The 57,122-nt window shown below is 61.7% G+C and carries 50 protein-coding genes and 1 pseudogene (1 of these 51 running past the window's edge); 26 read left to right on the plus strand and 25 right to left on the minus strand.

The window, feature by feature from the left end; translation table 11 throughout:
• Nucleotides 1-166: 166 nt before the first annotated feature.
• From HYE77_RS24895 to HYE77_RS24910, 4 genes are all read right to left on the minus strand, one after another.
• On the minus strand, nt 167-3,013 hold the full coding sequence (locus HYE77_RS24895; RefSeq protein WP_177069688.1) for a valine--tRNA ligase: 2,847 nt from the start codon (nt 3,011-3,013) through the stop codon (nt 167-169).
• Between the two features lie 185 nt (nt 3,014-3,198).
• Nucleotides 3,199-3,603 carry a hypothetical protein gene (locus HYE77_RS24900; protein WP_003210448.1) on the minus strand — a complete coding sequence of 135 codons (405 nt, stop codon included), beginning with the start codon at nt 3,601-3,603 and terminating at the stop codon, nt 3,199-3,201.
• A 7-nt stretch (nt 3,604-3,610) separates the two neighbouring features.
• Nucleotides 3,611-4,039, minus strand: a complete 429-nt coding sequence (locus HYE77_RS24905; RefSeq protein ID WP_102605183.1) for a DNA polymerase III subunit chi — start codon at nt 4,037-4,039, stop codon at nt 3,611-3,613.
• Between the two features lie 51 nt (nt 4,040-4,090).
• Nucleotides 4,091-5,581, minus strand: a complete 1,491-nt coding sequence (locus tag HYE77_RS24910; protein WP_003210444.1) for a leucyl aminopeptidase — start codon at nt 5,579-5,581, stop codon at nt 4,091-4,093.
• A 282-nt stretch (nt 5,582-5,863) separates the two neighbouring features.
• Between HYE77_RS24910 and lptF the strand changes: the two genes are divergently transcribed.
• The 10 genes from lptF to tadA all read left to right on the plus strand — a co-directional run bounded on the left by lptF (nt 5,864) and on the right by tadA (nt 16,337).
• Nucleotides 5,864-6,982 carry an LPS export ABC transporter permease LptF gene (lptF, locus tag HYE77_RS24915; protein ID WP_003210442.1) on the plus strand — a complete coding sequence of 373 codons (1,119 nt, stop codon included), beginning with the start codon at nt 5,864-5,866 and terminating at the stop codon, nt 6,980-6,982.
• Complete coding sequence (lptG, locus tag HYE77_RS24920) at nt 6,975-8,054, plus strand: LPS export ABC transporter permease LptG (RefSeq protein WP_003210440.1); 1,080 nt, start codon at nt 6,975-6,977, stop codon at nt 8,052-8,054. Before lptF ends, lptG begins: the two co-directional genes overlap by 8 nt.
• A gap of 152 nt (nt 8,055-8,206) precedes the next feature.
• The gene (gene lepA, locus HYE77_RS24925) at nt 8,207-10,006 is read left to right on the plus strand and encodes a translation elongation factor 4 (protein WP_003210439.1); all 1,800 of its coding nucleotides are present in this window, start codon (nt 8,207-8,209) and stop codon (nt 10,004-10,006) included.
• A gap of 5 nt (nt 10,007-10,011) precedes the next feature.
• Nucleotides 10,012-10,866 carry a signal peptidase I gene (gene lepB / locus HYE77_RS24930; protein WP_003210437.1) on the plus strand — a complete coding sequence of 285 codons (855 nt, stop codon included), beginning with the start codon at nt 10,012-10,014 and terminating at the stop codon, nt 10,864-10,866.
• A 147-nt stretch (nt 10,867-11,013) separates the two neighbouring features.
• Nucleotides 11,014-11,703, plus strand: a complete 690-nt coding sequence (rnc, locus tag HYE77_RS24935) for a ribonuclease III (RefSeq protein WP_003210434.1) — start codon at nt 11,014-11,016, stop codon at nt 11,701-11,703.
• Nucleotides 11,696-12,598: a GTPase Era gene (era, locus tag HYE77_RS24940; RefSeq protein WP_003210432.1), complete on the plus strand. Its 903-nt coding sequence runs from the start codon at nt 11,696-11,698 to the stop codon at nt 12,596-12,598. The genes rnc and era overlap by 8 nt, the downstream gene beginning before the upstream one ends.
• 164 nt (nt 12,599-12,762) lie before the next feature.
• Nucleotides 12,763-13,452, plus strand: coding sequence for a DNA repair protein RecO (recO, locus tag HYE77_RS24945; RefSeq protein WP_003210428.1), 690 nt, complete (start codon nt 12,763-12,765; stop codon nt 13,450-13,452).
• 52 nt (nt 13,453-13,504) lie between these two features.
• Nucleotides 13,505-14,248: a pyridoxine 5'-phosphate synthase gene (pdxJ, locus tag HYE77_RS24950; RefSeq protein WP_003210427.1), complete on the plus strand. Its 744-nt coding sequence runs from the start codon at nt 13,505-13,507 to the stop codon at nt 14,246-14,248.
• Between the two features lie 218 nt (nt 14,249-14,466).
• On the plus strand, nt 14,467-15,846 hold the full coding sequence (locus HYE77_RS24955) for a multicopper oxidase family protein (RefSeq protein ID WP_177069690.1): 1,380 nt from the start codon (nt 14,467-14,469) through the stop codon (nt 15,844-15,846).
• Nucleotides 15,846-16,337 carry a tRNA adenosine(34) deaminase TadA gene (gene tadA / locus HYE77_RS24960; RefSeq protein ID WP_003210422.1) on the plus strand — a complete coding sequence of 164 codons (492 nt, stop codon included), beginning with the start codon at nt 15,846-15,848 and terminating at the stop codon, nt 16,335-16,337. The genes HYE77_RS24955 and tadA overlap by 1 nt, the downstream gene beginning before the upstream one ends.
• Before the next feature lie 138 nt (nt 16,338-16,475).
• Here the strand turns inward: tadA and cmoB are convergent, their stop codons facing one another.
• The 6 genes from cmoB to HYE77_RS24990 form a co-directional block, all read right to left on the minus strand.
• A complete protein-coding gene (gene cmoB, locus HYE77_RS24965; RefSeq protein WP_177069692.1) occupies nt 16,476-17,432 on the minus strand; it encodes a tRNA 5-methoxyuridine(34)/uridine 5-oxyacetic acid(34) synthase CmoB in 957 nt (318 codons plus the stop codon).
• Nucleotides 17,429-18,172 carry a carboxy-S-adenosyl-L-methionine synthase CmoA gene (gene cmoA / locus HYE77_RS24970; RefSeq protein WP_093201534.1) on the minus strand — a complete coding sequence of 248 codons (744 nt, stop codon included), beginning with the start codon at nt 18,170-18,172 and terminating at the stop codon, nt 17,429-17,431. The genes cmoB and cmoA overlap by 4 nt, the downstream gene beginning before the upstream one ends.
• 136 nt (nt 18,173-18,308) lie before the next feature.
• Nucleotides 18,309-18,953, minus strand: coding sequence for a lysoplasmalogenase (locus HYE77_RS24975; protein WP_003210415.1), 645 nt, complete (start codon nt 18,951-18,953; stop codon nt 18,309-18,311).
• Nucleotide 18,954: 1 nt separating this feature from the next.
• A complete protein-coding gene (locus HYE77_RS24980) occupies nt 18,955-19,347 on the minus strand; it encodes a protease inhibitor I42 family protein (RefSeq protein WP_003210413.1) in 393 nt (130 codons plus the stop codon).
• 199 nt (nt 19,348-19,546) lie between these two features.
• Nucleotides 19,547-21,967, minus strand: a complete 2,421-nt coding sequence (gene lon, locus HYE77_RS24985) for an endopeptidase La (RefSeq protein ID WP_003210412.1) — start codon at nt 21,965-21,967, stop codon at nt 19,547-19,549.
• Between the two features lie 222 nt (nt 21,968-22,189).
• Nucleotides 22,190-23,179, minus strand: a complete 990-nt coding sequence (locus HYE77_RS24990) for a GntR family transcriptional regulator (RefSeq protein ID WP_177069694.1) — start codon at nt 23,177-23,179, stop codon at nt 22,190-22,192.
• A 336-nt stretch (nt 23,180-23,515) separates the two neighbouring features.
• Here HYE77_RS24990 and HYE77_RS24995 point away from each other — a divergent pair, with 336 nt between their 5' ends.
• The 9 genes from HYE77_RS24995 (at nt 23,516) to HYE77_RS25035 (ending at nt 33,909) form a co-directional block, all read left to right on the plus strand.
• Entirely contained in the window at nt 23,516-24,859 is a 1,344-nt protein-coding gene (locus HYE77_RS24995; RefSeq protein ID WP_177069696.1) for an amidase, read from the plus strand.
• 11 nt (nt 24,860-24,870) lie between these two features.
• Entirely contained in the window at nt 24,871-25,749 is an 879-nt protein-coding gene (locus tag HYE77_RS25000; protein WP_003210406.1) for a polysaccharide deacetylase, read from the plus strand.
• Nucleotides 25,750-25,791: 42 nt separating this feature from the next.
• Entirely contained in the window at nt 25,792-27,132 is a 1,341-nt protein-coding gene (locus HYE77_RS25005) for an MFS transporter (protein ID WP_003210404.1), read from the plus strand.
• Nucleotides 27,133-27,144: 12 nt separating this feature from the next.
• Nucleotides 27,145-27,906 (plus strand): SDR family NAD(P)-dependent oxidoreductase, encoded by a 762-nt coding sequence (locus HYE77_RS25010; protein WP_003210402.1) that lies wholly within the window; start codon nt 27,145-27,147, stop codon nt 27,904-27,906.
• A 176-nt stretch (nt 27,907-28,082) separates the two neighbouring features.
• The gene (locus HYE77_RS25015) at nt 28,083-28,832 is read left to right on the plus strand and encodes an SDR family NAD(P)-dependent oxidoreductase (protein ID WP_008438505.1); all 750 of its coding nucleotides are present in this window, start codon (nt 28,083-28,085) and stop codon (nt 28,830-28,832) included.
• 13 nt (nt 28,833-28,845) lie between these two features.
• Entirely contained in the window at nt 28,846-29,139 is a 294-nt protein-coding gene (locus HYE77_RS25020) for a hypothetical protein (RefSeq protein WP_177069698.1), read from the plus strand.
• A gap of 85 nt (nt 29,140-29,224) precedes the next feature.
• Nucleotides 29,225-30,199 (plus strand): GTP-binding protein, encoded by a 975-nt coding sequence (locus HYE77_RS25025; RefSeq protein ID WP_177008177.1) that lies wholly within the window; start codon nt 29,225-29,227, stop codon nt 30,197-30,199.
• Nucleotides 30,196-31,371 (plus strand): PotD/PotF family extracellular solute-binding protein, encoded by a 1,176-nt coding sequence (locus HYE77_RS25030; protein ID WP_177046389.1) that lies wholly within the window; start codon nt 30,196-30,198, stop codon nt 31,369-31,371. The genes HYE77_RS25025 and HYE77_RS25030 overlap by 4 nt, the downstream gene beginning before the upstream one ends.
• 201 nt (nt 31,372-31,572) lie before the next feature.
• Entirely contained in the window at nt 31,573-33,909 is a 2,337-nt protein-coding gene (locus HYE77_RS25035) for a bifunctional diguanylate cyclase/phosphodiesterase (RefSeq protein ID WP_008438502.1), read from the plus strand.
• A gap of 30 nt (nt 33,910-33,939) precedes the next feature.
• Here HYE77_RS25035 and HYE77_RS25040 read toward each other — a convergent pair whose 3' ends face one another.
• The 4 genes from HYE77_RS25040 to HYE77_RS25055 all read right to left on the minus strand — a co-directional run bounded on the left by HYE77_RS25040 (nt 33,940) and on the right by HYE77_RS25055 (nt 40,369).
• A complete protein-coding gene (locus HYE77_RS25040; protein WP_177069699.1) occupies nt 33,940-35,364 on the minus strand; it encodes a pyridoxal-dependent decarboxylase in 1,425 nt (474 codons plus the stop codon).
• 34 nt (nt 35,365-35,398) lie between these two features.
• The gene (locus HYE77_RS25045; RefSeq protein ID WP_177069701.1) at nt 35,399-36,256 is read right to left on the minus strand and encodes a 2OG-Fe(II) oxygenase; all 858 of its coding nucleotides are present in this window, start codon (nt 36,254-36,256) and stop codon (nt 35,399-35,401) included.
• A gap of 244 nt (nt 36,257-36,500) precedes the next feature.
• Nucleotides 36,501-38,918: a glucose/quinate/shikimate family membrane-bound PQQ-dependent dehydrogenase gene (locus HYE77_RS25050; protein WP_008438499.1), complete on the minus strand. Its 2,418-nt coding sequence runs from the start codon at nt 38,916-38,918 to the stop codon at nt 36,501-36,503.
• A gap of 113 nt (nt 38,919-39,031) precedes the next feature.
• Entirely contained in the window at nt 39,032-40,369 is a 1,338-nt protein-coding gene (locus tag HYE77_RS25055) for a carbohydrate porin (RefSeq protein ID WP_177069703.1), read from the minus strand.
• Between the two features lie 294 nt (nt 40,370-40,663).
• Here HYE77_RS25055 and HYE77_RS25060 point away from each other — a divergent pair, with 294 nt between their 5' ends.
• Nucleotides 40,664-40,921, plus strand: a complete 258-nt coding sequence (locus tag HYE77_RS25060) for a hypothetical protein (RefSeq protein WP_003210383.1) — start codon at nt 40,664-40,666, stop codon at nt 40,919-40,921.
• Nucleotide 40,922: 1 nt separating this feature from the next.
• Nucleotides 40,923-41,306 (plus strand): DUF1640 domain-containing protein, encoded by a 384-nt coding sequence (locus HYE77_RS25065; protein ID WP_177069704.1) that lies wholly within the window; start codon nt 40,923-40,925, stop codon nt 41,304-41,306.
• 44 nt (nt 41,307-41,350) lie between these two features.
• Here the strand turns inward: HYE77_RS25065 and HYE77_RS25070 are convergent, their stop codons facing one another.
• Nucleotides 41,351-42,601, minus strand: coding sequence for an aspartate aminotransferase family protein (locus HYE77_RS25070; RefSeq protein ID WP_177069705.1), 1,251 nt, complete (start codon nt 42,599-42,601; stop codon nt 41,351-41,353).
• Nucleotides 42,602-42,707: 106 nt separating this feature from the next.
• Entirely contained in the window at nt 42,708-43,604 is an 897-nt protein-coding gene (locus HYE77_RS25075; RefSeq protein WP_003210377.1) for a LysR substrate-binding domain-containing protein, read from the minus strand.
• Nucleotides 43,605-43,748: 144 nt separating this feature from the next.
• Between HYE77_RS25075 and HYE77_RS25080 the strand changes: the two genes are divergently transcribed.
• Nucleotides 43,749-44,777 (plus strand): amino acid ABC transporter substrate-binding protein, encoded by a 1,029-nt coding sequence (locus tag HYE77_RS25080; protein ID WP_003210376.1) that lies wholly within the window; start codon nt 43,749-43,751, stop codon nt 44,775-44,777.
• Nucleotides 44,778-44,781: 4 nt separating this feature from the next.
• On the opposite strand, the gene HYE77_RS25085 is transcribed toward HYE77_RS25080, so the two are convergent.
• The 4 genes from HYE77_RS25085 to HYE77_RS25100 form a co-directional block, all read right to left on the minus strand.
• Nucleotides 44,782-45,795, minus strand: a complete 1,014-nt coding sequence (locus HYE77_RS25085) for a diguanylate cyclase (protein WP_177069707.1) — start codon at nt 45,793-45,795, stop codon at nt 44,782-44,784.
• Nucleotides 45,796-45,932: 137 nt separating this feature from the next.
• Nucleotides 45,933-47,852, minus strand: coding sequence for an alkaline phosphatase D family protein (locus tag HYE77_RS25090; protein ID WP_177069708.1), 1,920 nt, complete (start codon nt 47,850-47,852; stop codon nt 45,933-45,935).
• Nucleotides 47,853-47,989: 137 nt separating this feature from the next.
• A complete protein-coding gene (locus HYE77_RS25095) occupies nt 47,990-48,235 on the minus strand; it encodes a hypothetical protein (RefSeq protein ID WP_003210371.1) in 246 nt (81 codons plus the stop codon).
• Complete coding sequence (locus HYE77_RS25100) at nt 48,225-49,013, minus strand: VacJ family lipoprotein (RefSeq protein WP_003210369.1); 789 nt, start codon at nt 49,011-49,013, stop codon at nt 48,225-48,227. The genes HYE77_RS25095 and HYE77_RS25100 overlap by 11 nt, the downstream gene beginning before the upstream one ends.
• Nucleotides 49,014-49,177: 164 nt before the next feature.
• Between HYE77_RS25100 and HYE77_RS25105 the strand changes: the two genes are divergently transcribed.
• Both HYE77_RS25105 and HYE77_RS25110 read left to right on the plus strand, forming a co-directional pair.
• Nucleotides 49,178-49,888: a response regulator gene (locus tag HYE77_RS25105; RefSeq protein WP_023659139.1), complete on the plus strand. Its 711-nt coding sequence runs from the start codon at nt 49,178-49,180 to the stop codon at nt 49,886-49,888.
• A complete protein-coding gene (locus HYE77_RS25110) occupies nt 49,885-51,204 on the plus strand; it encodes an ATP-binding protein (protein WP_177040130.1) in 1,320 nt (439 codons plus the stop codon). Before HYE77_RS25105 ends, HYE77_RS25110 begins: the two co-directional genes overlap by 4 nt.
• Before the next feature lie 360 nt (nt 51,205-51,564).
• Here HYE77_RS25110 and HYE77_RS25115 read toward each other — a convergent pair whose 3' ends face one another.
• The 4 genes from HYE77_RS25115 to HYE77_RS25130 all read right to left on the minus strand — a co-directional run bounded on the left by HYE77_RS25115 (nt 51,565) and on the right by HYE77_RS25130 (nt 55,745).
• Entirely contained in the window at nt 51,565-53,793 is a 2,229-nt protein-coding gene (locus tag HYE77_RS25115) for an ATP-binding protein (RefSeq protein ID WP_177069713.1), read from the minus strand.
• Nucleotides 53,790-54,404 carry a biliverdin-producing heme oxygenase gene (locus HYE77_RS25120; protein ID WP_177069715.1) on the minus strand — a complete coding sequence of 205 codons (615 nt, stop codon included), beginning with the start codon at nt 54,402-54,404 and terminating at the stop codon, nt 53,790-53,792. Before HYE77_RS25120 ends, HYE77_RS25115 begins: the two co-directional genes overlap by 4 nt.
• A 101-nt stretch (nt 54,405-54,505) precedes the next feature.
• The gene (locus HYE77_RS25125; protein ID WP_003210361.1) at nt 54,506-54,883 is read right to left on the minus strand and encodes a response regulator; all 378 of its coding nucleotides are present in this window, start codon (nt 54,881-54,883) and stop codon (nt 54,506-54,508) included.
• Between the two features lie 142 nt (nt 54,884-55,025).
• Nucleotides 55,026-55,745, minus strand: a complete 720-nt coding sequence (locus HYE77_RS25130; protein ID WP_008438472.1) for an SDR family oxidoreductase — start codon at nt 55,743-55,745, stop codon at nt 55,026-55,028.
• A 124-nt stretch (nt 55,746-55,869) separates the two neighbouring features.
• Between HYE77_RS25130 and HYE77_RS25135 the strand changes: the two are divergent.
• Together HYE77_RS25135 and HYE77_RS25140 are read left to right on the plus strand one after the other, a co-directional pair.
• A pseudogene (locus HYE77_RS25135) lies at nt 55,870-56,391 on the plus strand (GNAT family N-acetyltransferase).
• Nucleotides 56,392-56,418: 27 nt separating this feature from the next.
• Complete coding sequence (locus HYE77_RS25140) at nt 56,419-56,802, plus strand: cytochrome c family protein (RefSeq protein WP_003210355.1); 384 nt, start codon at nt 56,419-56,421, stop codon at nt 56,800-56,802.
• A 1-nt stretch (nt 56,803) separates the two neighbouring features.
• Here the strand turns inward: HYE77_RS25140 and HYE77_RS25145 are convergent, their stop codons facing one another.
• On the minus strand, nt 56,804-57,122 hold the end of the coding sequence (locus HYE77_RS25145; protein WP_023659137.1) for an AraC family transcriptional regulator. 620 nt of this gene lie beyond the right edge of the window; the window shows 319 of its 939 coding nt (coding positions 621-939); the start codon falls outside the window, past its right edge; the stop codon is at nt 56,804-56,806.

Genomic DNA, 57,122 nt, shown 5'->3' on the forward strand with positions numbered 1-57,122 from the left:
CTGGCTTGCCTGCGATGCAGGTGACTCGGTGTATCTGCCAGACCGAGGCGATGCCATCGCAGGCAAGCCAGCTCTCACATTGGTCGGGTTTCCAAAGAGAAATAGCGGTGTTTTTCCAAGCAAAAAAAAGAGACCCGAAGGTCTCTTTTTCCACACGGGCAGCCTCTTACAGGCTGGAAATCCGTGCGTGTTGCTCCGCCAGCTTGCCCAAAGCCTGTTCAGCTTCAGCCAGTTTGGCGCGTTCTTTCTCGATCACTTCAGCCGGAGCCTTGTCGACGAACGCCGCGTTGGACAGCTTGCCGCCCACCCGCTGCACTTCGCCTTGCAGGCGCAGGATTTCCTTGTCCAGGCGCGCCAGTTCGGCACCCTTGTCGATCAGGCCGGCCATCGGCACCAGCACTTCCATCTCGCCCACCAGTGCGGTGGCGGACAGCGGTGCTTCTTCGCCAGCGGCCAATACGGTGATCGACTCCAGCTTCGCCAGCTTCTTGAGCAGCGCGTCGTTCTCGGTGAGGCGACGCAGGTCTTCGCTGCTGGCGTTCTTCACGAACACGGCCAGTGGCTTGCCCGGACCGATATTCATCTCGGCGCGGATGTTGCGCGTACCCATCATCAGGGTCTTGAGCCACTCGATATCGCTTTCGGCTGCCTCGTCAATGCGGGCTTCGTTGGCCACCGGCCAAGGTTGCAGCATGATGGTCTTGCCGTCTTTGCCGGCCAGCGGCGCGATGCGCTGCCAGATTTCTTCGGTGATGAAGGGCATGAACGGATGCGCCAGGCGCAACGCCACTTCCAGTACGCGCACCAGGGTTTGACGGGTGCCGCGCTGACGTTCGATCGGCGAGTTCTCGTCCCACAGCACGGGCTTGGACAGTTCCAGGTACCAGTCGCAATACTGGTTCCAGATGAACTCGTACAGGGCCTGCGCCGCCAGGTCAAAGCGGAACTGGTCGAGTTGACGGGTCACTTCGGCTTCGGTGCGCTGCAGCTGGGAGATGATCCAGCGGTCTGCCAGGGACAGCTCGATGGTCTCGCCGTTCTGGCCGCAGTCTTCGCCTTTATCCAGTACGTAGCGCGCGGCATTCCAGATCTTGTTGCAGAAGTTGCGATAGCCTTCGACGCGGCCCATGTCGAACTTGATGTCGCGACCGGTGGACGCCAGCGAGCAGAAGGTAAAGCGCAGGGCGTCGGTGCCGTAGCTGGCGATGCCATCGGCGAACTCGTCGCGGGTCTGCTTCTCGATCTTCTTCGCCAGTTTCGGCTGCATCAGGCCCGAGGTGCGTTTCTGCACCAGGGTTTCCAGGTCGATGCCGTCGATGATGTCCAGCGGGTCCAGGACGTTGCCCTTGGACTTGGACATCTTCTGGCCCTGGCCATCACGCACCAGGCCGTGCACGTACACGGTCTTGAACGGTACCTGCGGGGTGCCGTCTTCGTTCTTCACCAAGTGCATGGTGAGCATGATCATCCGGGCAACCCAGAAGAAAATGATGTCGAAGCCGGTGACCAGCACGTCGGTGGAATGGAATTTCTTCAGGAACTCGGTCTGTTGCGGCCAGCCGAGGGTGGAGAAGGTCCACAAGCCCGAGCTGAACCAGGTGTCCAGTACGTCGTTGTCCTGTTGCAGCGTCACGTCCGCGCCAAGGTTGTGCTTGGCACGTACTTCGGCTTCGTCGCGGCCCACGTAGACCTTGCCCGACTCGTCGTACCAGGCCGGAATCCGGTGGCCCCACCACAGCTGGCGGCTGATGCACCAATCCTGGATGTCACGCATCCACGAGAAGTACATGTTTTCGTACTGTTTCGGCACGAACGCGATGCGGCCGTCTTCCACGGCAGCAATCGCCGGCTCAGCCAGCGGCTTGGTGGACACGTACCACTGGTCGGTCAGCCAGGGCTCGATGATGGTGCCGGAGCGGTCGCCCTTCGGCACTTTCAGGCCGTGGTCGTCAACGCTTACCAGCAGGCCGGCGGCGTCGAAGGCGGCAACGATCTGCTTGCGCGCCTCAAAACGGTCGAGGCCCGCGTATTCAGCCGGGATCTTGCCGTCGATGCTCTCGTTCAGCGTGCCGTCGAGGTTGAACACCTGGCAGGCCGGCAGAACAGCGGCGTTTTTGTCGAAGATGTTCAGCAGCGGCAGGTTATGGCGCTTGCCGACTTCGCAGTCGTTGAAATCGTGGGCCGGGGTGATTTTCACGCAGCCGGTGCCGAATTCAGGGTCGCAGTAGTCGTCCGCGATAATCGGGATGCGACGGCCAACCAGCGGCAGCTCGACGAACTTGCCGATCAGCGCCTGGTAGCGTTCGTCGTTCGGGTTAACCGCGACGGCGGCATCACCAAGCATGGTTTCCGGACGGGTGGTGGCGACGATCAGGTAATCATTGCCTTCGGCGGTCTTGGCGCCGTCAGCCAGCGGGTACTTGAGGTTCCACAGGAAACCTTTTTCGTCGTGGTTTTCCACTTCAAGGTCGGAAATCGCCGTGTGCAGCTTGGTGTCCCAGTTGACCAGGCGCTTGCCGCGGTAGATCAGGCCGTCTTCATGCAGGCGCACGAAGGCTTCCTTCACGGCTTCCGACAGGCCGTCGTCCATGGTGAAGCGCTCGCGGCTCCAGTCGACGGACGAGCCCAGTCGACGGATCTGACGGCTGATGTTGCCGCCGGACTGATCCTTCCATTCCCAGATTTTCTCGAGGAATTTCTCGCGGCCCAGGTCGTGACGGTTCTGGCCGGTGGCTTCCAGTTGGCGTTCCACCAGCATCTGGGTGGCGATACCGGCGTGGTCTGTACCTGGTTGCCATAGGGTATTGCGACCCTGCATGCGGCGGAAACGAATCAGGGCATCCATGATCGCATTGTTGAAGCCATGGCCCATGTGCAGGCTGCCAGTGACGTTCGGTGGCGGAATCATGATGGTGTAGGCATCGCCCGCGCCTTGCGGAGCGAAATAATTCTCGGACTCCCAGGTCTGGTACCAGGAAGTTTCAATAGCGTGCGGCTGGTAGGTCTTATCCATGCGCGGCGGGACCCTAGTTGGCATTAATTCAGGAAAGCCGACAAGTATAACGGGGGATAGGGGAGAGGGGTAGGAGCGAGCTTGCTCGCGAAAAACCTGAGGGCGGCGCGTTCATTCAGGATGTACGCGTTATCGTTCACGCCCTTCGCGAGCAAGCCCGCTCCCACAGGGGATATGTGTCAGCCTTAGTTCTGGTACTGGCTCAACAACCGTTCCATGCGCGCATCCAGCCGGCGCTTGATTTCGGTTTCGATATGCGGGGCAAAATCGTCGATCACGTCTTGCATGATCAGTTGCGCGGCGGCGCGCAGTTCGTTGTCCAGGTGCAGCAGCAGGGCGTCGGGGGCTTTTTCGGCGGCCGGTACGGCAACAGCCGCAGCCGGCGCAGCTTGTACCACGGGCGTTTCGACAGGTTCCGGCGTAACCGGCTTGCCACCCACCATATCGAACAGCAGGGGAATTTGTACGTCACCGTTGACCGCATCGGTAAGCAATGGCGGTTGCAGGTCATCATCACCGAGCAGCTTGCGGATCGACTCAAGGTCGTCCAGCAGGTGGTCAGAGTCTTTTAGCGGGTTTGGAGTGTCCATCGTGTGCTCAAAGTCGTTGTAGCCGGTGATCTTGCAGAGAATAGCCCTGTTCGCGGTAGAAACGGAAACTCTCCCGCGCGGCCTGACGAATAGCCGGGTCTTCCACCACCACTTCCGCCACGCGGGCGAAACCCTTGGCGAAGGCCGGTACTTTCAGGTCAAGGTTGACCAGCAGGTCTGTGTGATCGCCGCAGCTGTCGCCCAAACCCAGTACCACCAGGCCTTCCGGTTCTGATTCGGCGGGACCGTGGGGCACGAAGCTTTCGCCCTTGAAGCGCCACAGGCGGGCGTCGAGGTCGTCACGCTGGGCGGCATCGCTGCAATGCAGGTAGATACGGTGGCCCATGCGCCAGGCTTTTTCGGTGAGCTTGCAGGCAAAGTCCAGGCGCGCGGAAGGATCGGCGCTGGGCAATATATAAAAGTCGACTTGGGTCATTGCGGTTCCTGAGCCCCGGGCGGCTTTACAGGCGCCCGGGGATCTTCATTTTCAGGCTTTGGCGCGGTCCAGCAGGTACTGGGTCAGCAATGGAACCGGACGGCCAGTGGCGCCCTTGTCCTTGCCGCCGCTGGTCCAGGCGGTGCCGGCGATGTCCAGGTGGGCCCAGTTGAAGTTCTTGGCGAAACGCGACAGGAAGCACGCCGCAGTGATGGTGCCGGCTTTCGGGCCGCCAATGTTGGCGATGTCGGCGAACGGGCTGTCCAGCTGTTCCTGGTACTCATCGAACAGCGGCAGTTGCCAGGCGCGATCGTCTGCAGCCTGGCCGGCGCTGAGCAGTTGGCCGATCAGTTCGTCGCTGTTGCCCAGCAGGCCCGACGTGTGGGCGCCCAGGGCAACCACGCAGGCACCGGTCAGGGTGGCGATGTCGATCACGGCTTGCGGCTTGAAGCGCTCGGCGTAGGTGAGGGCGTCGCACAGCACCAGGCGGCCTTCGGCGTCGGTGTTGAGGATTTCCACGGTCTGGCCGCTGAGGGTGGTGACGATGTCGCCCGGACGGGTCGCGCCGCCGCTCGGCATGTTCTCGGCGCAGGCCAGGATGCACACCAGGTTGATCGGCAGCTTGAGTTCCAGCACGGCACGCAGGGTGCCGAACACGCTGGCGGCGCCGCCCATGTCGTACTTCATCTCGTCCATGCCCAGGCCCGGCTTGAGGCTGATGCCGCCGGTGTCGAAGGTGATGCCTTTGCCGACCAGGGCAAATGGCTTCTCGGACTTCTTGCCGCCGTTGTATTGCATCACGATCAGGCGTGGCGGCTGGTCGCTGCCCTGGCCCACGGCATAGAACGAGCCCATGCCCAGTTCCTTGATCTTCTTCTCATCCAGGACTTCGACTTTCAGGCCCTTGAACTCCTTGCCCAGCGCCTTGGCTTGCTCGCCCAGGTAGGTTGGGTGGCAGATGTTCGGTGGCAGGTTGCCCAGGTCACGGGTGAACGCCATGCCGCCGGCGATGGCCTGGGCGTGGGTCACGGCGCGTTCGACTTCAGCCTGGGCCGCCTTGATGGTCAGCAGGGTGACTTTCTTCAGGGCGCGGGGTTCGGCCTTGGTGCTCTTGAACTGGTCGAAGACGTAGCCGCCGTCCAGCAGGCTTTCGGCCAGCAGGCGGGTCTTGCCGTAGCTGTCGCGGCCCTTGACCACGACTTCGTCCAGCGCCAGGGCCGCGTCGGTGCCGCCCAGGCCCTTGAGGGTGTTGAGGATGCCGGCGATGATCTTGCGGAACGGACGGTCGCCCAGTTCGGCGTCTTTACCAACGCCCACCAGCAATACGCGGTCGGCTTTAAGGTTAGGCAGGCTTTGCAGCAGCAGGCTTTGGCCGACCTTGCCGGCCAGGTCGCCGCGCTTGAGGACTGCGCTGATGGCGCCGCCGCTCAGTTCGTCCAGTTGCTTGGCGGCAACGCCGAGCTTGCGGCCTTCGCCGACAGCGACCACGAGGGTGGCGGTTTTCAACGTTTCGGGGCTAACGCTTTTTACAACCAGTTCCATTTTCGGGTCCCTTATAAAGGTCAGTGAGCCAGGAGTCTGTACTCCGGCTTGTAAGCTTGGCAGCCTGTAGGCCGCCCGCGACAAAGGCCGCAGTTTGAACCTCGCCGCCCGAGCCTGACAACCCTTGCGGGCAGCTTTGTGTACGCGTATGAGCAAGCTCCGTGACAGGTGCGGTCAATCACAGGATAATGCGCCATCTTTTTAGCCGGCCTGCAGCAATGGGTCGACTCGATATGCTTGCTTGTTTGGCCGCCTTAGCCTGACAACCCTGGAGTGTCTGGTTTGATCGTCTTCCGTTATCTATCCCGCGAAGTCCTGTTGACCCTGAGTGCCGTGAGTGCGGTATTGCTGGTCATCATCATGAGTGGTCGCTTCGTCAAATACCTCGCCCAGGCTGCCTCGGGTGCCCTGGATCCGGGTTCGCTGTTCCTGATCATGGGCTTTCGCCTGCCGGGCTTCCTGCAGTTGATCCTGCCATTGGGCCTGTTTCTCGGGATTCTGCTGGCCTACGGCCGCTTGTACCTTGAAAGCGAAATGACCGTGTTGTCGGCCACCGGCATGAGCCAGCAACGTTTGCTGGCCATGACCATGGTTCCGGCCACCGGTATCGCGCTGGTGGTGGCCTGGCTGAGCTTGAGCCTGGCACCCCAGGGCGCCATGCAGTTCCAGCTGGTGCTGAACAAACAGGACGCCATGACCGAATTCGACACCCTGGAGCCGGGCCGCTTCCAAGCGCTCAACGACGGCACCCGGGTGACCTATACCGAGCAAATGTCGGATGACCGTGCCAACCTGGGAGGGGTGTTCATCTCCCAGAAAAACCTCGGCCAGAACCAGAAAGACCGTGGTATTTCGATTCTGGTGGCCGACAAGGGGCGCCAGGAAGTGCGTCCGGATGGCAGCCGTTACCTGATCCTGGAAGATGGCTATCGCTATGACGGGAGCCCCGGTCAGGCCGATTACCGCGCAATCAAGTACGACACCTATGGCGTGATGCTGGCCCGGCCGGATGTCAGCGATGAGGTCACCGACCGCGACGCGATCCCGACCCCAGACCTGATCGGCAGCAAGGAACTGCGTTCGATCGCCGAGCTGCAATGGCGGATTTCCCTGCCGTTGCTGGTGTTTATCGTGACCTTGATGGCAGTGCCGCTGTCCCGGGTCAACCCGCGCCAGGGCCGCTTCCTCAAGCTGCTGCCGGCGATCCTGCTTTATATGGCGTACCTGACCATCCTGATTTCCGCCCGCGGCTCCCTGGAGAAGGGCAAACTGCCGCCGGCCCTTGGGTTGTGGTGGGTCCACGGGGTCTTCCTGGCCATTGGCCTGGGGCTGCTTTATTGGGAACCGATGCGGTTGAAGATGCGGAGTCGTCGCAGCGTGAAGGAGATGGCCCGTGGTTAAGCTCGACCGCTACATTGGTAGCAGCGTCCTGGTCGCAATCCTTGCGGTATTGGGCATTATTCTGGGGCTGGCCTCGTTGTTCGCCTTCATTGATGAAGTCGGCAACGTCAGCGATACCTACACCGTCACCGACGTCCTGAGCTACGTGGCGCTGACGGCGCCCCGTCGCCTGTACGACATGATGCCGATGGCTGCGCTGATCGGCTGCCTGATCGGCCTGGGCAGCCTGGCCAGCAACAGCGAGCTGACCATCATGCGCGCGGCGGGTGTTTCCATCGGTCGCATCGTGTGGGCGGTCATGAAGCCCATGCTGTTGCTGATGGTGGTCAGCGTGCTGATCGGTGAATACGTGGCGCCTCCAGCCGAGTCCACGGCCCAGGCCAATCGTGCCCTGGCCCAGGGTTCGGGCGATGCCCAGAGCTCCAAGCATGGCCTGTGGCACCGCCAGGGTGAGGAGTTTATCCACATCAACGCCGTGCAGCCGGGTGGCTTGCTGGTGGGTGTCACCCGGTACCACTTCGACAAGGAACGTCACCTGCTGTCGTCGAGCTTCGCCAAACGTGCGCAGTACGCCGACGAAAAGTGGCAATTGAGCGATGTGACCACCACCTATTTCCGTGATATCGGCAAGGGTGCGGCATCGACCACCGAAGTGATCAATGTGCCGACGGAGCAGTGGGATATTTCCCTCAAGCCCGAATTGCTGAATACCGTGGTGATGATCCCGGAAAGCCTGCCTATCTCCGGCCTGTGGGGGTATATCCATTACCTCAAGGACCAGGGCTTGAACAACGGCCGTTACTGGCTGGCGTTTTGGGTCAAGGTGTTGCAGCCGGTGGTGACGGCCGCGCTGGTGCTGATGGCGATCTCGTTCATCTTTGGCCCGTTGCGTTCCGTGACCCTCGGCCAGCGCGTGTTTACCGGCGTACTGGTGGGTTTCACCTTCCGTATCGCTCAGGACCTGCTGGGGCCGTCCAGCCTGGTATTCGGTTTCTCGCCGCTGTTTGCGGTGCTGGTGCCGACCGCCATCTGCGCCGTGGCCGGCTTCTGGCTGTTGCGTCGGGCCGGTTGAGCCCGCGCTTATGAACAAAAAATGCCCCGTTCGAACGATCGGGGCATTTTTGTTCTTGGTCGCCATGGATGACGTCTGGTCTGCGCATCAGGTACAATTCCCGGCTATTTTTCAGCGGGCAGTCTGCCTGCAGCCTTTTTGAGTGTTGATCCGTGAGTGATTTGAGTCATATCCGCAATTTCTCCATCATCGCCCACATTGACCATGGCAAGTCGACGCTGGCCGATCGATTCATCCAGATGTGCGGCGGCCTTGCCGAGCGTGAAATGGAAGCCCAGGTGCTGGACTCCATGGACCTCGAGCGCGAGCGCGGGATCACCATCAAGGCCCACAGCGTAACCCTGTACTACACCGCCAAAGACGGTATCAAGTACCAGCTCAACTTCATTGACACCCCGGGTCACGTCGACTTCACCTATGAAGTCAGCCGTTCCCTGGCGGCCTGCGAAGGTGCGTTGCTGGTAGTGGATGCGGGCCAGGGCGTTGAAGCCCAGTCCGTGGCCAACTGCTACACCGCCATCGAGCAAGGCCTGGAGGTGATGCCGGTGCTGAACAAGATCGACCTGCCACAGGCCGATCCGGACCGCGTCAAGGAAGAGATCGAGAAGATCATCGGCATTGACGCCACCGACGCCGTCGAGTGCAGCGCCAAGACCGGCCTGGGCGTCGACGAAGTGCTCGAGCGCCTGGTCAAGACCATTCCAGCTCCCACCGGCAACTACGAAGATCCGCTGCAAGCGTTGATCATCGACTCCTGGTTCGACAACTACCTGGGCGTTGTTTCCCTGGTACGCGTGCGCCACGGCCGTGTGAAGAAGGGCGACAAGATCCTGGTCAAGTCCACCGGCAAGATCCACCTGGTGGACAGCGTCGGTGTATTCAACCCGAAGCACACGGCTACCACTGATCTGAAAGCCGGCGAAGTAGGCTTCATCATCGCCGGTATCAAGGACATCCACGGTGCACCGGTAGGTGACACCCTGACCTTGAGCTCCACCCCTGACGTCGACGTGCTGCCGGGCTTCAAACGCATCCAGCCGCAGGTTTACGCCGGCCTGTTCCCGGTCAGCTCCGACGACTTCGAGGATTTCCGCGAAGCCCTGCAGAAGCTGACCCTCAACGACTCGTCGTTGCAGTACACCCCGGAAAGCTCCGACGCCCTGGGCTTCGGCTTCCGCTGCGGGTTCCTGGGCATGCTGCACATGGAAATCATCCAGGAGCGCCTCGAGCGCGAATACGACCTGGACCTGATCACCACCGCGCCGACGGTTATTTTTGAACTGGCGCTGAAAACCGGTGAAACGATTTACGTCGACAACCCGTCCAAGCTACCGGATCTGTCTTCCATCGAAGACATGCGCGAACCGATCGTGCGGGCCAATATTCTTGTGCCGCAAGAGCATCTGGGCAACGTCATTACCCTGTGTATCGAAAAGCGTGGCGTACAGCACGACATGCTGTTCCTCGGTACCCAGGTGCAAGTGACCTACGATTTGCCGATGAACGAAGTGGTCCTGGACTTCTTCGACCGTCTCAAATCCACCAGCCGCGGCTATGCTTCGCTGGATTACCATTTTGACCGTTACCAATCAGCTAATCTGGTGAAGCTGGATGTACTGATCAACGGCGACAAGGTGGATGCCCTGGCGCTGATCGTGCACAAGGACAACGCGCACTACAAAGGTCGCCAGTTGACCGAGAAGATGAAAGAACTGATTCCGCGCCAGATGTTCGACGTCGCGATCCAGGCCGCCATCGGCGGGCAGATCATTGCACGGACTTCCGTCAAGGCACTCAGAAAGAACGTACTGGCCAAATGCTATGGCGGCGACGTCAGCCGTAAGCGCAAGCTGCTCGAGAAGCAAAAGGCCGGTAAAAAACGCATGAAGCAAGTGGGTAACGTGGAAATTCCACAAGAAGCCTTCCTTGCGGTGCTCAGGTTGGATAGTTAGGTCCTATGTCACTAAATTTCCCGCTGTTGCTGGTCATCGCCGTTGCCGTTTGCGGTCTATTGGCGTTGCTCGATCTGGTGTTCTTCGCCCCGCGTCGCCGGGCAGCCATCGCGTCCTATCAGGGCAGCGTCAGCCAGCCCGATGTGGCGGTGATCGAGAAACTGAACAAAGAGCCGATGCTGGTTGAATACGGCAAGTCGTTCTTCCCGGTGTTGTTCATCGTGCTGGTGCTGCGTTCGTTCCTGGTGGAACCGTTTCAGATCCCTTCGGGCTCGATGAAACCTACCCTGGACGTGGGCGACTTCATCCTGGTGAACAAGTTTTCCTACGGGATCCGCTTGCCGGTGATCGACAAGAAAGTGATCGAGATCGGTGACCCGCAGCGCGGCGATGTGATGGTGTTTCGCTACCCAAGCGACCCGAACGTCAACTACATCAAGCGTGTAGTGGGCCTGCCGGGCGACGTGATTCGCTACACCAGCGACAAGCGCCTGTTCGTCAACGGCGAGTCGGTGGCAGAAAAACTGATCGGCTCCGAGCCGAACACCCTGGGCAGCGCCGAGCTGTACCAGGAAAAACTCGGGGCGGTAGAGCACGAAATCCGCAAGGAGATGAGCCGCTACCGTTCGCCGCCTGACAACCAGTGGACAGTGCCTGCCGGGCACTACTTCATGATGGGCGACAACCGCGACAACTCCAACGACAGCCGCTACTGGGATGACCCGAATATTCCCAAGGACCTGCTGGGCATGGTCCCCGACCAGAATATCGTCGGCAAGGCCTTCGCGGTCTGGATGAGTTGGCCGGAACCCAAGCTCAGCCACCTGCCGAACTTCTCGCGGGTCGGGCTGATCAAGTAATCCATGCGGCGCTGTGAACACAGCGCCGAATGCTTTTCTGGGGCTTGGACAAAACCAGGCCCCATGCAGCAACCACCAGGATTTGAATTTGAACACAGCGTTAATCGTCGCAGGCCACCGGTGCCTCGAACTGAATGTGGGTAAACCGTGAGCGTTTCTCTAAGCCGTCTCGAGCGCCAGCTCGGCTACACCTTCAAGGATCAGGAATTGATGATCCTTGCCCTCACACACCGCAGTTTTGCCGGGCGTAACAACGAGCGCCTGGAATTCCTCGGTGATGCCATCCTCAATTTCGTCGCCGGCGAAGCCCTGTTCAATCGCTTCCCGCTGGCCCGCGAAGGCCAGTTGTCGCGCTTGCGTGCGCGCCTGGTGAAAGGCGAGACCCTGGCTGTACTGGCCCGTGGTTTCGACCTGGGTGATTACCTGCGCCTGGGCTCCGGCGAGCTGAAGAGCGGCGGTTTCCGTCGCGAGTCGATCCTGGCCGACGCCCTTGAGGCACTGATCGGCGCGATCTACCTCGACGCGGGCATGGAAGCGGCGAAAGAGCGCGTCGTCGCCTGGCTGTCGACCGAAATCGAAAGCCTGACGCTGGTAGACACCAACAAAGATCCAAAGACCCGCCTGCAGGAATTCCTGCAGTCCCGTGGTTGCGACCTGCCGCGTTACGAAGTGGTGGATATCCAGGGTGAACCGCATTGCCGAGTCTTCTTCGTCGAATGCGAAATCACCTTACTGAATGAAAAAAGCCGAGGTCAGGGTGTGAGCCGTCGTATTGCCGAACAGGTAGCGGCCGCTGCAGCACTGATTGCCCTGGGCGTGGAGAATGGCCATGACTGATTCAACCGCAACTCGCTGTGGCTATGTTGCCATCGTCGGCCGTCCGAACGTGGGCAAGTCCACGTTGCTGAACCACATCCTGGGACAGAAGCTGGCGATCACCTCGCGCAAGCCCCAGACCACCCGCCACAACATGCTGGGCATCAAGACCGAAGGCGCCGTACAGGCTGTCTACGTTGATACCCCGGGCATGCACAAAGGCGGCGAAAAGGCCCTCAACCGCTACATGAACAAAACCGCTTCGGCCGCGTTGAAAGACGTCGACGTGGTGATCTTCGTGGTCGACCGCACCAAGTGGACCGACGAAGACCAGATGGTTCTGGAGCGCGTGCAGTACGTCACCGGCCCGTTGATCGTCGCGTTGAACAAGACCGACCGCATCGAAGACAAGGCCGAGCTGATGCCGCACCTGAGCTGGCTGCAGGAACAACTGCCGAACGCCCAGATCATGCCGATCTCGGCCCAGCACGGGCACAACCTCGAAGCCCTGGAACGTGTGATTGCTGGCTACCTGCCGGAGAACGAACACTTCTTCCCGGAAGACCAGATCACCGACCGCAGCAGCCGTTTCCTCGCCGCCGAACTGGTACGCGAGAAAATCATGCGCCAGATGGGTGCCGAGCTGCCGTACCAGATCACCGTCGAAATCGAAGAGTTCAAGCAGCAGGGCAAGACCCTGCATATCCATGCGTTGATCCTCGTTGAGCGTGACGGCCAGAAGAAAATCATCATTGGCGACAAGGGCGAGCGCATCAAGCGCATCGGCACCGAAGCGCGCAAGGACATGGAGTTGCTGTTTGATTCGAAGATCATGCTCAACCTGTGGGTGAAGGTTAAGGGTGGTTGGTCCGATGATGAGCGTGCGTTGCGTTCGTTGGGTTACGGCGACCTGTAACAGGTCTCCGGAACACCGCAGGACAAATGTGGGAGCGGGCTTGCTCGCGAATGCAGGGTGTCAGTCACCAGATGTGTTGACTGACACCCTGCATTCGCGAGCAAGCCCGCTCCCACATTGGATAGTCGTTGTTTTCCAGACCGTGTTCCCGCAGCGAGAACCCCATGTCTCAAACCCCACCCACCGGCCAACCCGCCTACGTCTTGCACAGCCGCGCCTACCGCGAGACCAGCGCCCTGGTGGACTTCCTCACGCCCCAAGGCCGCCTGCGCGCGGTCTTGCGCAGTGCACGCGGCAAGGCCGGCACCCTGGCGCGGCCCTTCGTGGCCCTGGAAGTGGAGTTTCGTGGACGCGGCGAGCTGAAGAACGTCGGCCGCATGGAAGCTGCCGGCGCCTCCAACTGGCTCAACGGTGAGGCGCTGTTCAGCGGCCTCTACCTCAACGAATTGCTGATCCGCCTGCTCCCCGCCGAAGACCCGCACCCCGGCGTCTTCGATCATTATGCCGCCACCTTGCTCGCCCTCGCCGAAGGCCGTCCCCTGGAGCCGCTGCTGCGCGCATTCGAATGGCGCCTGCTGGATGACTTGGGCTACGGCTTTGAACTGAGCAACGACCTGCACGGCGAGCCCATCGCCGCCGACGGCATGTATCGCCTGCAAGTGGACGCAGGCCTGGAGCGGGTCTACCTGCTGCAACCCGGCCTGTTCCAGGGCACCGAATTGCTCGCCATGAGCGAAGCCGACTGGACCGCCCCCGGCGCCCTCTCCGCCGCCAAGCGCCTGATGCGCCAAGCCTTGGCCGTGCATCTGGGCGGTCGGCCACTGGTCAGCCGCGAGTTGTTTCGAAAGCCCTGACATCCCCGTGTATGCTGTGCAGCGATTCCTTCCCTCTTCAGGAGCGCTTTTCGTGACCACCAGCAATCGCATTCTTCTCGGCGTGAACATCGACCACGTAGCCACCCTGCGCCAGGCCCGGGGCACCCGTTACCCGGACCCGGTCAAGGCCGCGCTGGACGCCGAAGAAGCGGGCGCCGACGGCATCACCGTGCACCTGCGCGAAGACCGGCGCCACATCCAGGAGCGCGACGTGCTGCTGCTCAAGGACGTGCTGCAAACCCGCATGAACTTCGAAATGGGCGTCACCGAGGAAATGATGGCGTTCGCCGAGCGCATTCGCCCGGCGCATATCTGCCTGGTGCCGGAAACCCGCCAGGAACTGACCACCGAAGGCGGCCTCGATGTGGCTGGCCAGGAAGCGCGGATCAAGGCTGCCGTGGAGCGCCTGTCGAAGATCGGCAGTGAAGTCTCGCTGTTCATTGATGCCGATGAGCGCCAGATCGAAGCTTCGCGCCGTGTCGGTGCCCCGGCCATCGAACTGCACACCGGCCGTTATGCCGACGCGACCACGCCGACCGAAGTTGCCGACGAATTGCAGCGCATCATCGACGGCGTCAACTGCGGCCTGGGCGAAGGCCTGATCGTCAACGCCGGCCACGGCCTGCACTACCATAACGTCGAAGCCGTGGCTGCGATCAAGGGCATCAACGAGCTGAACATCGGCCATGCACTGGTGGCTCATGCGCTGTTCGTCGGCTTCAAAGGCGCCGTCGCCGAGATGAAAGCCTTGATTCTGGCCGCCGCCAAACATTAAAAGAGCGCTGAAGATCCAATGTGGGAGCGGGCTTGCTCGCGAAGGCGGCGTGTCAGGCGATGCATGAGTAACAGACCCACCGCCTTCGCGAGCAAGCCCGCTCCCACACAAGCCCGCTCCCACATGTGGCAATGCGAACCCTTACTGTTTAGGTGATGCCGGTGTATGGTATCTGCCCTTTGCGGGTCTCGGACCCGCGGCAGATACGTGAGGTTGTTGTGTCCCAATCGTTTTCCCGTCGACAAATCCTGGGTGGTCTTGCCGGTCTCGCGGTGGTGGGCGTCGGTGCCGGTGGCGCCTATCGCTACTGGCTCGGGAAGGTGGCCGAGGCCGAGGCGGGGCACGATTACGAGCTGATCGCCGCGCCGCTGGACGTGGAGCTGGTGCCGGGGCACAAGACCCAGGCCTGGGCCTTCGGCCCTTCGGCGCCGGGCACCGAGTTGCGAGTGCGCCAGGGTGAATGGCTGCGGGTACGCTTTATCAACCACCTGCCGGTCGCCACCACCATCCACTGGCATGGCATACGCCTGCCGCTGGAAATGGACGGCGTGCCGTATGTCTCGCAATTGCCGGTACTGCCGGGCGAATACTTCGACTACAAATTCCGCGTGCCCGATGCCGGCAGCTATTGGTATCACCCCCACGTGAACAGCAGCGAAGAACTGGGCCGTGGCCTGGTGGGCCCGCTGATCATCGAGGAGCGCGAACCCACCGGTTTCAAGCACGAACGCACCCTGAGCCTGAAAAGCTGGCACGTGGACGAAGAGGGCGCCTTTGTCGCCTTCAGCATTCCCCGCGAAGCGGCCCGGGGCGGCACCGCCGGACGCCTGTCGACCATCAATGGCGTGTCCCAGGCGGTGATCGATTTGCCGGCCGGGCAGATCACCCGTGTGCGCCTGCTCAATCTCGATAACACCCTGACCTATCGCATCAACATCCCCGACGTTGAAGCGCAGATCTATGCCCTGGACGGCAACCCCATCGAACCGCGCCCGCTGGGCAAGGAATACTGGCTCGGCCCTGGCATGCGCATCTGCCTGGCGATCAAGGCGCCGCCCGCCGGTGAAGAATTGTCGATCCGCAACGGCCCGGTACGCCTGGGCACCTTCCGCTCGGTGGCCAGCACCGACAGGGCGACCGAATGGCCGCCTGCGTTGCCGGCGAACCCGATTGCCGAGCCGGACCTGGCCAATGCCGAGAAACTCAACTTCAATTTCGAATGGGTTGGATCGGTCTCGGTGAACGTGGACAATAAGCCACCGAGCCTGTGGCAGATCAACGGCCAGGCCTGGGACATCACCGACAAGACCTGCGCCGACCGCCCGATTGCCAAGCTTGCAAAGGGCAAGAGCTACATTTTCGAATTGAAGAACATGACCCAGTACCAACACCCGATCCACCTGCACGGCATGAGTTTCAAGGTCATCGCCTCGAACCGCCACAAGGTGATTCCGTACTTCACCGACACCTACCTGCTGGGCAAGAACGAGCGTGCCCGCGTGGCGCTGGTGGCGGATAACCCGGGTGTCTGGATGTTCCACTGCCATGTGATCGACCACATGGAAACCGGCCTGATGGCCGCCATCGAGGTGGCGTGATGCGCCAGTTTCGCCCCACGGCGATTATCGACCGCAGCCGCGACCAGGACTTCATGCGTGAAGCGCTGGCCCTGGCTGCCCAGGGGGCCGCGCTGGGCGAAGTGCCGGTGGGCGCGGTGCTGGTGCAGGATGGCGAAGTGATCGGGCGCGGCTTCAACTGCCCCATCAGCGGCAACGACCCCAGTGCGCATGCCGAGATGGTCGCGATTCGGGCCGCTGCTCAGGCTGTCAGTAATTATCGACTGCCGGGCAGTACGCTCTACGTCACGCTGGAGCCGTGCAGCATGTGCGCCGGGCTGATCGTGCATTCACGGATTGCCCGGGTGGTGTACGGCGCGCTGGAGCCCAAAGCCGGGATCGTACAAAGCCAGGGGCAGTTTTTTACCCAGGGCTTTCTCAACCATCGGGTGCTGTATGAAGGCGGGGTGTTGGCCGAGGAGTGCGGGACGGTGTTGAGCGAGTTCTTCAAGGCGCGAAGAGCCAAAGGCTGACGCGATACCCTGTGGCGAGGGAGCTTGCTCCCGCTGGGCTGCGTAGCGGCCCCAAAATCTGGGGAGCGCTGCGCACTCCAACGGGAGCAAGCTCCCTCGCCACAACAGCAGTCTTATTTCTTCAACACAACAGCAGTCTTATTTCTTCGCGACAATCACCGCCCGCATCGGCGCCGGCAGCCCTTCGATGGTCTTGCTGTGATCTTCAGGGTCCAGGAAGTCGCTGAGGGACTGATACTTCATCCACTCCGTACCGCGCTGTTCCTCGACCGTGGTCACGCTCACGTCCACACAGCGCACCTCACTGAAGCCCGCACGTCGCAGCCACAGCATCAGCGCCGGCACCGACGGCAGGAACCAGACGTTGCGCATCTGCGCGTAGCGGTCTTCCGGCACCAGCACTTGCTGCTGATCGCCTTCAACCACCAGCGTCTCCAGCACCAGCTCCCCACCCTTGACCAGGCAATCCTTTAGCGCCAGCAAATGCTCGATGGGCGAGCGGCGATGGTAGAACACGCCCATGGAAAATACCGTGTCGAAGCCTTCCATGTTCGACGGCAGGTCTTCAAACGGGAACGGCAGGTGCCAGGCCTTGGGCGTCGGCAGATAACGCTGCACCGCCTGGAACTGGCAGAAGAACAACCAGTTCGGGTCGACGCCAATCACACTGTCGGCGCCGGCGCCGAGCATGCGCCACATGTAATAGCCGTTGCCGCAGCCCACATCGAGGATCCGTTTGCCCTTGAGGTCCAGGTGCGGCGCGACCCGTGACCACTTCCAGTCCGAGCGCCATTCGGTGTCCACGTGCACGCCGAACAGATCGAACGGCCCCTTGCGCCACGGGCAAAGGCCCATCAGCGCAGTACGCATTTGCGCACGGGTGCCGTCGTCGCAGTCAGTATCCAGCACCAGGCCATTCAGCAGGTCGATTTCACTGGGCATGATCTTCGGCAGCGCATCCAGCGCGCTCTGCCAGCGTTCCAGGTCGCCATGGCCTTTTTCCATCTTTGCATCGAGTTGCGCTTGCAGGCCCTGGGCCCAGACGGCCAGGGGAGTGCCGACCAGATGGCGGGCGAGGGGAGACAGATCAATCATGGCAAGGCAATCAACGAAGCAAAGTTAAGACACTGGAACCACGGCACGACTTTCGAGAACCCGGCCGCCAGCAGGCGTTCGCGGTGTTCTTCGAGGCTGTCGGGCTTCATGACGTTTTCGATGGCGCTGCGCTTCTGGGCGATTTCCAGTTCGCTGTAGCCGTTGGCACGCTTGAAGGCGATGTGCAAATCGGTGAGCAGCGCATGTTCTTCCGGATCATTGAAGCGCAGCTTTTCCGAAAGGATCAGCGCGCCGCCCGGTAGCAGCGACTGGCGAATGCGCGAGAGCAAGGCAAGGCGTTGTTCGGGGGCGATGAATTGCAGGGTGAAGTTCAGCGCCACTACCGAAGCCGGCTGGAATTGCAGGGCGAGGATATCGCCCTCGATCACCTCCACCGGCAGCAACTCCTGGAACATCGAGTCCTGGCCGTTGAGGTATTCGCGGCAACGCTCGACCATCGCCGCCGAGTTATCCACCGCGATCACCCGGCAACCGTCGGTGCGCACGTGACGGCGCAGGGCCTGGGTCACCGCGCCGAGGGATGAACCGAGGTCGTAGAGCACACTATTGGGCTGGGCAAACTGCGCCGCGAGTACGCCGAGGTTCTCGACGATGGTCGGGTAGCCGGGCACCGAGCGCTTGATCATGTCCGGGAAAACCCGCACCACGTCTTCGTTGAAGGCGAAGTCCGGCACCTGGGGCAGGGGCTGGGCGAATAGGCGATCGGGTTCTTTGCTCACGGCTGTTCCGGCGACGAAGGGGGAAAGCCGGGCATTTTAGCGTAGGAGCTGGCTTGCCGGCGATGTTCGTTAACGATGACGCGTACTTTCTGGATGAACGCGGCAACTGTGGGTTTTTTCGCTGGCAAGCCAGCTCCTACAGGTTGACGGTTTTTTTCTGAGGAAAGGAAGAGGCCGTAATGCCCCACTGCCCCAGCCAGTAGCTGACAATCAGCAAATACGGCGCCGCTTCAAACGCCACCACAAACCGATTGATCCCGATCAGCGTGTCGGAAAACACGAACGACGCCGCACCTGCGGCCGCCAGGTATGCCGAGCGCTTGGGCACGCCGCTGCCCAACCGCGCAAGCGCTCGCCACAGCATCGCGCTGATCACCAGCGCATACACCACCACCGGCACCAGCAATGGGCCCAGGCCATGGGAAATCAGAATGCTCAGCAAGATCGCGCCCACCACCAGCGCCAGTACCAGCGGCAAAATCGCCGGGCGGCGGCAGTCGCTCAAGTAGGCTTTCAGGTACGCCAGGTGTGCGAACAAAAACGCACCGAGGCCGAAGATGAACAGGTCGCCGGGCCAGGCCAGCAGCACATCGCCCACCAGGGAAAAAATCAGCCCCAGGCTGATCCAGCGTCGATAGTCGGTGGGCGGCGCATCATGCAGCCAGCCCAGCAGCGCCAGTACCGGCAATGGCTTTACCAACAGGCAGAGCAGGGTGGCGTGGGTGCTCAGGCCGTAGATAAAGGTTACCGCCCCCATCAACGCAAGGATCATCCATGGCATATCAGTTCACCGTAATGGCGCAGTCGAAGGTTTCGGCCGGTTCAGCTTCCGGCTCCCAGGGTTGTTGTGAGGTGAGGCGCAAACGGCCCTGGCCGGCGTTGAAGGCCTGGAAGCGCCAGGTGGATTGGCCGCCACTGCCGACCACGCCGGTGTCGTCGGTGTTGCTGTAGACCTCGGGGCTCAGGCTGCGCAGCACGCCGCCGGCCGAGTCCTGGATGGCCCAGCGGTAACCGGTGGTGGGATTGCTGGGCAGGGTCAGGATCAGGTTTTGCCCGGTCTTGAGTTGCAGCGGGCAGGCGCTCTGTTTTTCCACGGTGACGTTTTGCTTCGGCGCACTGGCGCAGGCGGCGAGCAGGCAAAGGCTCAGGGGGAGAAGCAGACGGGCAGCGGTCATGGGGGCTCCGTTGTTTGGCGACGAAGGGCGAGCATAACCGAAGATGAGACAAGGTGTGACAGATGGCGTTGTGTTGGCTGCACCGGCCTCTTCGCGAGCAAGCCCGCTCCCACATTCGACCGCATTCCAAAGCATGGACTCGGTCAAGTGTGGGAGCGGGCTTGCTCGCGAAGAGGCCAGCTCAGGCGCTACATAACTATCAGAACAACACCTTCGCCACATCCGCAAAGCGCTTGGCAAAGTGCACCGTCATCCCCTCCTTCAGGTACTCCGGCAGCTCTTCAAAGCTCCCCCGGTTAGGCTCCGGCAAGATCAACTCGTGAATCTTCTGGCGCCGCGCCGCAATCACCTTCTCGCGCACCCCGCCAATCGGCAGCACATGCCCGGTCAGCGTCAGTTCACCGGTCATCGCCACGCCTTTTTTCGGCGGCTGGTTACGCGCCAGCGACAGCAGCGCACTGGCCATGGTCACGCCCGCGCTCGGGCCGTCTTTCGGTGTGGCGCCTTCCGGCACGTGCAGGTGCACGAAGGCTTCATCGAAGAACTTCGGGTCACCGCCAAACGACTTCAGGTTCGAGCTGATGTAGCTGTAGGCAATCTCGGCCGATTCCTTCATCACTTCACCCAGTTGCCCGGTGAGCTTGAAGCCACGGTTCAGCGTGTGGATGCGCGTCGCCTCGATCGGCAGGGTCGCGCCGCCCATGCTGGTCCAGGCCAGGCCGGTGATCACACCGGTGCCCGACAGCACTTGCTCGTTACGGAACACCGGCATGCCCAGGGAGGCTTCCAGGTCCTTGTTGCCGATCTTGATCACCGAGTCCGGCTCATCCAGCAGCTTGACCACCGCCTTGCGCACCAGTTTGCCCAGCTGTTTCTCCAACTGACGCACCCCGGCTTCGCGAGCGTAACCATCGATCAGGGCGCGCAGGGCGCCGTCGCTGATGGACAGGCTGTTTTTCGACACGCCGGCTTTTTCCAGCTGCTTGGGCCACAGGTGACGCTTGGCAATCGCGACCTTTTCTTCGGTGATGTAGCCCGACAGGCGAATCACTTCCATCCGGTCCAGCAACGGGCCGGGGATCGAATCCAGGGTGTTGGCGGTGCACACGAACAGCACTTTGGACAGGTCCAGGCGCAGGTCCAGGTAGTGGTCGAGGAATTCGACGTTCTGTTCCGGGTCGAGGGTTTCGAGCAGGGCCGAGGCCGGGTCGCCCTGGTAGCTCTGGCCCATCTTGTCGATCTCGTCGAGCATGATCACCGGGTTCATCACTTCCACATCTTTGAGGGCTTGCACCAACTTGCCCGGCATCGCACCGATGTAGGTGCGGCGATGCCCCTTGATCTCGGCCTCGTCACGCATGCCGCCGACGCTGAAGCGGTAGAACGGCCGGCCGAGGGATTCGGCAATCGATTTGCCGACACTGGTCTTGCCCACGCCTGGCGGGCCCACCAGCAACACGATGGAGCCGGCGACTTCGCCCTTATAGGCGCCCACGGCGAGGAACTCGAGGATGCGACTCTTGATGTCATCCAGGCCGGCGTGGTGTTTGTCGAGTACCTTGCGAGCGTGCTTGAGGTCGAGTTTGTCCTCGCCATACACGCCCCACGGCACCGAGGTGGCCCAGTCCAGGTAGTTGCGGGTGACCGCGTACTCCGGCGAACCGGTTTCCAGGATCGACAGCTTGTTCATTTCTTCGCTGATGCGTTTCTGCGCCTGGGTCGGCAGGACCTTGTCCACCAGGCGCTGTTCGAATTGCTCGACGTCGGCGCTGCGATCGTCCTTGGTCAGCCCCAGCTCTTGCTGGATGACCTTGAGTTGTTCCTTGAGGAAGAACTCGCGCTGGTGTTCGCCGATCTTGCGGTTCACTTCGGCGGAGATTTCTTTTTGCAGGCGCGCGACTTCGACTTCCTTGCGCAGCATCGGCAGGACTTTTTCCATGCGCTTGAGCATGGGCACGCAGTCCAGCACTTGCTGCAGTTCAGTGCCGGTGGCCGAGGTGAGGGCGGCGGCGAAGTCGGTCAGCGGCGACGGGTCGTTGGGGCTGAAGCGGTTGAGGTAGTTCTTCAGTTCTTCGCTGTACAGCGGGTTGAGCGGCAGCAGTTCCTTGATCGCATTGATCAGCGCCATGCCGTAGGCCTTGACCTCGTCGGTCGGCTGGGTCGGCTGGTGCGGGTATTCGACTTCCACCAGGTACGGTGGGCGGTGGTGCTTGAGCCAGGTCTTGATCCGCACGCGGGTCAGGCCCTGGGCGACGAATTGCAGCTTGCCGTTTTCGCGGCTGGCGTGGTGCACCTTCACCAGGGTGCCGTACAGCGGCAGGCTGGAGGTGTCGAAGTGGCGCGGATCTTCGGGCGGGGTTTCCATGAAGAACAGGGCAAGGGAGTGGTGGTCGGACTTGCTCACCAGCTCCAGGGTTTCGGCCCACGGCTCTTCATTGACGATCACCGGCAACACTTGCGCCGGGAAGAAAGGCCGGTTGTGGATCGGGATGATGTAGACCTTGTCGGGCAGGTTTTGCCCTGGGAGGGCCAAGCCAGTGTTTGCGGAAGTGTGTTCAGCGTTTTCCGGGTCGGCGTAGTCGTTGAGGTCGATGTCCGGGAATTCTTGCTGGTCGCTCATGGGGCACCTGCATAGGGAAGTATGCAAGTTAGATGGGGCGGGTCGGCAGTGGTTTCAATGGGGGGGGTGAGATAGCAACATATTGCACAATATTTTCAAAAGCACCGCTGAACAAATGTGGGAGCGGGCTTGCTCGCGAAGGCGGTCTGTCAGTCAATGCAGCTGTGACTGATGCGCCGCCTTCGCGAGCAAGCCCGCTCCCACATTTTCGATTGTATTTCGTCAGCTGAGTTTGTGCAGGTAGGCCGGTAAAGGTTGTTCAGGCAGCACCGACAGCACTTTCAAGCGCTGCAACATCCGCTGCCGGGCCCGTTGCAGGTGCTCGCGCAGGTTCAGGGCGGCGGCGTCGAAGGCGCCATGCAGCAACAGCTCAAGGATCAGCAGGTGCTCGGCCAGCATCGCCGGATCGGCACCGATGCCCAGCAGCCGGTAGAAAATCCGGCTGATGATCATCGGGCTCTGCCCCTGGCGGATCAGCGCGGCGATCTTGCGATTTTGCAGGCCGGCGAGGCAGTGCTGGTGCAGGTCTTCCTCGATCTGCTCGATCTCTTCCAGGCTGCAATGGGCGCTGTTTTGCGCATCGAGCACGCGCTGCAACATGGCGTGCAGCAGGTCGCGGTCGAGGTTCGGCGCGCTCTGGCGCAGGGCTTCGGGCTCCAGGCAGGCGCGCAGTTCGTAGTCTTCGGTGACTTCCCGGGCAGTCAGTGGCCCGGCCAGCCATTGGGAATAGGGTTCCTTTTCCACCAGGCCACGGTCCCGCAGGCGCATCAGCGCTTCACGCACCACCGCGCGGCTGACGTTGTAGTGCTCGGCGGCGGCCTGTTCATCGAGGCGATAATGCCCGAAGGCGATACAGGTCGAGAGCGCTGCGCCGATTTCCTCGACGATGCGCTCCCCCAGTGGCCGGGTGTCCACCAACTCATCTTCACCGTTGAGGCCCAGGTGCGCATGGCTCAGGGGCAAGCGCAGCGGCTCCATGTCCAGGCCGTCGGGGTTGATCAGGTAACCCCGGCCATCAAAGCGGCAGATCAGTCCTTCGTCATGCAACAGGTTCAGCGCCTTGCGCACCGGCACCCGGCTGGTGCCGAACAGTTCGGCCAGCGGCGCTTCCAGCAACACCAGGCCATGGCGGGCGGTGCCGTGGGTGATGGCGTCGCGCAGAACCTGGTGAATCATCGCGTAACGGGAAGCCGAGGCTGACACTGCTTTCATCGGGCTCTCTGGAGCAAACGGGTCGGTGGCCGGGGATTCTCTCATAGTTGCGCCTGTCACTCTGCGCCACGTCGGTGGCACTTTTTTGGGGCCTTCAGAGGGTTGATGTTACTTTTCTGCACCAAAATGTATTTATTAATAAAAGATACATTATTTCATTCCACGCTAGCCTTAAACCCCAGCCGATATTTCTTTTAATGCCTGAAACCCATCTAGCCCGTGGATCTGCTCCAAAGTGTCAGGTGTGGCAACCGAGCTGTCCACGAGACTGGCACGAAAGCTGCCTTTGTAAGATGTACATTTTATTAATATGTACATTTTTCAAAGGTCATTCCCATGTCAGACGCCACTTCAATGGCCGAGGATTTCGCCAGCGGTCGCAGCGACCCGGTGCAGGTCCTGGAACAGGCAATTGCCCATGCGAGCATGGCCCCCGGCGTGTTCATCTCCCTGACCGCCGAGCGCGCTCGCCGTGAGGCCGAAGCGTCGGCCGCCCGTTGGCGTGCCGGCCAGCCGTTGAGCGTGTTCGACGGGGTGCCACTGGCCTGGAAAGATCTGTTCGATGTGGCCGGCAGCATTACCACGGCGGGCGCGGCCTATCGCCGTAATGCGCCGGCTGTCTTGCTGGACGCACCAAGTGTGGGCCTGTTGTGCCGCGCCGGAATGGTCAGCGTCGGCAAGACCAACCTCAGCGAGCTGGCCTATTCCGGCCTGGGCCTGAACCCGCATTTCGGCACGCCGCACAACCCGGCCAGCGTCGATCAACCGCGGATTCCCGGCGGCTCGTCGTCGGGCTCGGCGGTCGCCGTGGCAGCCGGCATAGTGCCGATCGCCATGGGTACCGACACCGCCGGCTCCATCCGTATTCCGGCTGCGCTGAATGGCGTGGTCGGTTATCGCAGCAGTTGCCGGCGCTACAGCCGCGACGGCGTTTTCCCGCTGGCTCACACCCTCGACAGCCTCGGCCCGCTGACCCGCAGCGTGCGCGACGCGCTGGCCATCGACGACCTGCTCAACGGTCGCGACCAGCGTCAGTCACGCCCGGCCCGCAGCCTCAACGGCCAGCGGTTCTGGGTCGAACAAAGCGTGCTGGAAGACGCCCGGGTTGAACCGGCGGTGCGCAACAACCTGCAATGTTGCGTGGACCGATTGAAGGCGCACGGCGCACTGATTGATGTGCGCCCCTCGAAGACCTTCCAAGCCACCCTCGACCTGATCCAGCACCAGGGCTGGCTCGGCGCCTTCGAAGCCTTCGCCCTCCACGAAGCCCTGCTCGACAGCCCTGATGCCGAGCAACTCGACCCCCGCGTTCGCCGTCGCCTTGAAGCGGCCCGCACACTGCCGGCCAGCCAACTGCTGGCACTCTACGAAGCCCGTCGCCGCCTGCAACAGCAACTTGTCGACGAACTCGACGGCGCGATCCTCATCACCCCCACCGTGGCCCATGTGGCCCCGGCCCTGGCGCCGTTGGAAGCCGACTTTGAACTGTTCGTCAGCACCAACCTCGCCACCCTGCGCCTGACCATGCCCGGCAGCCTGCTGGACATGCCCGGCGTCAGCCTGCCCAGCGGCCGCGATGCCCTGGGCCTGCCCACCGGCCTGCTGCTCAGCGCCCCCAGCGGCGAAGACGCGCGCCTGCTTCGGGCCGCGCTGTCGGTAGAAACCGCACTCACTTTTTAAGGAGACACATCATGGCTAAAGACATCCTCTGTGCATTTGGCGTCGACGTCGACGCGGTCGCCGGCTGGCTCGGTTCCTATGGCGGCGAAGATTCCCCGGACGACATTTCCCGCGGCCTGTTCGCCGGTGAAATCGGTGCGCCACGCCTGCTCAAATTGTTCGAGCGCTACGGCCTGCGCACCACCTGGTTTATCCCCGGCCACTCGATGGAAACCTTCCCCGAGCAGATGAAGGCGGTGGCCGACGCCGGTCACGAAATCGGTGTGCACGGCTACAGCCACGAAAACCCGATTGCGATGACGGCCGAGCAGGAAGAAATCGTCCTCGACAAGTCCATCGAGCTGATCACCCAGGTTACCGGCAAACGCCCCACCGGCTACGTCGCGCCATGGTGGGAATTCAGCAAGGTCACCAACGAACTGCTGCTGAAAAAAGGCATCAAGTACGACCACAGCCTGATGCACAACGACTTCCACCCGTACTACGTGCGCAAGGGCGACACCTGGACCAAGATCGACTACAGCCAGCACCCCGACACCTGGATGAAACCCCTGGTGCGCGGCGAAGAAACCGACCTGGTGGAGATCCCGGCCAACTGGTACCTAGACGACCTGCCGCCGATGATGTTCATCAAGAAAGCCCCCAACAGCCACGGCTTCGTCAACCCGCGTCACCTCGAAGAAATGTGGCGCGACCAGTTCGACTGGGTCTACCGCGAGCACGAACACGCGGTGTTCACCATGACCATCCACCCCGACGTGTCCGGCCGCCCGCAAGTGCTGCTGATGCTTGAGCGGCTGATCGAACACATCCAGAGCCATGCCGGCGTGCGCTTCGTCACCTTCGACGAAATCGCCGATGACTTTATCCGCCGCCAACCGCGTACCTGACACCCGTACCTAAACCCTGGCCAACCTCCCGAGGCGCGATTCATGTCTATCTACAACAAGCTTGATCTGACTGGCTGGAAACCCCGGCAACTGACGCCCAAGGAGGTGCGTTTCGCCACCTGGATCGCGTTTTTCGCCTGGGTGTTTGCGGTGTATGACTTCATCCTTTTCGGCACCTTGCTGCCGGAAATCGGGCGGCACTTTAATTGGGGTGAAGTGGAGCAAGCGGAGATTGCGACATGGGTGGCGGTAGGCACCGCCGTGGTCGCGCTGGCCATCGGTCCGATCGTGGACAAACTGGGTCGGCGCAAAGGGATTATTTTCACCGTGGCCGGTTCGGCGATCTGCTCGGCGCTCACCGCCATTGGTGGTGCGTGGGGCAAGTCGTCGCTGATCCTGATCCGTTCGCTGGGCGGCCTGGGTTATGCCGAGGAAACCGTCAACGCGACTTACCTGAGCGAACTGTACGCCGCTTCGGATGATCCGAAACTGGCCAAGCGTCGCGGCTTTATCTACAGCCTGGTGCAGGGCGGCTGGCCGGTGGGCGCGTTGATCGCGGCGGGTTTGACCGCGCTGTTGCTGCCGGTGATTGGCTGGCAGGGGTGCTTCGTGTTTGCGGCGATCCCGGCGATTGTCATCGCGGTCATGGCGCGCAAGCTCAAGGAAAGCCCGCAGTTCCAGATTCACCAGCGTATCAGCGAGCTACGTAAAAGCGGCGCGGTGAAAGAAGCGCAAAACGTCGCCGTGACCTACGGCGTGGACTATGACGAACACAGCAAGGCCGGCCTCAAGGCCGCATTCCGTGGCCCGGCCCGCCGTGCAACCCTGGTGATCGGTGCGGCGCTGCTGCTCAACTGGGCGGCGATCCAGGTGTTCAGCGTGCTGGGTACGTCGGTGATCGTCAGCGTGCACCACATCTCGTTCGAGAACTCGCTGATCATCCTCGTGCTGTCGAACCTGGTGGGCTACTGCGGCTACCTCAGCCACGGCTGGATGGGCGACAAGATCGGCCGGCGCAATGTCATCGGCCTGGGCTGGATGCTCGGCGGGCTGTCGTTTGCCGGGATGCTGTTTGGCCCGAGCAACATGGCGATGGTGGTGGGGCTGTACAGCCTGGGCCTGTTCTTCCTGATCGGGCCGTACTCGGCGGCGCTGTTTTTCATCAGTGAAAGTTTTCCCACCAGCATCCGGGCTACCGGTGGCGCGATTATCCATGCCATGGGGCCGATTGGTGCGGTGGTTGCCGGGTTCGGCGCGACCCAGGTGTTGTCGGCCGGGAGTGACTGGCAGACCGCTGCGCTGTGGTTTGGCGCAGTGCCGTGCTTCCTCTCCGGTGCGTTGATGTTTGCCGCGCGCCATGTGCGTCCGGAAACCGTCCAGTAAGGAGTTGATTCGATGAGTCGTAAAGTTGCATTGATTACCGGTGCCGCCAGCGGCATCGGCCAGGCCCTCGCGGTGGCGTATGCCCGCAGCGGCGTGGCGGTGGTGGGTGGGTATTACCCGGCCGATCCCCATGACCCGCATCACACGGTTGCGCTGGTGGAAGAGGCGGGCGGTGAATGCCTGATGTTGCCGCTGGACGTGGGCGATACAACCTCGGTGGATAACCTGGCGGCGCAGGCGGTCCAGCACTTCGGTCGCCTCGATTACGCGGTGGCCAACGCCGGTTTGTTACGCCGTGCGCCACTGCTGGAGATGACCGACGAGCTGTGGAACGAGATGCTCAACGTCGACCTGACCGGGGTGATGCGCACCTTCCGGGCGGCAACCCGGCACATGCATGAAGGCGGTGCGCTGGTGGCGATTTCGTCGATTGCCGGTGGTGTGTATGGCTGGCAGGAGCACGCGCACTATGCGGCGGCCAAGGCCGGCGTGCCGGGGTTGTGTCGGTCGCTGGCGGTGGAATTGGCGCCGTTGGGGATTCGTTGCAACGCGGTGATTCCGGGGTTGATCGAGACGCCGCAGTCGCTGGACGCGAAGAACTCCCTCGGGCCGGAAGGGCTGGCGAAAGCGGCGCGGGCGATTCCGCTGGGCCGGGTCGGGCGGGCGGATGAAGTGGCGTCCCTTGTGCGGTTTTTGACCAGTGAGGAGTCGAGCTACCTGACCGGGCAGAGCATTGTGATTGATGGTGGCTTGACCGTGCGCTGGCCGGACTAACCCCCAGTTTTAAGCCGGACTCGCTCCAAATGTGGGAGCGGGCTTGCTCGCGAAAGCGGAGTGCCAGCCAATACATGTGGAACTGATCCACCGCATTCGCGAGCAAGTCGAATCGTCGCACCGCCGCTCCCACATTTTTGACCGCGTTCGCCGTTTGATTATTTCAGGAGTTCACCATGCCCCAACTCGCTAACCGCCGTGCCGTGATCACCGGCGCCGGCAGCGGCATCGGCGCCGCCATCGCCCGCGCCTACGCCGTCGAAGGCGCGCGTCTGTTGCTGGCCGACCGCGATGCCGCCACCCTCGCCGAAACCGCCATCACCTGCCGCAACCTCGGCGCCGAAGTCCTCGAGTGCGTGGCCGATGTCGGCACCGTCGACGGCGCCCAGGCCAGCGTCGATGCCTGCGTCACCCACTACGGCGGCATCGACATCCTGGTCAACAACGCCGGCATGCTGACCCAGGCCCGTTGCGTCGACCTGACCCTGGACATGTGGAACGACATGCTGCGCGTCGACCTCACCAGCGTGTTCGTCGCCAGCCAGCGCGCCTTGCCTCACATGATCGCCCAGCGCTGGGGCCGGATCATCAACGTCGCCTCGCAACTGGGGATCAAGGGCGGCGCCGAGTTGACGCACTATGCGGCGGCCAAGGCCGGCGTGATCGGCTTCACTAAATCCCTGGCCCTGGAAGTGGCCAAGGACAACGTACTGGTCAACGCCATCGCACCCGGGCCCATCGAAACGCCATTGGTAGGCGGCATCAGCGACACCTGGAAACGCGCCAAGGCCGCCGAGTTGCCCCTGGGTCGTTTCGGCCTGGCGGACGAAGTCGCGCCGACTGCCGTGCTGCTGGCCAGCGAGCCGGGCGGCAATCTGTTCGTCGGCCAGACCCTTGGCCCGAACTCCGGCGACGTCATGCCATGAGCGGGTACTAAGCATGTGCGGACTTTGCGGCCTGCTGGGCGAAGACCTGCACTGGAGCGACCCTTTGGGCGATGAATTGCCGCGCCGACGCGAACGCCTGCGCCGCATCGCGGCGATCAACCAGGTGCTGGCGGTGTTCCGGCTCAAGGTCGAAGACTTCCAGGGCGCGTCCTATCTGCTGCTGGGCGCCACCGGCAAACAGGAACTGGCCAGCGGCCTGGATCAACTGTGGCAGGCGGCAGAGAGCATGCTCGGTCGACCGCTGGACCCGTTGGACCCGCGCCTGCTCGATCATCTGGAACTGTAGGAGCCCGGCTTGCCGGCGATGGCGTCCTTGATATCGCCATCGCCGGCAAGCCGGACTCCTGCAGGGGCATCATTGAGGTAGAACTATGAGCATCGCGCTAAACGTCATCACCGGCTTCCTCGGCAGCGGCAAGACCACCTTGCTCAAGCGCCTGCTGCAAGGTGAAAGCCTCGGCGACACAGCGTTGCTGATCAATGAGTTCGGCGACGTCGGCATCGACCACCTGCTGGTGGAGGAAGTCGCGCCCGACACCGTACTGCTGCCCAGCGGCTGCGTGTGCTGTTCGATTCGCGGCGAGTTGAAAGACGCCTTGCTCGGCCTGTTGCAGCGTCGTGAGCGGGGCGAGATTCCGCCCTTCAAGCGGGTGATCCTGGAAACTACCGGCCTGGCCGACCCGGCGCCAATCCTCGCCACCTTGAACAACGACGTGCAACTGCGCGGGCGCTTTCATATCGGCCTGGTGGTGACGCTGGTGGACGCCAGCCACGCCGCCCTGCAAGAGCGCCTGCACCCGGAATGGCTGGCGCAAGTGGCCGCTGCCGATCGCCTGCTGTTGAGCAAGACCGACCTCGTCGAAGACTGTGGCCCGTTGCGCTTGCACTTGCAGGCACTGAACGCCGGTACGCCGATCCTCAATACCTGCGATATCGACAGCGGTGAACAACTGCTGCTTGGCGAAGGCCTGCGCAGTGCCGAGCCCGCTGCAGAAGTCCGCCGCTGGAAACTCCATCAAACCACCGCCGCCAACCACGGCGCTGCGCAAGTCTGTTGCCTGACCTTCGATCAGCCGCTGGATTGGGTCGGTTTCGGGGTCTGGTTATCGATGCTGTTAAGATGCCACGGCGAACGTATTCTTCGCGTCAAAGGACTGCTCAACGTGAACGCCAGTAACGCTCCCATCGTCATTCATGGCGTGCAGCATTGCCTGCATGCCCCGGTTCACCTGCCTGCCTGGCCGGGGACCGATCGGCAATCGCGCCTGGTGTTTATCCTGCGCGGGCTCGACCCGGCTCTGCTGCGGCGCTCCTTTGAAGTGTTCTCCAGAAGGTTCGCCGCATGATCACGCTTCGCGTCCTCGGCACCTCGGTGACCTTGCTCGAAACCTTGCGTGTGCGAGCGGAAAAAGAGCTGGGCATTCGCCTGGTGTACCAGGTGCATGATGTCGAGCAGGCCCAGCGCATTGCGGTGATGCAACCTGACAGCTACGACCTCTACGACCAGTGGTTTCACAACGTCGACTTCGTGTGGCCGGCGCGGGCGATCCAGCCGATCGACACCCGGCGCATTGCGCTGTGGCACGAGATCAACGACCTGCCCAAGCGCGGACGCTTGTCCGCCAACGACCGTCTGGGCAGCGGCAGTGTGCCCAGCGAGCGCCTCTTCGTGCAGCACGACGGCAGCCTCGGCAGCACCGTCACCGAACGCATCAGCATGCTGCCCCTGACCCACAACGCCGACAGTTTCGCCTACCGCCCCGAGCGCTTGCCCGAAGGGTTCAACCGCACCAACGAGAGTTGGGGTTGGTTGCTGGACCCGGCCTGGGGCGCACGCACTGCGTTGCAGAGCGACGCCGCCATCGGCGCCCTCGACGCGGCGCTGGCCGTGCAAGGCGCGGGCCTCGCGAGCTTCAAGGACATCGGCAACATGAGCATCGAAGAGATCGATGTACTGGCCGATATCCTGGTGCGTAAACAGAAGGAAGGCCACTTCGCGGCGTTCTGGTCCGATGACGAGGAAGCCGCGCAACTGATGCTCAGCCCGAGCATCGATATCCAGAGCCTGTGGTCACCGACCCTGATGCGCCTGCATCGGGCCGGGGTCAAATACCGCCTGGCGGTGCCCCGTGAAGGCTATCGCGCCTGGTTCGGCGGGTTGTCGCTGTCGCGCCATGCCAAGGGCCCGGTGCTGGATGCGGCCTATGCCTACCTCAACTGGTGGCTGTCCGGCTGGCCGGGTGCGGTGATGGCGCGCCAGGGTTATTACATCGGCAATCCGGCTCGCAGCCGTGATCACCTGAGCAGTGCCGAATGGGACTACTGGTACGCCGGGCTGCCCGCTCGGGAAGAGCTGTTGGGCAGCGATGGCTTGCCGCTGATCGATGTGGGTGACGTGCGCGACGGCGGTTCCTATGAACAGCGCATGGGGCATATCGCGGTGTGGAACTCGGTGATGGATGAGCACAACTATCTCGTGCGGCGTTGGGGGGACTTCATGCGGGCGCGAACGTCGTAACGGCAGCCTGTCGCCAAATTAATGACATATAAACTCCCGTATTTATTGGGTGCACTTCTTCTCTTGCGCAGCTAATCTGGATAATTCAAATATCCCTGTAAAAAGGATATTTATTTGACGCCGGTTCAGCTGTCGCGAGGGACGCGTATGACGAAGGGACGTTTCGGCTGGAGGGGGCAGGCGCTGCCAGAGGGCAACAGAATGAGGTGGCGCCATACGTTTCAAACCCGGATTGCCGGGGTGCTGGCGCTGCTGTTGCTGGTGGTCGTGGCGGCGGTGTATTTCGCGGTGAAGACCGCCACCAATCGCGCCGTGGAAAACCAGGCCCAGGTGCAGCTGGAAACCGGCAGCCAGGTGTTCGAACGCCTGCTCGACCTGCGTGGCCGGCGCCTGCAATACGGCTTGAACTGGCTGACGGCGGACCTGCCGTTTCGCCAGGCTGTCGCCGATGGCGAACCCGACGCGATTCTCGCGACCCTGCGCCGGCATGGCACCGGCCTGAGTTCCAGCGAGGTATTTGTGCTGGGGCTCGACGGCCGCGTGATGGTCAGCACGTTACCGGCGCTGACGTCCGGCCAGGCCTTTCCCTATAACGATGCCTTGCGCCAGGCCCGGCGCAGCGGCCTGCAAATGTTGATCGTGGCCCTGGATGGCCGGCCTTTCCTGCTGGTGCAACAGGAAGTCGTCGACCCCGCGCCGATCGCCCGTGTCGCCATGGGCTTTCCGATGGACGAAATCTTTGCCAGTGAATTGCGCTCCATGAGCAACCTGGAAGTGTCGTTCATCAGCGCGCAGCATGGTCAGCCCGGCGAATTGTTCAGTACTCAGCCCGAGGCGCTGCAGGCGTCGATTGCCAGCGACCTGCAGGGCGCGTACATCACTCCGGTGGCGCAATTGAACCTGTTCCACGGCCAGCGCTATCTCAGCCAGGTGCTGCCGTTGGGCAACACGGCAGACGGTGGCGAGGTCCGGGTGCTGCTGCAAAGCCCGCTGGACCACGCCCTTGAATCCTTCGCGCCGCTGGACCGGCAATTTCTCGCGATCGCCCTGGTGGTGCTGCTGGTGTCGCTCGCGGGTGCGTTGTTTCTGGCGCGGCGGGTTTCACGCCCACTCAATGCGTTGGTGCAGGCGGCCGAACGCATCGGGGCCGGTGACTACCGCACACCGGTACAGGTGCGCAGCCACGATGAATTCGGCCTGCTGGCCCAGGCCTTCAACGCCATGCAAACCGGGATCGCGGTACGCGAGCGACAACTGGCCCACAACGCCTTGCACGACCCGCTCACCGGCCTGCCTAACCGCGCGCTGGCCATGGAGCGCCTGGGCAGCGCCATCAGCGCTGGCCGGCCGGTGGTGTTGCTGTACCTGGGGATTGAAAACTACCGGGTGATCAACGAAGGCTACGGCCCGGAAGGCGTGGAAGAAATGCTCCGCGAAGCCAGCCGCTGCCTGCTGTCGAGCCTGTCGGCCAGCGACACCGCCGCGCGCATCACCGGCAGCGAGTTTTTGCTGCTGCTGGAAAACACTGCGATCGACCGCGCGGTGGCCCTGGCTGACCGCTTGTATGGGCTGCTCACCGAACCCCAGCGCATTGGTGGCGATGAATTGCGCCACGAAGTGAGCATCGGCATCGCCGCCTACCCGGCCGACGGCCAGCAGGTTGAAGAGCTGATCAGCCGCGCCGCGATTGCCCGCCACGATGCGGCAGCGTTCCCGGGTTACTTACAGATCTACCAGCAGGACCGCGACCTCGCCCATCAACGCCAGATCAGCCTGATTCGTGACCTGCGCCGGGCGCCGACGGAGGGCGAGTTGTACCTGTGTTACCAGCCCAAGCTCGACCTGCACCATGGCCATGTGCGCCAGGCCGAAGCGCTGTTGCGCTGGCAGCACCCGACCCTGGGCCTGGTGTCGCCGGCCGAGTTCATTCCCCTGGCCGAGCGCACCGGCAGCATGGGTAGCCTGACCCAGTGGGTGATCGAAGAAGCCATTCGCCAACTGGCCGAGTGGGCGGTGCGCGGGTTGGAGGTGCAGTTGTCGGTGAACATCTCGGTGGATGACCTCGCCGATGACGGCCTGGCCCCGCGGGTGACCGAGTTGCTGGCGCACTACCGGGTATCGGCCCGGCAACTGATTTTCGAAATCACCGAAAGCGCGATCATGCACAACCCGGCCCAGGCCCTCAGCGTGCTGGAGCAACTGCGCGCTTGTGGCATCAGCCTGTCGGTGGATGACTTCGGCACCGGCTATTCATCCCTGGCGCAACTGCAACGCCTGCCGGTGCAGGAATTGAAGATCGACCAATCGTTTGTGCGCAACCTCGACAGCACTTCCGGCGACGGCGTGATCGTGCGCTCGACCATCGAAATGAGCCACAACCTGGGGCTCAAGGTGGTGGCCGAAGGGGTGGAGTTCGAGCCCAGCCTCAAGCTGCTCAAGCTCTGGAAGTGCGACACGGCCCAGGGCTATCTGATCAGCCGGCCGTTGAATGCCATGGCGTTTGAGATGTGGATGCGCCGCGAGCGCGTGCCGGTCTAGGGCGTCGGTGGCTGCACCGACGCCGGTCTTTCAGTGTTCCACCGTTGCATCGACCAGGCTTTGCAACCGTTCCCACAAGCCTTCGACGTGGTGGCGCTCCGTCCCCAGCGCGCCAATGGACACGCGTACCATCCAGCGCTCGTCGAGCACGGCGGGGGTGACGTAGGCGCTGCCTGAATGGTTGAGCTTTTCCGCCCAGGCCCGGGTGTAGTTATCCAGCGCCTCACCATCAAGGCCTGGTGGCTCGTGGCGAATGCACAAGGTTTGCAGGGTAACGGCGGCTACCAGTTTCCAGTGTTTGCTGCCTTCAATCTGTTCTGCCAGCCAGCGGGCATTCGCCAGGTCACGCCGCAGCCGGGCCTGCAGGCCGTTGACGCCTTGCTCGCGGATCAGGAACCACAGCTTCAGCGCGCGGAACCGGCTGCCCAGGGAGATCCGCCAGTCGCGGTAGTTCCTGACCTGGCCGTCAGCCTTGGACTGTAGATAGCTGGGGTTGGTGGTCATGATGCGAATCAAGTGCTCGGGGTCGCGTACAAAGTACACCGAGCAATCAAACGCCGCCCCCAGCCATTTGTGAGGGTTGAGGACCAGCGAGTCGGCGTTCTCGATGCCGTGCCACAGCGCGCGGCATTCCGGGAGGATCATCGCGGCCCCGGCCATGGCTGAGTCGACATGCAACCACAGGCCGTGGCGTTGCGTCAGGGCGCCGATGGCTTCCAGGGGGTCGATGGCCATGGCTGCCGTTGTGCCGGTGGTCGCAATCACCACACAGGGTCTGTTCCCGGCAGCCAGGTCTTGTTCGATTGCCCGCTCCAATGCATGCGGTGACATTGCATTGTGTTCGTCGGTTGCCACGGTACGGATATTGTTCTGGCCGAACCCCGCCAGGATCGCGGCCTTGTTCACTGAACTATGGGCGTGGGCCGAGGTGTAGACGATCAAGGGGGCGCCGCTGTTTTGCAGGCCATCGTGCATCAGCGCGTAGTGGGAGCTGCGTTCGCGGGCGCTGATCAGCGCCACGAGGGTGGAGGTCGAGGCCGAGTCCTGGATTACTCCGCTCCAGTTGGCGCTCAGGCCGATCATGTCGCGCAGCCAATCGGTGGTGACTTCCTCTATTTCAGTCAGGGCCGGGCTCGATTGCCACGACAATCCCACCACGCCCAGGCCGGTACTCAAGCAATCGCCGAGGACGGAGGACAGTTCCACATTCGACGGGAAGAACCCGAAGAAGCTTGGATGCTGCCAATGCAACAGACCGGGCATGATCAGTGTTTCGACGTCGCCCATGATCTGTTCGAACGGTTCGGCTGTCTCAGGCGGGCTGGCCGGCAATGCGGACCTGATTTCGCCCGGGGCCGTGGTGGGTTGCACACCGCGTTGCTCGATGTTTTGTCGATAGTCTGCAATCAGGTCGATCATGGCGTGGCCATGTCGGCGGAATTCTTCAGGTGTCATATCAGGGTGTCCGTCAGGAAGAGAAATAAAGGCGTTAGCACCAGAAGTAAAACGGCTGGCCAGTGGTATAGCCGATAAACGACTGGATGCTGATGCGCTTGCCTGAATCGAAACCGCAAATGGCATGGGGACGGCGAGTATTGATAATCACCAGTTCGTTTTTCTGCGGCTGGATGCGCAGCGGTTTTTGCAAACGATCTTCGGGCAGTTCCGCCCCTTCGAAACGGATGACCTCGTCGTAGGTAAACGCCTCGGTATCCCAAATGACCAGTTCACCTCCGGAAGGGGGTACTTCGAGGTAAATATTCGCGCTGAATTGATGTTCCAGTTCGGCAATCGACAAGGGCAGGCAATCGACATGGGGGACTGTTTCGGAGAGGTGGGCTGTCTCCGGGAACATGGCGCGGATAATGCCGCAGAACATCGGCTGGCCCTGGAACGCCGCGGTTGTCGCACCTTCTGGCCACACCTGCCGGATATGCTCCATCAGTAGATGGATGGGTGGTTTGCGCGGGGCACAGAGGTCATCGATCACGCAGCGCATGTGGTTGGCGTCTGCGTAGTATTTCTGTTGCGAATAGCTGTCTGCGGCCTTGCCGTAGGTGGAGTTGAACGGTGTTCCCCAGCGATGGACACCATAGAAATGCTGGACAACTTTTCCGTGCTCATAGGTCTCGTGGTTATATTCCTGGAGCGTCGCCGTTTCGTTGATATGTTTATTTAGTACTTCGCTGGTTTGTTCATTCGCGTAGTCAGGTACCCGGATGGCAAGTATTTCTCCACGAATAAGTTTTTCCAGGCTGAGTGTGTCGAGTTGCTCAAGCGCCAGGATCCCGGGCGCCTTGCTATGCGGGACTGCAGGTATTGATTCAACGCTGTTGAGGTCCGTCATGATGAAAACTCCATGTTAGTTACAGCACGTCATATAGATAACGTTTGTTTGGCTGGGGATTTACTGGCGACAGTGAGCGTCGGATGGCGCAGGGCCAAAGTTGAGGGAAAGACTTTTGGGGAGGTATAGGACTTTTCCGAGTAAACTTTTAAATACATCGGCGCTATCGGATCGCTTTATTTCACGCATAAAAAAAGGCGGCTACCCACTTAGGTAGCCGCCTTTTTCTTACTGCCGGTTTTGCTTAATCCGGCAGTTTGAACGCCATCACATAGTCACCCTGCTTGGTGCCCAGGGAACCATGACCGCCGGCCATGACCAGCACGTACTGCTTGCCGTCCTTGCCGGTGTAGGTCATCGGTGTGGTTTGCGCGCCTGCCGGCAGGCGGCCTTCCCACAACTGCTTGCCGTTTTTCACGTCATAGGCACGCAGGTACTGGTCAAGGGTACCGCTGAGGAAGGACACGCCACCGGCGGTGGTAAAAGTCCCGCCCAGGCTTGGCACGCCCATGGTCAGTGGAATCGGAACCGGCGAGCTGTCACGCACGGTGCCGTTCTTGTGCATCCAGATGGTCTGGTGGTTGGTCAGGTCGACCGCGGCCACATAACCCCACGCCGGCGCCTGGCACGGCAGGCCCAGTGGCGACAGCATGGCTTCGAGGATCACACCGTATGGCGCGCCTTTGTTCGGCTGCACCCCTTCGGTTTCGCTGACCCGTGGGCCTTGCTTGGCAATGTCGGCGGCCGGGATCAGTTTCGATTTGAACGCCATGTAGCTCGGGTTCACGAACGCGATCTGGCGAACCGGGTCGACGGAAATGCCACCCCAGTCGAACACGCCGAAGTTACCTGGGTAAACGATCGAGCCCTGCAGCGATGGCGGGGTGAACGGACCGTCGTAGCGCATGGATTTGAAGTCAATCCGGCACAGCATCTGGTCGAACGGCGTCACGCCCCACATGTCACGCTCCTTGAGGGGCGGTGGCATGAAGTTCAGGTCGGACTTCGGTTGGGTCGGTGCGGTGTGATCGCCGGCCACTGCGCCTTGCGGTACAGGGATTTCATTGATCGGCACTACAGGCTGACCGTTCGAGCGGTCGATCACGTAGATGCTGCCTTGCTTGGTCGACGCCATCACCGCTTGCTTCACGCCGTCAGCGGTCTTGATGTCGATCAGCGAAGGCTGGCCGCCCACGTCCATGTCCCACAGGTCATGGTGAGTGAACTGGAAGGTCCACTTCACGTGGCCGCTGTCGATGTCCAGGGCAGTCAGGCCGGCGCTGTACTTCTCGGAGTCCGGAGTCCGGTCGCCGCCGTACTGGTCGGGCATCTGGTTACCCATCGGCAGGTAGAGCATGCCGAGTTTTTCGTCCACCGCGAACATCGACCACATGTTTGGCGAGTTGCGGGTGTAAGTCTTGCCCTCGGCCAACGGGGTGGTGTCGTCCGGGTTGCCGCTGTCCCAATTCCACACCAGCTTGCCGGTGTGCACGTCGAACGCACGGATCACGCCGCTAGGCTCGTCGGTGGAGACGTTGTCGGTCACGTGACCGCCGATTACCACCAGGTTCTTGGTGACGGCCGGTGGCGAGGTGGAGTAGTAACCGCCCGGGGCGAAGGTGCCGATGTTGGCACGCAAGTCGATCTGGCCTTTGTCACCGAAGTCTTCGCACATCTTGCCGGTGTCGGCGTTCAGGGCGATCAGACGGGTGTCGGCGGTAGGGACGAAGATGCGTTTCGGGCAGGCATTCGGCGCGGCGGCCGGGCTGGCGCTGCCAGTCGGGCTCTGTTCCGAGGCATAGACCGCGTCATCGTGATACGACACGCCACGGCAGGTCATGTGCGCCCAACCCTTGAAGTTGGCAGCACCTTCGCTGCTGATCTTCGGGTCGAAACGCCAGATTTCCTTGCCGGTGTCCGGGTCCAGGGCAATCACCTGGCTGTGGGGCGTGCACACGTAGAGCATGCCGTTGACTTTCAGCGGGGTGTTTTCCGCGGTGGTTTCACCGGGATCGCCTGGGCCAGGGATGTCGCCCGTACGGAAGGTCCAGGCTGGAACCAGCTTGTGGGCGTTTTCCGGAGTGATCTGTGCGAGTGGCGAGTAACGATCACCGAAGGCCGAACGGCCATAGGAGTTCCAGTCACCATCAGCCTGGGCTGGCGCAGTGCTGGCCATGCCCGGTACCGCATCGCGGTCCAGCTGGCCTTTCTTGACCATGGCGCCCGGGTCGGTGAATTGGCTGGCCAATGCAGCGGCGCCGGCCAGTACGACCGCGACGCTCAGCGCGCCAGTGCCCAGCGGCGAGGCTTGGCCACGCAGCAACGGACGGCGGAACCACGGGAGCAGCATGACGATGCCGAGGGCAAACAGCAGGGCCAGGCGCGGTACCAGTTGCCACCAGTCCAGGCCGACTTCCCACAGCGCCCATACGGTGCTGGCAAACAGCACCAGTGCGTACAAGCCCAGCGCCGCACGGCGTGTTGCCAGCAGCAACAGGCCTGTGACGGTGATGCCGAGACCGGCCAGCAGGTAATACAGCGACCCGCCGAGCATGCTCAGCTTGATCCCCCCGGCCAACAAGGCCAGGCCCATTATCAGCAGCAAGATCCCCAGCAGCCTGGGCAGCAGGCGACTTGGACTTGAAGCACCATCAGTGCTCATAGTGTGGTTCTCCGTTACGTTTTGAATTGATTGCGCACAGTTCACTGTAGATGACGTTCCGGCGCAGGCTTGGTTCAGGGCTAATTCGTTTTCTTCAGAATTTACTTACAACGTCAGAATGAGCTTTGCAGCTTGATCCCGCCGATGAGCGCGTCATCCACCTGGGCCACGGCTCCGGGGTGACGGATGTATTGCAGGTTCGGGCGCACCGTCAGCCACTGGGTGACATGGATGCCGTAATAGAGCTCAGCGCTGTATTCCGTGTGTTGAATCGGCAGGTAGGATGGGTCATCGAAGTCGTATACCGCGTGGGCCTGGTTGCTTGCCTCGGCATTCTTGCGGTAGGCCGGGTTGACGTGCACCCGGGCCACGGCGAAACCGATATCGTCCTTGGCGCGAGCGTCGAACAGGCCCTTGTAGACCACGCCGGCTTGCACGTAGTTATCCACAGCGTTGGTTTTCTTGTCGTGCATCGTGCCGTTGGCGAACACGTTCAAGCCCCGCGAATGGTCGCTGGCCAGGCTGGTGACTTGCTGCTGCACCCCCAGCCACACCCCGTGCTTGCTGGAGGCGCTGCGATAGGCCTCGCCGCTGAGGGCTGCCGGCTGGTCGTTGCGGTCTTTATACACATCGCTGGCCTTGGCGCTGCTGTAGTAGTAGCCGGCGCGGTATTCGCCGGGCAGGCCGTTCAGCGTAGGCGTCCACACCAGCTCAACCGGGAGCAGGGCGCCTTGGGTGCCGCTGCCGCTGAGCTTGAAGCCGTTGCCGCGATCGAGGTTGGACGGGTTCTGTTCGTAGGCGCCGACCTGGGCGTACAACTCGGGCGTCAGGTGATATTTGACCCGCATCGCCCACTGGCTCACCGGCCAGTTGTACCAGATGCTGCCAACCCAGTTACCGACCTGCGAGCCGCAGAATGCGAGGTTCTGGAAGTCGCAGGGGAAGCTGTTGAAGTCTTCACCTTCGCCAAAGCGCCCGGCCTTGATGTCGAGCTTCTGGTCGAAGAATTTCTGCTGGTACCACATCTGCGTCAGGCGCCAGGTCTGGCCACGGCCCCAGACTTCCTGGGACGAGGTAAAACCGCCCACACGCGGATCGTTGACCCGGTCATTGGTGATGTTGTTGCCACTGCGCTCGGTCACCGTCAGCTGGAACTCGGCGTCGTGCCAGCCGAGGATCTTCTGCAGATCCAGGTGCGTGCCCAGGCCGAATTGGTCGCTGTAGCGCGCAGTGCGGTCGTGATCCGAGCCGCCGTGCAGGTTGCTGCCCATTTCGCCGGTGTAGTCGAATTTGAAGTCGTAGCCTTGTTGAGACAGCGCTGTCCGAGTGCCGCCGAAATCTCCCAGCATCCACGGTGATTCAGCGTCAAAGGCAGGTGCGGCCTGGGCACAGTTGATCAAGCCGAACGGTAACAGCGCAGCGCACAGGCGCAGGTTTGGGAAAGCAGGCATAGGCAAAATGGGGTCTTAATATTTTATGGTTTTGAAACGCAAACAGCGGCCTGGCGCGTTCGCACAAGGGCGTTGAACACGGGCGGTCGATGGTTTGGTGGAATGATGAAACGTTTCAGTTTGTTGCTGACAAGGATAAAGCCCTGGCGCGGGGAGAGAAAGGGCTAAACGGAAGATGGATTCTTTCGGATTTGGTAATAGTGCGCTGGATCGTCGGATTTGGTAGCAATCTGTGCGTTGGTTTGTGTTTGAGGGCGTGGTTATCTGCGTCACCAAAACAGATGGGGGGTCGACATGGAAGGCGACGACAACGTAGGTGAGGCAAAGGCCGTAACAGCCGGGGAACTAGTCATTATTCTCGGTCAGTATCACAGTGCAATTGCTAGGCTCGGCTCCGGCATCATTAGCTTGTCCGGTGCGCTCAAACATAGTGAAGACGTGGATGTAAAACAGGCGGCAGATGAAGCATGGGTGAAGCTGAATGAGTTTATCGACTGCATGGAAGGTGTAGCTGATGGACTGAATGCTTTGACCCAAAAGAAGGAGGCCTGAAATGGCGAATGACCTCAAGGATAATGTGAGCTATCTTCGCCAGGAGTACCGTCAAGGTTCGTCATCAGGCTACGACCGCAAAGGCGGCGCAGGCGGTGGGGGCAACGGAGGAGAAAACGATTTGGAAAAGCGTATTTCACAAGTTGAGGCAAGATTGGAGCGCGTCGAGACGAAGCTGGATGGCATGCAGGAGCACATGGCCACCAAGTCCGATCTGATGCAGACCAAAATCGACCTGCTCGAAGCAACCTCCAAGTTGGATCTCTCAATCGCCAATTTCAGAACGGATATGCAATCGTTGGAAACCCGACTGCTGAAATGGTTTGTCGGAACAGCTGGCGCCTTGTCTGCCATCGCCTTTGGCGTCGCCCGACTCGTCCACTGACGTTTTCCGTTCGAAGCCCGGCTTCCCGCCGGGCTTTTTGGTTTTTAAGCCAACTTCGCCAAACACTCTTCAAGAATATCCAGCCCTTCCTCCAGCACCGCCGCTTCAATCGTCAACGGCGCCAGCAGGCGGATGATATGCCGCGATTTGCCGCTGGGCATCAGCAACAAACCCGCCTCGCGGGCCAGTGCCAGCAGCTGGGCCAGTTGTTGTGGCGCCGGGCTGCCGTCGGCGTTGGCCAGTTCGATGCCACGCATGGCGCCCACGCCGGTCAAGCGGCCGAGGTAGGGGGAGAGCCTTTTCGAACACCATGATTCATAGCGACTGACGATCGCTTCTTCCTGCTGCGCGCCCCAACCTTGCAGGTGCTCGTCCGTCATTTCATCCAGGGTGGCCAAGGCCGCCGCGCAGGCAATCGGGTTACCGGAGTAGGTGCCGCCGAGGCCGCCTTTGGGCAGGTTGTCGAGCAATGTCTTGCGACCCACCACCGCACCCAACGGCACACCGCCGGCGATGCTTTTGCCCAGCAGGATCAGGTCCGGTTCGATGCCCAGGCGTGAGAAGGCGAAGCGCTGGCCGGTGCGGCCGAAGCCGGACTGGATTTCATCGGCAATCAACAGGATGTTTTTCTCATCGCAGAAGCGTCGCACGGCCTGGGCAAATTCCACGTCCAGCGCCAGGAAACCACCTTCGCCCTGCACGGGTTCGATGATGAAACAGGCCACGTCGTCGACGTCGATTTCCACGCTGAACAGGCGGTCCATCGCCTTGAGTGCTTCGCCGCAGGTCACGCCGTTGTCGCGGCTGGGGTAGGGCAGGTGGAACACCGGCCCCGGCAATACGCCGACTTTTTGCTTGTAGGGCGCGACCTTGCCGTTGAGATTGAGCGTCGCCAGCGTGCGCCCATGAAACGCACCGTCAAAGGCGATGACGGCGGTGCGGCCAGTGGCGCCGCGGACAATTTTCAGGGCGTTTTCCGCCGCTTCCGCACCACTGTTGGTGAGCATGCCACTGACCGGGTAATCCACCGGGATGAATGCGGTAAGACGGTCCATCAGTTCGATGTAGGGCGCGTGAGGCGCAGCATTGAAGGCGTAGTGGGTGAGCCTGGTGGCCTGGTCGCGGATCGCCTCCACCACACGCGGGTGGCAGTGGCCCAGGTTGAGCACGCCGATGCCGCCGACGAAATCGATGAAGCGCTTGCCGGTGGTGTCCCAGACTTCGGCGTTCCGGCCATGGCTGAGGCTGATGGGGTGGACGATGGAAATCGACTGGCTGATGGTTTCGCGGCTCATGGATCCGGGACTCAAGAATAGGATGCGTCCTTTTATCTAAGCCGTGAGCCGCCTTGCCCCGCAAACGAAATAAAGTCGCCGGGTCATTATTAAAAGTCGGGATGTGCTATGGCGAGGGAGCAAGCTCCCTCGCCACATCCACCATCCAGTTCAGGAACGCCTTCACTTTCGGGATCTCCCCGGCATGTTCGGCATGGGCGATAAAGTGCGCGCCGGCACTCGGCATTCTGTAATCCCAGGGGATCATCAGGCTGGCGTTCGCCAATTCCTCGGCCACCAGATACTGCGGCACCAACGCCACGCCGTACCCCGATTGCGCGGCGCGGATGCACATGTAGAACGTGTCGAAACGCGGCCCGTGGTAGCTGTTTTGCGAGTGCAGGCCCTGTTCCAGAAACCACTCGTGCCAGGCTTCCGGGCGCGAGGTGCATTGCAGCAAGGTGTGGCGGGACGAGGCGTCGCTGCCAGCGGCAACAAACCCGGGGGCACAGACCGGCACCACGGCTTCGCGAAACAACTCGATGCAAGTTGCCCCCGGCCACGCTCCCTGGCCGAAGAAAAACGCGATATCTGCCTTGGCCTGCAACACGTCGAACGGCTCCAGTTCGTTGCGCACGTCCAGATGGATATTGGGATGGCGCGCGGCAAAATCCTTGAGCTTGGGCACCAGCCAGCGGTCACCGAAGGTCGGCTGGGTGGCGATGCGCAGCACTTCGGTCTCGCCACCGTAGGTGAGGATGTAGCGGCTGGAAATATCCACCTGGTTGAGGATCTTGCGTACTTCCTCCAGGTACAGCGAGCCCGCCGGCGACAGGTACAAACGCTGGCGTACTCGCTGGAACAGCGGGTGGCAGAGCATCTCTTCGAGCTGTGCCACCTGCTTGCTCACCGCGCTCTGGGTCAGGTGCAGTTCTTCGGCAGCGCGGGTGAAACTCAGGTGGCGGGCGGCGGCTTCGAAGCACTGCAGGGCGGTCATCGAAGGGGTCAAGCGTTTCGAGATCATGAGAAGTTCATTCCAAATCGGAAGGAGCCTTTGCCTAAACGTCGTTTGTGGCCAAGGTGTAAAGCCGTTGATACTGACCGGCAACACTATAAACGGCGCGGGTTTGTGGCGCCGAATAATAAAGACCGACAGGGAGCGCCTTGCATGAAGCACATGAAATCCACGTTGGCGGCATTCACCGCCGCAGCATTACTGGGACTGGCAGGGAGCGCCCACGCAGGGGCGACCCTGGATGCGATCCAGAAGAAGGGTTTTATCCAGTGTGGGGTCAGTGATGGGTTGCCGGGTTTTGGCGTGCCGGACGCCAACGGCAAGATGACCGGCATTGATGTGGACGTGTGCCACGCCGTCGCCGCAGCACTCTTTGGTGACGCGTCGAAAGTGAAGTTCAGCCAGTTGACCGCCAAGGAGCGTTTCACTGCGTTGCAATCCGGCGAGATCGACCTGATTTCCCGCAACACCACCTGGACCAGTTCCCGTGACGCGGGCATGGGCATGGTGTTCACCGGCGTGACCTACTACGACGGCATCGGGTTCCTGGTGAACACCAAGCTCGGTGTGAAGAGCGCCAAGGACCTGGACGGCGCGACCATCTGCATCCAGGCCGGCACCACCACCGAGCTGAACGTCTCGGATTACTTCCGCGCCAACGGCCTGAAGTACACGCCGATTACCTTCGACACTGCTGACGAAAGTGCCAAGGGCCTCGAAGCGGGCCGCTGCGACGTGCTTACCACCGACCAGTCGGGGCTGTACGCCCAGCGGATCAAGATGGCTCACCCGGATGAGTTCGTCGTATTGCCGGAAGTCATTTCCAAGGAGCCATTGGGCCCGCTGGTGCGCAAGGGCGACGACGAGTGGTTCAGCATCGTCAAGTGGACGTTGTTCGCCATGCTCAATGCCGAGGAAATGGGCATCACTTCGCAGAACGTTGAAGAGCAAGCCAAGTCCAGCAAGAACCCGGACGTCGCCCGTTTGCTCGGCGCAGACGGTGACTACGGCAAGGACCTGAAACTGCGCAAGGACTGGGTCGTGCAGATCGTCAAGCAAGTGGGCAACTACAGCGAGGTGTTCGAGCGCAACATCGGCCAGGGCAGCGTGCTGAAGATCAAGCGCGGCCTTAATGCCCTGTGGAGCAACGGCGGGATCCAGTACGCGCCGCCGGTTCGCTGAGGTTTCACGAAGAAACCGTGTCCTTGCCCGCCGCCTTGGAGCGATACAACGCCTGATCGGCCCTGGCCATCAGGCAGGCGGGTGACTCATCGTTGCGTCGCTCTACCACGCCGAGGCTCAACGTCACCTTGAAGCTGCCCACGGCGGGCAAGTCCTTGAACGCACAGCGCATTCGCTCGGCCAATTCCCGCGCGGTCTCCAACGTGCTTTTGGGCACGATGACCATGAATTCATCGCCGCCCCAGCGGGCCAGCAAGTCGCCGTGGCGAATGCAGGCCTCCAGGCATTCCACCACGCGCACCAGGGTTTCATCGCCTACGGCATGGCCGTGCTGATCGTTGATGGGCTTGAAGTCGTCAATGTCCATGGCGATCAGCGACAGCGGCAGGCGAAACCGTTGGGCGCGAGCGCACTCTTCCAGCAGGACGCGTTCAAGGCGGTAACGATTGGCCACGCGAGTCAAGGCGTCGCGTTCGGCCAGGGAGCGATTCTCGTCCAGTTGCAACTGCAGTTGTTGATTGACCCGCGACAGCTCGCGGGTGCGCTCGGCCACCAGGGCTTCAAGGGATTGATTGCGGCGCTCCAGCTGTTCGATGGACTGTTTGCGCGCCTGGATACTGCGGTGGGCGCCGACCATGCGTGCCACCGAGCCGTCGTCGTTACGTGCGATCACGTAGCCGCGGTCTTCGATCCACAGGTAGGAGCCGTCTTTCTTGCGGCAGCGGTATTCGGCTTGATAGTGAGTGGTGCGGCGGTTGATGTAGTTATCAAACAGCACCATCACTTGGGGATAGTCATCGGGATGAATCACGTTTTCCCAGGTGAATACGCTGTTTTCCAGGGAGTGATGGGCATAGCCGAGCATTTCGTACCAGCCGGGGTTGCGGTAAACGAACCCGGTGTTGGCGTTCCAGTCCCAGATCCCGTCGCTGACCAGCTCCATGATGGCATGCAGCATGTCGGCGTTAAGGTCGCAAAAGTCCTTCCTTGACGGTTCGCTGCCGGATGTATCGTCCATTGCGCACTCCCTGCGTGGACTGGCTCCTGGGGCCAGCCAAAATTGATGCCGATACTCCGTGGCTGGCGGTACTGTACAACGGCGCCTTGGCGCTTAGAAGGGGGTCTTTGGTCTAGTGGGGATGTGGCTAAAAGCCACTACTTGCTTGGGTTCAGCTTCTGATCAGGCGCCGCCATCCTGGTCCTGGGCGCCCCATTGGCATTGTGCTGATAAATCGCCTCAGGCTGCCCCTGCCGGTTAAAAAACACCTGCCCGATCCCGGCAGAATTCCAGAGCCGTTCGCCCGCTTCAGCGTGTTCCGGAATATGCGGCACTACCTGCATGAGTCGGCGACGGGTGAACCAGTTCAGCGGTGAGCGCGGTGAGTAGAGCCATCGATTGAGACGGTCGAACCATTCCAGCAAGCGCGGCGGGAATTCGTTCTTGATGCCGCTGCTGGTGATCTGCCAGATTTTTGGACCGGCATTGCGGTGGCGAATCAGCACTTCATAGACGAACGAGTAGTGCACGTCTCCCGAGAGGATCACGTAGTTGCCCGGTGTGCGGGAGTGACGAAAGATGTTGAGGATCACCTGTGCCGCGCCCCGGTGGGCCATCCAGTTTTCCGCGTCCACCAACAGCGGGTAGCCGCACCAGCTGAAGGCCTTCTGCACGGTTTCGATCAGCTTGACGCCGAAGATCGGCGCCGGTGAAACGATGATCGCGCAAGGGTGATCCAGCAGCTCCTGTTGCAGTTCGCTCAGTGCTTCCCAGTCCAGCAGGCCGGAGGGTTGCTTGAGGTTGAACTCGCTGCGCCAGCGCCGGGTACGGGTGTCGAGCACTACCAGTGCGGGGGTGGTGGGCAGCACGTAATGCCATTGCTGGAACTTCAGCAGGTCATCCACCAGCTCATCTTGAGCGACAGGCTGCAGGTAGTTGTCGTGGGCCTGTGTGGTGAGCGCCAGGGTTTTGCCGATCACCGTATCGAACGCATCCGGGTTATTGCCCCAGCCCTGGCACAGCATGTAGGCCAGCAGTGCGTTGCCGATGATGCGCTTGGAGAACGGATGCCCGTAGGCGGTTTCTTCCCATTGGGCGCTGAGGTTCCAGTCGTCGGTGATGTCGTGATCGTCGAAGATCATCAGGCAGGAGAGGTGGGCGAACACCCTGGCCACGCCACCCAGGCCGTCACGGAACGTGTCGATCTGCACTTGCTCGTGCCCATAGCGTACGTGCCCTTCGGCGCGCAGTTGCGGCGCTTGCGGTGTGATCAGCTGCCACGGTACGGGCGACCACGCCAGCAGGTACATCGCCATGACTTCGGCAAAAGTCACCAGGTGGTTGTCGGCGCTGCTGCTGGTGAAAATAGGCTTCTTCACCCCGCCAAAAAAACGCTCGCGCAGGGTCTCGTTGCTCTTCAGGGCGGGCAACAGGTCGGCTCGATGGTAGTAGCTGGCGGCATGCTCATAAAGCGCGGCGCTGTTGTCGACGACGGCACCGTCGAGGTGTTCATCAAACAGGCCGAGGCGCGTGATCAGCGCATGAATGGCCCGCAGCATCGGCCCCGCGACATCGTCGGCGTAGACCTGGTCGCCACTCATCATCAACAAGGCCGGGCGTTCCTCCAGGGTGTTCGATTCGGCCAGCAGCCGGTCGACACACAGCAAACCGTCGGCTGCGCTGTGATGGGGCTTGCGGCAGGAACCGTGGACCAATTGGTGGATGCGGCTGTGCAGGACGAAATGCGGGCCTTGTGCGCCCGGGTAGAGCAGGTGCGGCGCCCATTCGGCGATACCGGCACGGTTTACCAGCAGGTCGTAGCCGATGCTCACGTCCTGGGGCAGGGCTTCCGCCAGCGGTACGTCGATCAGATGGATAAAGGCCTGGCGCCCGACGGGCACCACCTTGCATTGGCTGGCGTCCAACTCGATATCGAGCGCCGCGCCTTGGGCGACTTGCAGCCTCAGGGTCAATGCCAGGGGACGACTTCCCACCAGCCACATCACCAGGCGCCGCGGTTCCAGGCGTCGCAGCAACGGGCCGGCGAGTACAGCGGGAAGTGTGTCGGGGTGAGGCATCAAGGCAACGGCTCTGGGCAAGGTTGGGCCGAAAAGGTAACGCATTGAATGTCAGCGTTTTGTTAAGGCGCGATACCCGGGCGAGCGGCAAATTACCCGGCGCCCACTGGCCCGGGCTATAAACCTTTCATCTCAAATCATGACTGCGTGGCGCAGGTCTCGCCTTCGGCAATCATCCAGCGCAGCACTTCGGCCAGGGCCACACTGTGCTGGCGCTCGACCCAGCGCACACCCTGCGGGCTGTACCGTTCGACATAGCGGCTCAGCACCAGGCGGCCCTGCTCCGACGACAGGCTCAGGCGGGTCTCCCGGCAGAGCAGGGCGCTGGTCCCGCGTTTACGAACCTGACGTTGCAGGACCAGTGAGCTTGATTCAGAAATCATCGCCGGCTCCCTGTGCACAATTATCGGCCTGAGGCGACGTCGCCCCCTGCTTGCCCTCCAGCACAAAGGCCGCGCGGTGTTCGGCCACCACGTTACGCAAGGCACTGTAGTAGTCCGGCAGCTTTTGCAGGCTGTCGGTCAGCGGCAGCAACGAGGCGCGCGTGTCCACTGTGCCACCCACCAGGCTGATGGTGCCCAGGGTTTGCACGGTATCGCTGTCGCCCAGCGGCGCCACCAGGAAGTTCAGGACCTTGCCCGCCGCATCGCGGCTGTTGCCGGTGCCCAGCAACGGCAGTTCGACAATCGGCCCGTTGCCAATCCCCCACACGCCAAAGGTCTGGCCGAAGTCGGCGGTGTGACGAGGGATGCCCAGCGGGTCCGAGACATCAATCAAGCCGACGATCCCCACGGTGGTGTTCACCGCAAAACGTCCCAGGGTGTTGATCGAGCGCCGTGGGTTGCCTTGCAGCAGGTCGTTGATGAAGACCTTGGGCTCGCTGAAGTTGCTGGCGAAGTTATGCACACCCTGCTGGAAAAACTCCGGCATGTATCGGTAGCCTCGGGCTACAGGCGCCAGGGCGTAGTCATCCACCGCGCGGTTGAAGGCGAACACGCCCCGGTTGACTGGTTCGGCGGGGTCATACACCGGGTAGGAAACCTGTGCGCAGCGTGTGGTACTCGTTACGTTGGCCGGGCTCGCGCAGCCTGTGAGGTAAGACACAGTCAGCAACAACACCGCCTGGCGAGCCAGGTGCTGGGGGTACGTCAGCGAGCGCATGGGGTCAGTCTCCGGGAAAAGGAAGCCGATGCTGGCAGCCGCAGCTTGCGCAAAGATGTCTGCTTTATTGCGCCGTTGACGCTTTATTGCACGATTGAAATATATGACGGGCCGCGTCGAATGGTTTTAGATGGCGCATCGACAAGACCAAGTGATGCCCATCGGTGAGCCATCTTTTAATCGTGGACGATGACCTCGAGGTCCTCGCCCTGCTGAAGAAATTCTTCCTGCAACATGGCTACACGGTCGAGACCGCCGCCAATGGCGCCGAGCTGTGGGCGGCCATGGAGCGTACACCTGCCGACCTGATCATCCTCGACCTGATGCTGCCGGGGGATAACGGCCTGTTGCTGTGCCAGCGCCTGCGCCAGCAATACGCAACACCGGTGATCATGCTGACCGCCATGGGCGAACTGAGTGATCGCGTGGTGGGCCTGGAAATGGGCGCCGATGATTACCTGAGCAAACCTTTCGATGCCCGTGAATTACTTGCCCGGGTGCGCGCCGTACTGCGTCGGGCGGGTGAAAACCGGCCGACGTTGGGCGACGTGTCGCGCCCGCTGATTCGTTTCGCCGGCTGGCAACTGGACCTGACGCGCCGTGAGTTGCGCTCGCCGGACCAGGTGATGATCCCGTTGTCGTCCGGGGAGTTCGACCTGCTGCTGGTGTTCGTCGAACACCCGCAGCGCGTGCTCACCCGCGAGCAATTGCTGAACCTGGCGCGGGGCCATAGCCACGACGCCTTCGACCGCAGCATCGACGTACAGGTCAGCCGCCTGCGACGCAAGCTGGAGTTCGACACCAAGCGCCCGGCGATGATTCGTACCGTGCGCAACGGTGGTTACCAGTTCACCGTCGCGGTGACCCGCTCATGAGCCGCTTCAAACCTCGGGACACCGTGGCCCGCTGGATTGCCCTGACCATCCTGATTGCGATGCTCACAGCGCTGGCCTTCAATGCGCTGTTTGTGCAACTGGCTGGCGTTTGGGCCAGGCCGCCGTTGGGTGAAACCGGCCTGTTGGAGAAGGTCGCGGTGATCGTGCGGATGATCGAAGCGGCAGAGCCGTCCCAGCGCGCGCAACTGACTCGGGCAGTGGCCGATGACAGCTTCAAGGTGAGTTGGTCGGCCACCCGCACAGGCATTGATGTGCCGGTTTTGGAAGACCCGGGGTTTCACTCCGACCAGGTGTTCAAACAGCTGCTCAAGGGGCCGGAGCGGCGAATGGAAGCCTACGAACCGTCCGACTGGCCTGGCCCCGGCGGGCGCTATGCGCTGGTGGTGCAACTGGTGGATGAATCCTGGCTGATGTTCAGCGCGCCGTCGCGCAGTTGGGGCCTGGCGGAAGGCCCGCGAAGCCTGATCGTGCTGATGCTGGTACTGATTTCCACCGCGCTGGTCACGCTGATCGCCACCCGGCGCCTGGCCCGGCCGCTGCAGTATTTCGCCCAGGGTGTGCGACGTTTCGGCGCCGACTTTCGTGCGCCGCCTATCGAGCCGGTCGGCCCCCAGGAAATCCGCCAGGCGATTCTCGCGTTCAACGGCATGCAGGCGCAGTTGCAGCACTTCATCCAGGACCGCACCCAGATGCTCGCCGCGATTTCCCATGACCTGCGTGCGCCGCTGACCCGCCTGCGCCTGCGGGGGGAATTCATCGAAGATGCCGACCAGCAGCACCGCCTGTTCCGGGATGTCGACGAGATGCAGGCGATGATCAACACCGCGCTGGAATTCTTTCGCGACGATGCGCGTCTGGAACAGGCTACCCAACTTGACCTCGCTGAGTTGCTGCAAACGCTGATTGACGATTACCGCGACCAGTCCATCGACATCACCTTCAATGGCCCGCCACGGCTGGTGTATTTCGGTCGCCCGCTGGGGCTCAAGCGAGTGATGACCAACCTGATGGACAATGCGATCCACTACGGGCGGGCGCCGGAAATCGAACTGCAACAGAGTCCGGGCGTGGTGACGATACGGGTACTGGACCGTGGCCCGGGCATCCCGCAGGAGCAGCATGAGCAGGTGTTCCTGCCGTTCTTTCGGCTGGAAGGCTCACGCAATAAAAGTACCGGCGGGGTCGGTTTGGGCCTTTCCACGGCACGGGCGATTGTCCTGGAACACGGTGGAACGCTGACGTTGGAGAATCGCCCGTGTGGCGGGTTGGCCGCCGTGGTGGTGTTGCCGGTTTAGGAAGGCTTAAACCCTCACGGCAAATTGCCTTTTCCCAGATCAGTCAGATTACCGCTATTCGACTGAAAACTTTGCTGGTTGGAACTGCTACGCGAGGGCTCATCGTTTGGTTTGGGGGCCGGCTGAATAGGTTGGACGGGTTGAGTGGCTTGAGGCGAATGAGTGGGCCCATTGAAGGATTGGATATGGAAAGCGCTGCCAATGATTGGAAAGGACATAGATTTTGGCTCTCATTAGAAAGGACGTGAAGTGTGCGCATTCACCTCCCTTTGAGTGCGTCCTGATCAGTGGCCCTGGCCCGGTCCGGCGTTCCGGGCCTTTGGGTTTCCATATGCTTCGCCGTCTCGATGAGGCGCCGTTTCAAGCCGGCTTGGGCACCGTAAACCGAAACTCGCTGCCTCGCCCCAACTCACTCTCAGCCTCGATCCGCCCGCCGTGGGCCTGCACGATGCCTTGGGTGATGTACAAGCCCAGGCCGCTGCCGGTGGGATTGTTTTCGGTTTGCGTCCAGTAGCGATCAAACACGTGAGGCAACTGATCAGGGGCGATCCCTTCGCCGGAGTCACGTACCGAAAACACGATCTCTTCGCCATTGCTCAGCGCACTGATGCCGATATTGCCCTGGCGCGGGGTGAACTTGATGGCGTTGCCGATCAGGTTCGACAGCACCTGGAACAACCGTTCCGGGTCGGCATGGATTTGCAGCCCGGGTTCGGCATTGAAGGACAGGTCGATGCCCTTTTCCATCGCCAGGGGCGCGAGCAGTGAATAGGCCTCCTCGAACATCTGGCTCACGTCCAGGGCCACCGGCTTGACGGTGTAGCGCCCGGCTTCGATCTTCGAGGTGTCGAGCAAATCTTCCAGCAGCACATTCATGCGCCCGGCGGCTTGTTGCATGGTATCGATGGCCGAGGAAATCCGTCGCGAGGTGTGTGGGCCATCGGAACTGAAGGCCTTTTGCATCATGCCGCAGAGCATCGAGATCACCGTCATCGGGTTGCGCAGGTCGTGGGAAACCACCGCCACCAGTTCATCCCGGGCGCGCACCGCCTGTTGTTCACGCAGCACCTGGCGGGCCAGGTCATTTTCCAGGGCCGAGCGGCGCAGGTCGTTGGCGGCGAAGCGGTCACCGTGGCTCCATTTGGTGGAAATGCCGGCCATCTCCACCTTCCAGATTTCAAACGAGGTGCGTGGGCGAAGGTGCAGGCCCGCGTCGGTGCTTTCCAGGTCCAGGGGTTTGTTCGGGTCGCCGCTCCAGTTGATGTTTTCCTTCACTTCGGGACGAAACCACAACACGCCGTTGTCCACCGGCTTGGGCAAGCTCATGGCCAGCACGCCACTGGCTACGTGCTGGTATTCAGCCGCCGGCGGGTAAACCGAGGCCAGGTTATGGCTGGCAAACACCGGCTGCCCGGTCTCTTGCAGCCACTTGTGCAGGGCGCGAATCTGCGCAGGTTCCGGGCAATTGCCGTAACGGTGCAGTTGCTTGTCTTCGATGATCGCCACACCGCCTGCGAGGGTCAGGTCCATCAGCAATTGCGGACGCTGCGCCAAGCCATCGAAGACGTTTGCGGGCGAGGCCTGCATGGCCTGGCTGAGCAAGGCCAGGGCCTCGACTTTTTCTTCGCGCTGGCGGCTTAGGTCCAGGGCCTCCATGGCGCTGATCTGCAACGACAGCACCTGGCCGATGGTCTGGCACGCGGTGCGCAAATCATTGGGCACCAGCAGCGGCTGGCGGTTGCCGCAACTGATCAGGCCCCAGAGTTTGTCGCCGGCCATCAGGGAGATGCTCATGGACGACAGCACCCCCATGTTTTTCATGTACTGGCAGTGAATCGGCGACACGCTGCGCAGGGTGGCGAAGCTCAGGTCCAGGGGCTGGCCGGTGTCCGGGCGCAACCTGGGCACCAGCGGCACTGCCTCGTAATCGGCATTGGGGATGATCCGCAGCCAATTGGTGCGGTACAGCTCCCGGGCTTGTTCGGGGATGTCAGACGCCGGGAAGAACAGGCCGTTGAACAATTCCATCGACGGGGCGGACGCTTCGGCGATCACCTGGCCGTGGCCTTCCTCTTCGAAACGATAAATCAGCACCCGGTCGTAGCCGGTCATGGCCTGGATTTCGTTGACGCTGATTTCATACAAGGCTTGCAGGGTTTTCGCCGCCTGCAGGCGTTGCAGCATCTTGCCCAGGTTGCTGGTCCGGCCATTGAGTGCCCGCGGCTGGAAGTCCTTGAGCCGTGGTTCGAACTCCAGCACCAGTACATCCTGATGGCGGTGCAGCAAGCCTTCGAACTCGGCGCCGTTGAGGGTCATGTGCAGCGGTGCGGCGTCGAAAAAGCTGTTTTGCGTGACCATGGTCCGGACGGCTTCGGCATGTTCAATGCCGATCAATGTGTGCAGCGGCTGGCCCAGCAGGGATTCCGGTGAGTGGTTGAACAGTTCGGCTACGTTGGCGCTCACCTGCACGATATGCAGTTCCGGCTCTGACAGGGTCAGCAGCGCACCGTGGGGCTGGATGGCCCCCGGGAAGCGGATGGGTTCGTCTGCACAGTTGGCAAGCAACTCTTCAAAATCTTCGGGTTTCATAGCAGTACCTCCTGGCTGTCGAGCCATTGCTCAAAGCAGCTGAATGTCGAGCGGGCCGCGTTCACGGCGCGCAGTTTGGCGTGCGCATCGAGGGGCACATGGCTCAGGTAGTCGAGAAAGTCTTTCCAGCGCCGACCGGTTTCAGCGCCGTACACGTTGAGAAACGCGCCGCCGTTGTCGGCATCCAGTCCCAGGCGCTGGGCCATTTCCCGGCGCAGGATCTGCCCGCCCAGGGTGGCACCTTCCAACACATACAGCGCGCCCAGGCAGGCGGCCGGCGTGTCGAGGAGCGGTAGCGACAGGCAATGGGGAAGGGCGGCGATGGCTCGGGCGTCCAGGCCCAGGGCGTGGAGATCCGTCAGCAAGGTGGGAGTTTTGCGACGCAGCACCTGATCAAACCCCACGGGGATCAAGCCGCTGTCGTTCAGCGTCGTTTCCAGAGGGTTGTAGAACCCGTAATAGGCCTGGAGCAGGCGTTTATACCGAGTGTGATCCAGCTGCGGGGAGAAAAACGGCAAGCGCTTTTCCAGGGCGACGTGCAGTAAAGCGGTACCCGAGCGCAGGGCTTCAAGTACAGGGGGCGCACCAACGTCATGGGCCTGTGAATGCATTCAGTAAACTCGAACTGGGGGCCTGCTGGCCATGTAAGGTTGCTTAATAACTGACCGCAGGAGTCGCCGTGAAGTTCGCCTTGGCTGATATCGCGATGCTATCAGTGCATGGGCGAACCCTGCACCAGGGCCGACTGCACGCAGTCGATCAGGCGCTTGGTGGTCCACGGCTTGGGCAGGAACCGCACGGTGCTGCCCAGTTGCGAGGCCATTGCGGTGTTGCCCGAGGTCAGCACCACCGGCAGCGTCGGCCAGCGATGGGCGACCACCTTGCTCAAGTCGTAGCCATTGAGCAGGCCGGGCATCTGGATATCGCTGACAATCAAGTCTACCGGATCACTGGCTCGTTCAAGAAAAATCATCCCTTCGTCTGCGGACGGGAACGAGGTCACCACCGCGCCGAAATCCTCCAGTACATCTACCATCAACGAGCGAATGATTTCGTCGTCTTCCAGCACCAATATCGATGGCTGAGCCATGATCCTTACTCCACCATCCGGGTTAAGTAAGGTGGAGTGGGGCGCCGTCGATTAGGTTCGATTGGATGTTTTTTTTGCGATGGGTGGTCATTTGGTTGTCTTTGAATTGCGTCAGGGCAGGGCGCTCCACTGGCGAAACCTGCTAGAAGCGTTCATCCAGCAGCGCCGGCAACGTCAGCTCCTTGACGAAACTGGCGCCGGACAGGCTCAAGACCATACGCACCACCTGCACCACGTCATGCACCGGAATCAATTGGCCCTCACCGCGCTGTTCGGCCTGGGTGCGTGAGGTGCTCAAGGAATCTTCGGTATTCAGATAGCCCAGGTTCAGGCAAGTGACACCCAGGCGTTGCTGGCGATAGCCTTCACGCAGCGCATCGGCGATGCCGCGCAAGGCGAATTTCGAGGCGCCGAACGCCACTTCGGGCCGGCCGCTCTGGGGCAGTCCCGAGGTCGAGCCTGTGAGGATGATGCGCGGCTGTGGGCTCTTCAATAACACCGGCAGCAGCCGCTTGATCAACAACAGCGGTGCGGTGATGTTGCAACTGACGATGGCTTCCAGTTGCGTGTCCTCGTCGGTGAGATAGCTGTACGCCGGATCAAACGCCCGCGCCTCCCAGATGCCCAGGTTATAGATCAGTGTGTCCAGCCCGCCTGCCGCCACCGCCTGCTCGATGACGTGCGCCGCTTGGCCAGGCACGCCAAGGTCTGCTTCCACCCAGCGCACCTCGGCGCCAGTGCTGCACGTCAAGGGATCAGGGCGACTGCGGGACACCCCGATCAGCGTATCCCCAACCCCGCCCAGCCCTTCCATCAAGGCCCTGCCCAATCCTTTGCTTGCACCGACCACCATGGTTTTCATCGCTTGTCTCCTGAACCGCTGTGCCGAGAGGAGCGGGCATGCAAGCAGAGTGGTGGGGTGATATCAATTGAGTGGCTGTTTCCAGATGTTAATCTCAGGTGTTTCAACGATCCCGGGTTGCCTCATGCTCACTGTTATCCGACTTGCCGCCGCACCCGACGCAGTGTGTTTACCTGCAATAGAGCGCAGTGCGGCCCAGTCCTTTCGTGCGATCGAATCCTTGAGCTGGCTGGCCGATGCCGAGGTCATGAGTGTTGAACGTCATCTGCAGTTGATCGCGTGGGGTACGTGTTGGGTGGCGGTGGATGCTGCTGGCCAGGTCCAGGGTTTTCTCAGTGCACAGATGCTTGATGACGACCTGCACATCCATGAACTGTCGGTGGCGCAGGTCATGCAGGGCCGTGGCGCAGGGCGGTAATTGCTTGAGGCCGTGATGAATGAGGCAAGTTTGCGCCTGTTGCGGGCCGTCACCCTCACCACGTTTCGCGATGTGCCCTGGAATGCCCCGTTTTATCAGCGGCTGGGATTTGAGCAAGCACATTCGCTGGCGCCGGATCATCGTTTGGCAGAGGCTCTGCGCGAGGAGTATCGTCACGGTTTTGCGCCGGGCAGTCGCTGTGCCATGTCATGGCAAGTCCCCAGCTGAACCGGCACAACGGATGGAAAGTTACCCATGAAGTACGTCGTATTATTCAGCCTCGCCCTGATTGCCGGTCTCGTCAGCCTGCCGGCAGCGGCGGCGGGAGACGCCGAAGCCGGTGGAAAGTTATTCAGCAAAACCTGCGGCGGTTGCCATAGCGTCGGCGAAAATGCCCGGGGCGGTTTCGGGCCGCAGCTCAACGGCATCATTGGCCGCCCGGCCGGCACGACCACTGATTACCAGTATTCAGATGCGATGAAGAATTCAGGCGTGGTCTGGACGCGGGACAAGCTGGCCGCCTACATCGAGGCACCGAAAAAGGTCGTGAGCGGCACCCGGATGATTTTCTGGGGGATCAGCGACCAGGAGAAGATCGATAACCTGCTGGCGTACCTTGCGACGTTCCAGGCGCAGTAATTCACATTGATTGACGGCACGCGTCCCGATAATGCCTCGGGGCCTTTCCTGTCACTCGCTTGAAGGCGTTGCTGAACGCACTTTCAGAACCGTACCCCAACGACTGCGCTAACACGCCCACTGACAGATTCCCCTCGCGCAACGCTCGTTGCGCAAGGCGCATGCGCCACTCGGTCAGGTACGCCAACGGTGGTACCCCGGCAACGCTCTTGAAGTAGTGCGAAAAGGTGGTGCGCGACATCGCAGCCGCCGTAGCCAGGTCTTCCAGTGTCCAGGCACGCCCCGGCTCGCTGTGTATCAAGCGCAGCGCGGGGGCCAGG

It is taken from the genome of Pseudomonas sp. IPO3774 (assembly GCF_013386835.1).
In the GTDB taxonomy this organism is placed as follows: domain Bacteria; phylum Pseudomonadota; class Gammaproteobacteria; order Pseudomonadales; family Pseudomonadaceae; genus Aquipseudomonas.

What these genes read in the sequence shown, in the direction of transcription:
- HYE77_RS24895 (WP_177069688.1), bottom strand. Translation starts at nt 3,013, where the DNA reads ATGGATAAGACCTACCAGCCGCACGCTATTGAAACTTCCTGGTACCAG.
- HYE77_RS24900 (WP_003210448.1), bottom strand. Translation starts at nt 3,603, where the DNA reads ATGGACACTCCAAACCCGCTAAAAGACTCTGACCACCTGCTGGACGAC.
- HYE77_RS24905 (WP_102605183.1), bottom strand. Translation starts at nt 4,039, where the DNA reads ATGACCCAAGTCGACTTTTATATATTGCCCAGCGCCGATCCTTCCGCG.
- HYE77_RS24910 (WP_003210444.1), bottom strand. Translation starts at nt 5,581, where the DNA reads ATGGAACTGGTTGTAAAAAGCGTTAGCCCCGAAACGTTGAAAACCGCC.
- lepB (WP_003210437.1), top strand. Translation starts at nt 10,012, where the DNA reads ATGTCACTAAATTTCCCGCTGTTGCTGGTCATCGCCGTTGCCGTTTGC.
- era (WP_003210432.1), top strand. Translation starts at nt 11,696, where the DNA reads ATGACTGATTCAACCGCAACTCGCTGTGGCTATGTTGCCATCGTCGGC.
- recO (WP_003210428.1), top strand. Translation starts at nt 12,763, where the DNA reads ATGTCTCAAACCCCACCCACCGGCCAACCCGCCTACGTCTTGCACAGC.
- tadA (WP_003210422.1), top strand. Translation starts at nt 15,846, where the DNA reads ATGCGCCAGTTTCGCCCCACGGCGATTATCGACCGCAGCCGCGACCAG.
- cmoB (WP_177069692.1), bottom strand. Translation starts at nt 17,432, where the DNA reads ATGATTGATCTGTCTCCCCTCGCCCGCCATCTGGTCGGCACTCCCCTG.
- HYE77_RS24975 (WP_003210415.1), bottom strand. Translation starts at nt 18,953, where the DNA reads ATGCCATGGATGATCCTTGCGTTGATGGGGGCGGTAACCTTTATCTAC.
- HYE77_RS24980 (WP_003210413.1), bottom strand. Translation starts at nt 19,347, where the DNA reads ATGACCGCTGCCCGTCTGCTTCTCCCCCTGAGCCTTTGCCTGCTCGCC.
- lon (WP_003210412.1), bottom strand. Translation starts at nt 21,967, where the DNA reads ATGAGCGACCAGCAAGAATTCCCGGACATCGACCTCAACGACTACGCC.
- HYE77_RS24990 (WP_177069694.1), bottom strand. Translation starts at nt 23,179, where the DNA reads ATGAAAGCAGTGTCAGCCTCGGCTTCCCGTTACGCGATGATTCACCAG.
- HYE77_RS24995 (WP_177069696.1), top strand. Translation starts at nt 23,516, where the DNA reads ATGTCAGACGCCACTTCAATGGCCGAGGATTTCGCCAGCGGTCGCAGC.
- HYE77_RS25000 (WP_003210406.1), top strand. Translation starts at nt 24,871, where the DNA reads ATGGCTAAAGACATCCTCTGTGCATTTGGCGTCGACGTCGACGCGGTC.
- HYE77_RS25005 (WP_003210404.1), top strand. Translation starts at nt 25,792, where the DNA reads ATGTCTATCTACAACAAGCTTGATCTGACTGGCTGGAAACCCCGGCAA.
- HYE77_RS25010 (WP_003210402.1), top strand. Translation starts at nt 27,145, where the DNA reads ATGAGTCGTAAAGTTGCATTGATTACCGGTGCCGCCAGCGGCATCGGC.
- HYE77_RS25015 (WP_008438505.1), top strand. Translation starts at nt 28,083, where the DNA reads ATGCCCCAACTCGCTAACCGCCGTGCCGTGATCACCGGCGCCGGCAGC.
- HYE77_RS25020 (WP_177069698.1), top strand. Translation starts at nt 28,846, where the DNA reads ATGTGCGGACTTTGCGGCCTGCTGGGCGAAGACCTGCACTGGAGCGAC.
- HYE77_RS25025 (WP_177008177.1), top strand. Translation starts at nt 29,225, where the DNA reads ATGAGCATCGCGCTAAACGTCATCACCGGCTTCCTCGGCAGCGGCAAG.
- HYE77_RS25030 (WP_177046389.1), top strand. Translation starts at nt 30,196, where the DNA reads ATGATCACGCTTCGCGTCCTCGGCACCTCGGTGACCTTGCTCGAAACC.
- HYE77_RS25035 (WP_008438502.1), top strand. Translation starts at nt 31,573, where the DNA reads ATGAGGTGGCGCCATACGTTTCAAACCCGGATTGCCGGGGTGCTGGCG.
- HYE77_RS25040 (WP_177069699.1), bottom strand. Translation starts at nt 35,364, where the DNA reads ATGACACCTGAAGAATTCCGCCGACATGGCCACGCCATGATCGACCTG.
- HYE77_RS25045 (WP_177069701.1), bottom strand. Translation starts at nt 36,256, where the DNA reads ATGACGGACCTCAACAGCGTTGAATCAATACCTGCAGTCCCGCATAGC.
- HYE77_RS25050 (WP_008438499.1), bottom strand. Translation starts at nt 38,918, where the DNA reads ATGAGCACTGATGGTGCTTCAAGTCCAAGTCGCCTGCTGCCCAGGCTG.
- HYE77_RS25055 (WP_177069703.1), bottom strand. Translation starts at nt 40,369, where the DNA reads ATGCCTGCTTTCCCAAACCTGCGCCTGTGCGCTGCGCTGTTACCGTTC.
- HYE77_RS25060 (WP_003210383.1), top strand. Translation starts at nt 40,664, where the DNA reads ATGGAAGGCGACGACAACGTAGGTGAGGCAAAGGCCGTAACAGCCGGG.
- HYE77_RS25065 (WP_177069704.1), top strand. Translation starts at nt 40,923, where the DNA reads ATGGCGAATGACCTCAAGGATAATGTGAGCTATCTTCGCCAGGAGTAC.
- HYE77_RS25070 (WP_177069705.1), bottom strand. Translation starts at nt 42,601, where the DNA reads ATGAGCCGCGAAACCATCAGCCAGTCGATTTCCATCGTCCACCCCATC.
- HYE77_RS25075 (WP_003210377.1), bottom strand. Translation starts at nt 43,604, where the DNA reads ATGATCTCGAAACGCTTGACCCCTTCGATGACCGCCCTGCAGTGCTTC.
- HYE77_RS25080 (WP_003210376.1), top strand. Translation starts at nt 43,749, where the DNA reads ATGAAGCACATGAAATCCACGTTGGCGGCATTCACCGCCGCAGCATTA.
- HYE77_RS25085 (WP_177069707.1), bottom strand. Translation starts at nt 45,795, where the DNA reads ATGGACGATACATCCGGCAGCGAACCGTCAAGGAAGGACTTTTGCGAC.
- HYE77_RS25090 (WP_177069708.1), bottom strand. Translation starts at nt 47,852, where the DNA reads ATGCCTCACCCCGACACACTTCCCGCTGTACTCGCCGGCCCGTTGCTG.
- HYE77_RS25095 (WP_003210371.1), bottom strand. Translation starts at nt 48,235, where the DNA reads ATGATTTCTGAATCAAGCTCACTGGTCCTGCAACGTCAGGTTCGTAAA.
- HYE77_RS25100 (WP_003210369.1), bottom strand. Translation starts at nt 49,013, where the DNA reads ATGCGCTCGCTGACGTACCCCCAGCACCTGGCTCGCCAGGCGGTGTTG.
- HYE77_RS25110 (WP_177040130.1), top strand. Translation starts at nt 49,885, where the DNA reads ATGAGCCGCTTCAAACCTCGGGACACCGTGGCCCGCTGGATTGCCCTG.
- HYE77_RS25115 (WP_177069713.1), bottom strand. Translation starts at nt 53,793, where the DNA reads ATGAAACCCGAAGATTTTGAAGAGTTGCTTGCCAACTGTGCAGACGAA.
- HYE77_RS25120 (WP_177069715.1), bottom strand. Translation starts at nt 54,404, where the DNA reads ATGCATTCACAGGCCCATGACGTTGGTGCGCCCCCTGTACTTGAAGCC.
- HYE77_RS25125 (WP_003210361.1), bottom strand. Translation starts at nt 54,883, where the DNA reads ATGGCTCAGCCATCGATATTGGTGCTGGAAGACGACGAAATCATTCGC.
- HYE77_RS25130 (WP_008438472.1), bottom strand. Translation starts at nt 55,745, where the DNA reads ATGAAAACCATGGTGGTCGGTGCAAGCAAAGGATTGGGCAGGGCCTTG.
- HYE77_RS25140 (WP_003210355.1), top strand. Translation starts at nt 56,419, where the DNA reads ATGAAGTACGTCGTATTATTCAGCCTCGCCCTGATTGCCGGTCTCGTC.